Origin of the sequence: Burkholderia sp. Bp8984 (genome assembly GCF_003853755.1) — a bacterium.
Lineage (GTDB): Bacteria > Pseudomonadota > Gammaproteobacteria > Burkholderiales > Burkholderiaceae > Burkholderia.
This window is the reverse complement of record NZ_QTQN01000011.1, coordinates 55,987-112,200: the sequence shown is the minus strand read 5'-3', so window position 1 is coordinate 112,200 and position 56,214 is coordinate 55,987. Positions and strand designations below refer to the sequence as shown.

The 56,214-nt window shown below is 68.6% G+C and carries 56 protein-coding genes and 1 pseudogene (2 of these 57 cut by a window edge); 45 read left to right on the top strand and 12 right to left on the bottom strand.

Annotated features, from left to right (window positions below):
• On the top strand, window positions 1-224 hold the end of the coding sequence (locus tag DID98_RS14115) for a DUF1501 domain-containing protein (RefSeq protein WP_124570896.1). 940 nt of this gene lie to the left of the window's left edge; 224 of the gene's 1,164 nt are visible here — the last part of the coding sequence; its start codon lies beyond the left edge, outside the window; the stop codon is at window positions 222-224.
• 98 nt (window positions 225-322) lie between these two features.
• Window positions 323-541, top strand: a complete 219-nt coding sequence (locus DID98_RS14110) for a YXWGXW repeat-containing protein (RefSeq protein ID WP_124570895.1) — start codon at window positions 323-325, stop codon at window positions 539-541.
• Window positions 542-562: 21 nt separating this feature from the next.
• Here the strand turns inward: DID98_RS14110 and DID98_RS14105 are convergent, their stop codons facing one another.
• Complete coding sequence (locus tag DID98_RS14105; protein WP_124570894.1) at window positions 563-1,756, bottom strand: tyrosine-type recombinase/integrase; 1,194 nt, start codon at window positions 1,754-1,756, stop codon at window positions 563-565.
• A gap of 227 nt (window positions 1,757-1,983) precedes the next feature.
• Window positions 1,984-3,159 (bottom strand): helix-turn-helix transcriptional regulator, encoded by a 1,176-nt coding sequence (locus tag DID98_RS14100; protein WP_124570893.1) that lies wholly within the window; start codon window positions 3,157-3,159, stop codon window positions 1,984-1,986.
• Between the two features lie 241 nt (window positions 3,160-3,400).
• On the opposite strand from DID98_RS14100, the gene DID98_RS14095 reads away from it, so the two are divergent.
• Window positions 3,401-3,781, top strand: coding sequence for a DUF4377 domain-containing protein (locus tag DID98_RS14095; protein ID WP_124570892.1), 381 nt, complete (start codon window positions 3,401-3,403; stop codon window positions 3,779-3,781).
• Window positions 3,782-3,806: 25 nt separating this feature from the next.
• Here DID98_RS14095 and DID98_RS14090 read toward each other — a convergent pair whose 3' ends face one another.
• Complete coding sequence (locus DID98_RS14090) at window positions 3,807-5,195, bottom strand: DHA2 family efflux MFS transporter permease subunit (protein WP_124570891.1); 1,389 nt, start codon at window positions 5,193-5,195, stop codon at window positions 3,807-3,809.
• Between the two features lie 146 nt (window positions 5,196-5,341).
• On the opposite strand from DID98_RS14090, the pseudogene DID98_RS36280 reads away from it, so the two are divergent.
• Window positions 5,342-5,488: pseudogene (locus DID98_RS36280) on the top strand (LysR family transcriptional regulator); the annotation flags it as partial.
• A 98-nt stretch (window positions 5,489-5,586) separates the two neighbouring features.
• Here the strand turns inward: DID98_RS36280 and DID98_RS14080 are convergent.
• The gene (locus tag DID98_RS14080) at window positions 5,587-5,937 is read right to left on the bottom strand and encodes a VOC family protein (protein ID WP_124484670.1); all 351 of its coding nucleotides are present in this window, start codon (window positions 5,935-5,937) and stop codon (window positions 5,587-5,589) included.
• A gap of 260 nt (window positions 5,938-6,197) precedes the next feature.
• On the opposite strand from DID98_RS14080, the gene DID98_RS14075 reads away from it, so the two are divergent.
• The 33 genes from DID98_RS14075 (at window position 6,198) to DID98_RS13910 (ending at window position 41,223) form a co-directional block, all read left to right on the top strand.
• Entirely contained in the window at window positions 6,198-7,337 is a 1,140-nt protein-coding gene (locus DID98_RS14075) for an LLM class flavin-dependent oxidoreductase (protein WP_044845714.1), read from the top strand.
• A gap of 176 nt (window positions 7,338-7,513) precedes the next feature.
• Window positions 7,514-8,707 (top strand): acyl-CoA dehydrogenase family protein, encoded by a 1,194-nt coding sequence (locus DID98_RS14065; RefSeq protein ID WP_124570890.1) that lies wholly within the window; start codon window positions 7,514-7,516, stop codon window positions 8,705-8,707.
• A 10-nt stretch (window positions 8,708-8,717) separates the two neighbouring features.
• The gene (locus DID98_RS14060; protein WP_124570889.1) at window positions 8,718-10,478 is read left to right on the top strand and encodes an FAD-dependent oxidoreductase; all 1,761 of its coding nucleotides are present in this window, start codon (window positions 8,718-8,720) and stop codon (window positions 10,476-10,478) included.
• Entirely contained in the window at window positions 10,475-10,993 is a 519-nt protein-coding gene (locus DID98_RS14055) for a flavin reductase family protein (protein WP_124570888.1), read from the top strand. Before DID98_RS14060 ends, DID98_RS14055 begins: the two co-directional genes overlap by 4 nt.
• A gap of 39 nt (window positions 10,994-11,032) precedes the next feature.
• Window positions 11,033-11,254, top strand: coding sequence for a hypothetical protein (locus DID98_RS14050; protein ID WP_124570887.1), 222 nt, complete (start codon window positions 11,033-11,035; stop codon window positions 11,252-11,254).
• 10 nt (window positions 11,255-11,264) lie between these two features.
• Window positions 11,265-12,332, top strand: a complete 1,068-nt coding sequence (locus DID98_RS14045) for a ferredoxin--NADP reductase (protein ID WP_124570886.1) — start codon at window positions 11,265-11,267, stop codon at window positions 12,330-12,332.
• Between the two features lie 46 nt (window positions 12,333-12,378).
• Complete coding sequence (locus DID98_RS14040; protein WP_124570885.1) at window positions 12,379-13,965, top strand: FadD3 family acyl-CoA ligase; 1,587 nt, start codon at window positions 12,379-12,381, stop codon at window positions 13,963-13,965.
• Between the two features lie 37 nt (window positions 13,966-14,002).
• Window positions 14,003-14,776, top strand: coding sequence for an SDR family NAD(P)-dependent oxidoreductase (locus DID98_RS14035; RefSeq protein ID WP_124570884.1), 774 nt, complete (start codon window positions 14,003-14,005; stop codon window positions 14,774-14,776).
• An 815-nt stretch (window positions 14,777-15,591) separates the two neighbouring features.
• Window positions 15,592-16,239: a hypothetical protein gene (locus tag DID98_RS14030; protein ID WP_409362213.1), complete on the top strand. Its 648-nt coding sequence runs from the start codon at window positions 15,592-15,594 to the stop codon at window positions 16,237-16,239.
• Window positions 16,240-16,253: 14 nt separating this feature from the next.
• Window positions 16,254-16,580 (top strand): hypothetical protein, encoded by a 327-nt coding sequence (locus tag DID98_RS36275; RefSeq protein ID WP_260428072.1) that lies wholly within the window; start codon window positions 16,254-16,256, stop codon window positions 16,578-16,580.
• Between the two features lie 168 nt (window positions 16,581-16,748).
• Complete coding sequence (locus tag DID98_RS14020) at window positions 16,749-16,985, top strand: FitA-like ribbon-helix-helix domain-containing protein (protein WP_014899176.1); 237 nt, start codon at window positions 16,749-16,751, stop codon at window positions 16,983-16,985.
• Entirely contained in the window at window positions 16,972-17,388 is a 417-nt protein-coding gene (locus DID98_RS14015; RefSeq protein ID WP_185500362.1) for a type II toxin-antitoxin system VapC family toxin, read from the top strand. Before DID98_RS14020 ends, DID98_RS14015 begins: the two co-directional genes overlap by 14 nt.
• Window positions 17,389-17,637: 249 nt before the next feature.
• Entirely contained in the window at window positions 17,638-18,534 is an 897-nt protein-coding gene (locus DID98_RS14010; protein ID WP_124570883.1) for a VOC family protein, read from the top strand.
• Between the two features lie 9 nt (window positions 18,535-18,543).
• The gene (locus DID98_RS14005; protein ID WP_124570882.1) at window positions 18,544-19,437 is read left to right on the top strand and encodes a CoA transferase subunit A; all 894 of its coding nucleotides are present in this window, start codon (window positions 18,544-18,546) and stop codon (window positions 19,435-19,437) included.
• Window positions 19,438-19,447: 10 nt separating this feature from the next.
• Window positions 19,448-20,245: a CoA-transferase subunit beta gene (locus DID98_RS14000; protein WP_124570881.1), complete on the top strand. Its 798-nt coding sequence runs from the start codon at window positions 19,448-19,450 to the stop codon at window positions 20,243-20,245.
• 8 nt (window positions 20,246-20,253) lie between these two features.
• Window positions 20,254-21,180 carry an enoyl-CoA hydratase gene (locus tag DID98_RS13995; protein WP_044845673.1) on the top strand — a complete coding sequence of 309 codons (927 nt, stop codon included), beginning with the start codon at window positions 20,254-20,256 and terminating at the stop codon, window positions 21,178-21,180.
• Window positions 21,177-22,265 (top strand): nitronate monooxygenase family protein, encoded by a 1,089-nt coding sequence (locus DID98_RS13990; protein ID WP_124570880.1) that lies wholly within the window; start codon window positions 21,177-21,179, stop codon window positions 22,263-22,265. Before DID98_RS13995 ends, DID98_RS13990 begins: the two co-directional genes overlap by 4 nt.
• Before the next feature lie 25 nt (window positions 22,266-22,290).
• Window positions 22,291-23,100, top strand: coding sequence for an enoyl-CoA hydratase family protein (locus DID98_RS13985; RefSeq protein ID WP_124521982.1), 810 nt, complete (start codon window positions 22,291-22,293; stop codon window positions 23,098-23,100).
• Window positions 23,097-24,266: an acyl-CoA dehydrogenase family protein gene (locus tag DID98_RS13980; RefSeq protein WP_124570879.1), complete on the top strand. Its 1,170-nt coding sequence runs from the start codon at window positions 23,097-23,099 to the stop codon at window positions 24,264-24,266. Before DID98_RS13985 ends, DID98_RS13980 begins: the two co-directional genes overlap by 4 nt.
• A 35-nt stretch (window positions 24,267-24,301) precedes the next feature.
• The gene (locus DID98_RS13975) at window positions 24,302-25,372 is read left to right on the top strand and encodes an acyl-CoA dehydrogenase family protein (protein WP_124570878.1); all 1,071 of its coding nucleotides are present in this window, start codon (window positions 24,302-24,304) and stop codon (window positions 25,370-25,372) included.
• Window positions 25,369-26,520: an acetyl-CoA C-acetyltransferase gene (locus DID98_RS13970; protein ID WP_124570877.1), complete on the top strand. Its 1,152-nt coding sequence runs from the start codon at window positions 25,369-25,371 to the stop codon at window positions 26,518-26,520. The genes DID98_RS13975 and DID98_RS13970 overlap by 4 nt, the downstream gene beginning before the upstream one ends.
• Window positions 26,521-26,561: 41 nt before the next feature.
• Window positions 26,562-27,440 carry an SDR family oxidoreductase gene (locus DID98_RS13965; RefSeq protein ID WP_044845667.1) on the top strand — a complete coding sequence of 293 codons (879 nt, stop codon included), beginning with the start codon at window positions 26,562-26,564 and terminating at the stop codon, window positions 27,438-27,440.
• Window positions 27,441-27,442: 2 nt separating this feature from the next.
• Complete coding sequence (locus DID98_RS13960; RefSeq protein WP_124570876.1) at window positions 27,443-28,684, top strand: acyl-CoA dehydrogenase family protein; 1,242 nt, start codon at window positions 27,443-27,445, stop codon at window positions 28,682-28,684.
• On the top strand, window positions 28,681-29,880 hold the full coding sequence (locus DID98_RS13955) for an acyl-CoA dehydrogenase family protein (protein WP_124570875.1): 1,200 nt from the start codon (window positions 28,681-28,683) through the stop codon (window positions 29,878-29,880). Before DID98_RS13960 ends, DID98_RS13955 begins: the two co-directional genes overlap by 4 nt.
• Window positions 29,877-30,677, top strand: coding sequence for an SDR family oxidoreductase (locus DID98_RS13950; protein WP_044845664.1), 801 nt, complete (start codon window positions 29,877-29,879; stop codon window positions 30,675-30,677). The genes DID98_RS13955 and DID98_RS13950 overlap by 4 nt, the downstream gene beginning before the upstream one ends.
• Window positions 30,677-31,162: a MaoC family dehydratase gene (locus DID98_RS13945; RefSeq protein WP_124522103.1), complete on the top strand. Its 486-nt coding sequence runs from the start codon at window positions 30,677-30,679 to the stop codon at window positions 31,160-31,162. The genes DID98_RS13950 and DID98_RS13945 overlap by 1 nt, the downstream gene beginning before the upstream one ends.
• 22 nt (window positions 31,163-31,184) lie before the next feature.
• Window positions 31,185-32,390 (top strand): acetyl-CoA C-acyltransferase, encoded by a 1,206-nt coding sequence (locus tag DID98_RS13940; RefSeq protein WP_124570874.1) that lies wholly within the window; start codon window positions 31,185-31,187, stop codon window positions 32,388-32,390.
• 168 nt (window positions 32,391-32,558) lie between these two features.
• Window positions 32,559-33,518, top strand: coding sequence for a sialidase (locus tag DID98_RS13935; RefSeq protein WP_124570873.1), 960 nt, complete (start codon window positions 32,559-32,561; stop codon window positions 33,516-33,518).
• Between the two features lie 78 nt (window positions 33,519-33,596).
• Window positions 33,597-36,065 (top strand): RND family transporter, encoded by a 2,469-nt coding sequence (locus DID98_RS13930; protein ID WP_124570872.1) that lies wholly within the window; start codon window positions 33,597-33,599, stop codon window positions 36,063-36,065.
• Between the two features lie 77 nt (window positions 36,066-36,142).
• Window positions 36,143-37,222, top strand: coding sequence for a Rieske 2Fe-2S domain-containing protein (locus DID98_RS13925; protein WP_124484691.1), 1,080 nt, complete (start codon window positions 36,143-36,145; stop codon window positions 37,220-37,222).
• A 306-nt stretch (window positions 37,223-37,528) separates the two neighbouring features.
• Window positions 37,529-37,732 carry a cold-shock protein gene (locus DID98_RS13920; protein WP_006751843.1) on the top strand — a complete coding sequence of 68 codons (204 nt, stop codon included), beginning with the start codon at window positions 37,529-37,531 and terminating at the stop codon, window positions 37,730-37,732.
• Window positions 37,733-38,195: 463 nt separating this feature from the next.
• Window positions 38,196-38,459 (top strand): translation initiation factor IF-1, encoded by a 264-nt coding sequence (gene infA / locus DID98_RS13915; RefSeq protein WP_011355053.1) that lies wholly within the window; start codon window positions 38,196-38,198, stop codon window positions 38,457-38,459.
• Window positions 38,460-39,150: 691 nt separating this feature from the next.
• Entirely contained in the window at window positions 39,151-41,223 is a 2,073-nt protein-coding gene (locus DID98_RS13910) for a Na/Pi cotransporter family protein (RefSeq protein WP_124570871.1), read from the top strand.
• Window positions 41,224-41,391: 168 nt separating this feature from the next.
• Here DID98_RS13910 and dmpG read toward each other — a convergent pair whose 3' ends face one another.
• From dmpG to DID98_RS13880, 6 genes are all read right to left on the bottom strand, one after another.
• Window positions 41,392-42,423, bottom strand: a complete 1,032-nt coding sequence (gene dmpG, locus DID98_RS13905) for a 4-hydroxy-2-oxovalerate aldolase (RefSeq protein ID WP_124570870.1) — start codon at window positions 42,421-42,423, stop codon at window positions 41,392-41,394.
• Between the two features lie 16 nt (window positions 42,424-42,439).
• Window positions 42,440-43,339, bottom strand: a complete 900-nt coding sequence (locus DID98_RS13900) for an acetaldehyde dehydrogenase (acetylating) (protein WP_124522802.1) — start codon at window positions 43,337-43,339, stop codon at window positions 42,440-42,442.
• Window positions 43,340-43,358: 19 nt separating this feature from the next.
• A complete protein-coding gene (dmpE, locus tag DID98_RS13895) occupies window positions 43,359-44,141 on the bottom strand; it encodes a 2-oxopent-4-enoate hydratase (RefSeq protein ID WP_124570869.1) in 783 nt (260 codons plus the stop codon).
• A gap of 83 nt (window positions 44,142-44,224) precedes the next feature.
• Window positions 44,225-45,607, bottom strand: coding sequence for a DUF1329 domain-containing protein (locus DID98_RS13890; protein WP_124570868.1), 1,383 nt, complete (start codon window positions 45,605-45,607; stop codon window positions 44,225-44,227).
• 41 nt (window positions 45,608-45,648) lie between these two features.
• On the bottom strand, window positions 45,649-47,214 hold the full coding sequence (locus DID98_RS13885; protein WP_124570867.1) for a DUF1302 domain-containing protein: 1,566 nt from the start codon (window positions 47,212-47,214) through the stop codon (window positions 45,649-45,651).
• Between the two features lie 155 nt (window positions 47,215-47,369).
• Window positions 47,370-48,149 carry an SDR family oxidoreductase gene (locus DID98_RS13880; RefSeq protein WP_124484698.1) on the bottom strand — a complete coding sequence of 260 codons (780 nt, stop codon included), beginning with the start codon at window positions 48,147-48,149 and terminating at the stop codon, window positions 47,370-47,372.
• A 140-nt stretch (window positions 48,150-48,289) separates the two neighbouring features.
• On the opposite strand from DID98_RS13880, the gene DID98_RS13875 reads away from it, so the two are divergent.
• The 6 genes from DID98_RS13875 (at window position 48,290) to DID98_RS13850 (ending at window position 52,792) form a co-directional block, all read left to right on the top strand.
• Window positions 48,290-49,126, top strand: a complete 837-nt coding sequence (locus tag DID98_RS13875; protein WP_124570866.1) for an alpha/beta fold hydrolase — start codon at window positions 48,290-48,292, stop codon at window positions 49,124-49,126.
• Between the two features lie 62 nt (window positions 49,127-49,188).
• Window positions 49,189-49,977: an SDR family NAD(P)-dependent oxidoreductase gene (locus DID98_RS13870; protein ID WP_044844631.1), complete on the top strand. Its 789-nt coding sequence runs from the start codon at window positions 49,189-49,191 to the stop codon at window positions 49,975-49,977.
• Between the two features lie 38 nt (window positions 49,978-50,015).
• Window positions 50,016-50,765 carry an electron transfer flavoprotein subunit beta/FixA family protein gene (locus DID98_RS13865; RefSeq protein WP_124570865.1) on the top strand — a complete coding sequence of 250 codons (750 nt, stop codon included), beginning with the start codon at window positions 50,016-50,018 and terminating at the stop codon, window positions 50,763-50,765.
• Window positions 50,766-50,781: 16 nt separating this feature from the next.
• Entirely contained in the window at window positions 50,782-51,744 is a 963-nt protein-coding gene (locus DID98_RS13860; protein WP_124570864.1) for an electron transfer flavoprotein subunit alpha/FixB family protein, read from the top strand.
• Window positions 51,745-51,747: 3 nt separating this feature from the next.
• Window positions 51,748-52,278, top strand: a complete 531-nt coding sequence (locus DID98_RS13855) for a transferase hexapeptide repeat family protein (RefSeq protein ID WP_124570863.1) — start codon at window positions 51,748-51,750, stop codon at window positions 52,276-52,278.
• Between the two features lie 265 nt (window positions 52,279-52,543).
• A complete protein-coding gene (locus DID98_RS13850; RefSeq protein ID WP_124485054.1) occupies window positions 52,544-52,792 on the top strand; it encodes a hypothetical protein in 249 nt (82 codons plus the stop codon).
• Between the two features lie 60 nt (window positions 52,793-52,852).
• Here DID98_RS13850 and DID98_RS13845 read toward each other — a convergent pair whose 3' ends face one another.
• Window positions 52,853-53,191 (bottom strand): aldo/keto reductase, encoded by a 339-nt coding sequence (locus tag DID98_RS13845; protein ID WP_260428074.1) that lies wholly within the window; start codon window positions 53,189-53,191, stop codon window positions 52,853-52,855.
• Between the two features lie 93 nt (window positions 53,192-53,284).
• Here DID98_RS13845 and DID98_RS13840 point away from each other — a divergent pair, with 93 nt between their 5' ends.
• Window positions 53,285-54,337 carry an alpha/beta fold hydrolase gene (locus DID98_RS13840; protein ID WP_124570939.1) on the top strand — a complete coding sequence of 351 codons (1,053 nt, stop codon included), beginning with the start codon at window positions 53,285-53,287 and terminating at the stop codon, window positions 54,335-54,337.
• Window positions 54,338-54,373: 36 nt separating this feature from the next.
• Here the strand turns inward: DID98_RS13840 and DID98_RS13835 are convergent, their stop codons facing one another.
• The gene (locus DID98_RS13835; protein WP_124522850.1) at window positions 54,374-55,537 is read right to left on the bottom strand and encodes an MFS transporter; all 1,164 of its coding nucleotides are present in this window, start codon (window positions 55,535-55,537) and stop codon (window positions 54,374-54,376) included.
• A 344-nt stretch (window positions 55,538-55,881) separates the two neighbouring features.
• Here DID98_RS13835 and DID98_RS13830 point away from each other — a divergent pair, with 344 nt between their 5' ends.
• On the top strand, window positions 55,882-56,214 hold the 5' portion of the coding sequence (locus tag DID98_RS13830; RefSeq protein WP_044844625.1) for a DUF1326 domain-containing protein. It continues 312 nt past the right edge of the window; the window shows 333 of its 645 coding nt (coding positions 1-333); it begins with the start codon at window positions 55,882-55,884; its stop codon lies beyond the right edge, outside the window.

Sequence of the window (56,214 nt, the reverse complement as noted above, 5' to 3'; positions counted from 1 at the left end):
GCGGGGCGGTCGCGGGCGGACGCGTGATCGCCGACTGGCCGGGCCTGCGGCCGGGCGACCTGTACGAAGGGCGCGACCTGAAGCCGACCGCGTCGCTCGACGCGCTGATCGCGGGCGCGGCCGCCGAAAGCCTGCGGCTCGATCCCGCTCATACCGCGTCGACGCTGTTCGCGGAAAGCGGCGCGACGCGGCCGATGACGGGCCTCGTTCGCGGAACCGCGTGACGCGCGGAGTGATGCGCAGCGCGATGCACGGCTCGATGCACGGCGTACGCGGGTTCGCCTCCGCCGACCGATCGATTACACAACAGGGAGAGTCGACGATGAAGATCCGATCCGTATCGCTTGCCGTATGGGTGACGACGAGCGCGGCGCTGCTGTCCGCGTGCGTGGTCGAACCCGCGCGGCCGCCGCAGCCTGCGCCGGTCGCCGAAGTGATGCCGCCGCCGCCCGCGCCCGGTTATCGCTGGGCGAAAGGTCATTACCGCTGGGCCGGCAACCACTGGGCGTGGGTGTCCGGGCACTGGGCCGCCGTGTATTGAAGCAGGGGGCCGGCGCGCCGTTCACCAGCCGATCCGGTGCTTCTCCTCGGTTTCGCTGTGTCGCCAGTCGTCGTCTGCGTGCAGATACTGGCTCGTCGTCGTCAGCGATACGTGACCGAGGTTGTCGCGCACGAGCCGCAGGTCGACGCGTCCGTCCGCCATGTGCGAACCCGCGCTGTGGCGCAGCCAGTGGGCCGATGCCTGTTCGAGCACGCGCGCCTGTTGTTCGCCGGCATCCCCTTGCGCACGCAACCGCTCGGCCGCGAACCTGAACACCTGCTTTACGATCCGGTGCAGCGCAGCGCGCGTGAGCGGCTTGCGCGTGCGACCGGCGGGCAGCACGAGCGGCGTGGTTTCGCCGTCGGCCGGCAGCGCCGGCAGGCCATGCGCGCGCCGGTAGCGCGCGAGCTCGGCCATCATCTCGGCGGTGGCCGGCACGAGGCGCTGGCGGCCGCCTTTGCCGGTCACGTCGAGCCACCAGCGATCGCGCCCGTTCGCATCGCGCCGTGCAAAGAATTGCCCCATCGTCGTGTCGGCCGCCTCGGTGATGCGCAGTCCGCCGAGATACAGCAGCGTGAACACCCAGCGCGCGCGATCCGCATGGAAGGCGGCACGCGCATCGTCGCGCGGCATCGCGGCGATCGCATCCTTGACCGCCTGCCACAGCGGCGGCCCGAGATGGCGCGTGACGCGCGGCGCGGGCCGCCGTTGCCGCTGCCGCGACAGCGCGAGCGGATTGCCTGCCAGATAGCCGGCCTGCACGAGCCACGAGAACATCACGTTCAGGATCACCATCGCCTGCCGCTGGCTGGCCGCCGACAGCGGCCCGTAGAACGGCCGCCAGCGCGGGTCGCCGCGCGGATGCTTGCGACCGCCGTTCGCGCACCACACGTCGGCGGGCGCGGGCGCGAGCAGGAACTGCCGGTACACGACGAGATCCTCGTGGGTGAGCGACGACAGCGGCTTGCCGCACGCGATCACGGCCCACAGCAGCAGGCGCTCGGCCTCCTTGCGGTAGTTCTGGAACGTGGTGGGCGTATCGACGAAGCGTGCGAGCCATGCGCGCATGGCGTCGAGATCATGGTTCGCGGCGATCTGCGGATGCGCGCTCGTGGAGCGATTGGTGCCCGCGCGTCCGTCGAGCGCGGCCGGCACGGTCAGCGCGTCGATCGGCTGCGGCCGCAGCGCGGTGTCGGACGGAACGGGTGAGGTCATGCGAACAGGGGGCGCGGCTCGCCCGTGGCCGGGCGGGCGCACGCGCCGCGACGAAGCGTACGAGGAAACGCCGATGGTAATACACGATCACGACTTGGCGAAGCGCAACGGGTTTACGGCTGGCGCTCATACCGTCCGCATCGGCCGTTTCGGTGCAGGCCGCTTCCTGCTTTCCGGCGTCGGGAGCAACTCGTCCACGAATCCGGCTTCCCGGCCTGTCGAACACCTCACCCCAGCGACAACACGCTGTTCAGCAACGTCCGCACGAGCGTCGCCTGTCGCGTGACACCCGTCTTGGAAAAGATCGCCCGCAGGTGCGAGCGCGCGGTGTTCTTGCTGATGTCGAGTTCGTCGGCCGCTTCCTCGAGCGTCGATCCGTTGACGAGCGCGAGCGCCAGCGCGGTCTCGGCCGGCGTGAGATCGAACAGCTTGCGCACGATGTCGTGAGACGCCTGCGACTTGCGCTCCGCATCGCGGATGAAGATCGCGCACGCGGGCCGGCGCGGATTGTCCTCCGACCATTCGCTGAGCGGGACCGTGCGGATCAGCACGCCGAGCGGCGGCTTGCCGGACGGGCGCGGCACGGCAATCGCCTGCGCGACCGACGGCGCGCCGCCCGCGCGCTCCGCGAGCACGTGGCGGATGAGCTTTTGCAGCTTGCGGTCCTCCAGCGGATACGATGCCTCGAGCGCACCGGCGCGCACGCGCAGGCCGTCGCATTCGGCGAAGATCTCGTCCGCGACGGAATTGGTCTTCATGATCGTGCCGCGCTCGTCGAGGATCGCGGTCGCGACGAGCATGCGGTCGATCGCGCTCGCATACAGCGTGCGCTCCGATTCGACCATCCCGAACTTCGCATGCAGCCGCACCGCGCGCTTCAGGTGCGGCAGCAGCGCATTGCAGACGGCCTTGTCGGTCGCCGAGAACGCGCGGCCGTGATGCGAGCGGCACACGCGGAAGCGGCATTCGATCCCGTCGGGCGTGCGCAGGTCGGCGCCCATCAGGTAGCCGACGTCGAACGGCTCGAGGAACTCGCGATACATCGCGCTGCGGCGCCACACGCCGACGCCGAGCAGCTCGTCGACGGTGACGACGCGATCGCTCGGCAGGTTCACGAACGGATCGAGCGCGTAATAGTAGTTGTTGTACGACGCGACGCCGGTCAGCGGCGCGCTCGCCGCGGACGCATTGATCATCAGCCCCGCGTGGCCGCTGGCGGGCCAGCGCAGGATCATCGTCACGTAGTTCGCGTCCAGGTGCACGCGGATCTGTTCGAGCGCGCCGCCCCACGGCACGTCTTCCAGCGGGCCTTCGTAGATTGTCGCGAGCAGCGCGTCGTACTGCTCGAGCGTCAGTTTCGATTGGGCAAGGCACGGGGGAAGGGCCGGGGGCGCCGTGGTCATCGGGTTGTCTCCTGTTGCCGCCGCCGGGTCGCGGTGCGCCGGGCGTGCGGGTGCGTGCATGCGCGAATGCGGACCGCCGGCGGCGGCGCGCGGTTGCCTGCACCGGAATACGGTAACGTGCCCGTGCAGACGTGACATCCCACGAATGAGGGTGGCGGCGCGCGCGCTGTAAGCCATTTGTGAACTTTGCCGGCGCAGCATTCGTCTAATCGGCCCGCCAACGCTTCCTGAGGACCATCAGATGATTCGCAAGATCAGAACGCTGCTCGGCGCGGCCGTGATCGCCGGCAGCACGTTACTCGCCGGATGCCAGACTGGCGCGGCCGCGCCGGATGCACGCGCGGACCGCCCGGCCGACGGCCGGCCCGTGACCCGGACCGTTTATGTCGCGCCGCAGGCGGCGCGCTGCACGGGCGTCGCGCCGATGGACTGCCTGCAGGTGCGCAGCAGTCCGGCCGGGCCGTGGAGCCTGTGGTACGCGGGCATCGAGGGCTTTGCGTACCAGCCCGGCTATCAATATGTGCTGGAAGTCGATGAATACCGCGTCGCGCAGCCGCCGGCCGACGGTTCGTCGATCCGCTGGGTGCTCAAGCGGGTCGTCGAGCGCCGCCCGGTGAACTGACGGCCGCGCCTGCCCGCGGCGGCGCTTACGCGGACGGCCGCGGCGCGACCGGCCGCGGCGGCGCGGCGGTATCGATCCGCCGGAACACGACGGACGACAGCAGCGTGACCGCGCCCATGCAGACGAACGACAGCATGAAGCCGTTCGCCATCGAGCCCCAATGCGCGGCGAACAGGTTCACGAGCCCGCCGCCGATCGATACGCCGAGCCCCATCGCCAGCATCTGCATCATCGTGAACAGGCTGTTGCCGCTGCCGGCGTCGCCGTGCGACAGGCCCTTGAGCGTCACGGCGTTCATCGCGGCGAACTGCATCGAGTTCGCGGCGCCGAACACGACCAGCAACGCCATCTCCAGCACCGGCGCGGGCCGGGCCGACACCAGCGCGAACCCGGCGATCGCGCCACCGACGATCCCCGTGTTCACGACCAGGAACGTCGCATAACCGAAGCGTTTCGCGAGGGGCGCGATCCAGCGTTTCGCGATCACGCCGGCGATCGCGGCCGGCAGCAGCATCATCCCCGACTGCAGCGGCGTATAGCCGAGCTGCACCTGCATCAGCAGCGGCAGCATGAAAGGCACCGAGCTCGTGCCGATCCGGCACAGCAGGTTGCCGAGCAGCCCCGCGCCGAAGTTCGGCTCGCGGAACAGCCCGAGCCGGAACAGCGGCTGCGCGCGCCGCCGCGCATGGGGCAGGTACGCGAGCGCGCTTGCCACGCCGAGCACGGCCAGCCCGATCGCCCAGCCGGTGCGGTGCGCGCGCATCGGCGGATCGATCGCGAGCGACAGCGCGATCATCGCGACCGACAGCATCGCGCAGCCGACGAAGTCGAACGGCGGCGGCTGCATCGCCTGGTCGTGCGGCAGGAAGCGCTGCACCGCGATGAAGCCGACCATGCCGACCGGCACGTTGACGATGAACACCCAGTGCCAGGAAATCGCCTGCGTGAGCCAGCCGCCGAGCGTCGGCCCGACGATCGGGCCGAGCTGCGCGGCGATCGACACGAACGCGATCGCCGCGACGTACCGCTCGCCGGGCACGCGGCGCAGCACGGCGAGCCGCCCGATCGGCAGCAGCATCGAGCCGCCGATGCCCTGCACGGCGCGCGCGACGACGAGCTGGCCGAGCGTGTGCGACGCCGCGCAGCCGATCGATGCGAGCGAGAACACCAGGATGGCGAGCGAGAACACGCGGCGCGTGCCGAAGCGGTCGGCGAGCCAGCCGGACGCCGGCGTGAGCATCGCCATCGTCAGCGTATAGACGACCACGACCGGCTGCATCGCGAGCGGCGACGCATGCAGGCTTTGCGCGATCGACGGCAGCGCGGTGTTGACGATCGTCGTGTCGAGCGACTGCATGAAGAACGCGGCGGCGACGATCCACAGCAGCGCGGAGTGTGAGGGTTCGCGGGACATGACGAAACGGGAAGTGCGGCGACCGGCGCGGCGGCGACGCGACGGGGGCGCGGCCCGGCAGCGGCAGGCGCGCGCCGGCGCACGGCCGGTCTACGAGCACTCGATGGTACCGATTCCGGTGGTCATCGGGAAGATGCCTCGATGCGCTGAACGGCGACCGGCCGCCCGCGCTGCCCGACGTCGAATGCATCGCGCGCGCCGCGAAGCGGCTCGGCCAGCCGGCCGGTACGCTGCTCGAGCTACCGGAAACCAGCGACCTGCGCGCGCCCGGCGCGGTCGATCAAGGCGGGTAGCGCACGTTGTTATCGGACAGCGACGCGTCGCGCGGCATCCGGCCGGGTCCCCGCCGGCCGGTCCGCGCGCCACGCACCGCGCACCACGCACCGCCGTGTCATGCCGCGCGTTTCTGCGAAAGCACCAGCAGCGCGCCGTTCCTGTCCTCCAGCACCGCACGGTATTCGTGCGGGCCGGCCTGCACCGGCACGCGCACCGACGCACCGGCTTTCACGACCCGCGCCATCGCCGCGTAAAGGTCGTCATCCTCATCGACCCGCAGCGTGAGCGCCGCGCGCTCGACGATCTGCTCGTCGCCGGCGACCAGCGCGATCGTCAGCGGGCCGCCGTCGAGCGCGCAATAGCGGTCGCCGTCGCGGAACTTCACGTTCAGGCCCAGTCCGTCGACGAACAGCGGCAGCGCCGTGTCGATGTCGTCGACCGGGTACAGCAGCATCGATACCTTCATTCCCTCTCTCCCTTGTCGTGATGTGACCGGCGCGCACCGCACCGTCGTTCGATGCTAGCGCGCGGTGCCGGCCGCGACGCAGTCCGATCGGACGACGGTGAAACCCCTCTGTCCCCGCATGCGTGCCGTTACTCCAAACAGACGATGCCCGGGCGGGCCCGCGCGCCGACACTCCCATCCGTGGACCGTCGCTATTCGTCCGTATCGTGCGGGCGGGCTGCGCGACCCCGACTCGTCCAACATACATGGAGACGCACGCAATGAAGTTTTCCCTCATCTACGAAGCCCAGACCACCGACGCATCGCGCGAGGGCGACCACCGGGTGTTCAAGGAGACGGTCGAACAGGCGCTGCTGGCCGAGCAGGTCGGTTTCGACACGATCTGGTGCGTGGAGCACACGTCGCTGACCAACTATGCGCACATGAGCGCGCCGGAAACCTTCCTTGCGTACCTGGCCGGCCGCACGACGCGCATCGGCCTCGGTCACGGCGTCGTGTGCCTGCCGCCGGCGATGAACCATCCGATCAAGGTCGCCGAGCGCGTCGCGCTGCTCGACATCCTGTCAGGCGGCCGCGTGCATTTCGGCGTCGGCAAGGGCGGCAGCCAGCAGGAAGCGGGCGCGTTCGGCTACGACCTCAACGAACTGCAGCCGATGATCGACGAGTCGATGTACCTGGTTCCGAAGATGTTCGTGCAGGACGAGATCGAGCACGACGGCAAGTACATCAAGATTCCGAAGCGTCCGATCCATCCGAAGCCGTTCCAGGATCCGCATCCGCCGATGTACCTCGCCTGCACGAACACCGACGCGCTGCTGCGCGCCGGCCAGCGCGGTATGGGCGCGCTGGTGCTCGGCTTCGGCGGGCCCGATGAGGTCGCGAAGAAGAACGCGATCTATCGCGAAGCGTGGGCGAACCGCAAGCCGGAAGACCAGGTCGGCTTCCGCCCGACCCAGCACCTCGCGGCGCTGTGCCCGACGGTCGTGATGGCCGACGGCCAGAAGGCCCGCAAGATCGGCATCCGTGGCCAGCGCTACTTCATGGAATCGCTCGCGTACTGGTACACGGGCGGCGAGCGTCCGGACCCGGCGAAGTGGGGCGACGACCTCGTGCAGGCCGATACCGGCGAGATGGTGATCCGCTCGCGCTTCGCGTCGGAGGAAGTCGTCGTGAACTTCGCCGATCCGGCGCTCGCGATGATGAACCCGAACCATGCGTACGGCACGGTGGACGACTGCATCGGCTACGTGGGCCGCCTGCAGGAAGCGGGCGTCGACGAAGTGCTGTTCCTGTGCCAGATGGGCACGGTGCCGCACGACGCGCAGATGGAGACGATCCGCAACATCGGCGAGCACGTGATCCCATTCTTCAACAAGGAACAGGAGCGCGCCTGCGCATAAGGCGAGGCGTGTCGCGCCACGTCGCGCCCGTCGTCCCTTCGGACGATGCGGCGCGGCCGCGCGAAGCCGACCATCGTCGGCAGGAACCCTCGCTCGCGGCGCCGCCCGCGACGAATCACTTAAAGAGAGACCGGGGTGGGCGCCGCCGCGCGCGCTCCGTATCACAGGAGACATTCGTGCATCGCGACAACGATTCGAACGCATTGGCCGCCACGCTGATCGCCCGGGCCGAGGCGCTCGCGCCGACGCTGGCCGGCCGCGCCGCGCAGGCGGAAGCGCAGGGCCGCATCCCGGCCGAGACGATCGCCGACATGCAGGCCGCCGGCTTCTTCAAGGTGCTGCAACCGAAACGCTACGGCGGCTACGAGCTCGATCCGCAAACCTTCTTCGACATCCAGATGGCGCTCGCGCGCGGCTGCATGTCGACGGCATGGGTGTACGGCGTCGTCGGCGTGCACAACTGGCAGCTCGCGCTGTTCGACGAACGCGCGCAGCAGGACGTGTGGGGCAAGGATTCCGCGACGCTGATCGCGTCGACCTACATGCCGGTCGGCCGCGTGACGCCGGTCGACGGCGGCTTCCGGCTGTCCGGCCACTGGAAGTTCTCGAGCGGCAGCGAGCTGTGCGAATGGGTGTTCCTCGGCGCGCTGGTGCCGCCGGCCGAGGCCGGCCAGCCGCCGGAATACCGCACCTTCCTGCTGCCGAAATCCGACTACCGGATCCAGCAGGACTGGGACGTGCTCGGCCTGCGCGCGACCGGCAGCCACGACATCGTCGTCGACGACGTGTTCGTGCCCGCGTACCGCACGCACAAGGCGATCGACGGGATGATGGGCACGAGCCCGGGCCTGGCCGTCAATGACGCGCCGCTGTTCAGGCTGCCGTTCGCGCAGATCTTCGTGCGCGCGGTGTGCACGTCGTGCATCGGCGCGCTGCAGGGCGCGCTCGACGATTTCACCGGCTATGCGGCCACGCGCGTGTCGGCCAATAGCGGCGCGAAGACGACCGACGATCCGGGCGCGCAGAACGCGTGCGCGAACGCGGCCGTCGCGATCGACGAGATGAAGGTGCTGCTCAAGCGCAATTTCGCGGAACTGATGGCGTCGGTGACGGGCGGCCCGGCCGTGTCGATCGAGCGCCGCGTGCATTTCCGCTACCAGTCCGCGCAGGTCGCCGAGCGTTGCGCGCAGGCCGCGAACGCGCTGCTGCGCTATGCGGGCGGCAATGGCATCTACCACCGCAATCCGCTGGTGCGCCGCTTCCTCGACCTGCACGCGGCCCGCGCGCACTACGCGAACAACGTGGACCGCTTCGGCCAGAACCTCGGCGCCGTGATGCTCGGCCGCGAGAACACGGACTACTTCATCTGACGAGGCGGCGATGAACGACACGCAAGCGCAGCAATACGTGTTCGACGTCGTGGTCGTCGGCTCGGGCGCGGGCGCGCTGCTCGCGGCCTGCCGCGCGGCCGACCGCGGGCTGTCCGTCGTCGTGATCGAGAAGACGGCGCTGTACGGCGGCACGTCGGCGGTCTCGGGCGGCGGCATCTGGGTGCCGTGCAATCACCATATCGCTGAGCTCGGCGCGACCGACACGCGCGAGGCTGCGAGCCGCTATCTCGACGCGTGCACGGCCGGCGCATCGTCGCGCGAGCGGCTCGACGCGTATCTCGACCAGGCGCCCGAGATGCTGCGCTACCTCGAAACGAAGACGCCGGTGCGCTACCAGGCGCTGCCGAAGTACGCGGACTATTTCCAGAAGCTGCCGGGCGCGATGCCGGGCTATCGCGCGCTCGATCCGCTGCCGTTCGACGGCGGGCTGCTCGGCGACGAACTCGACCGGCTGCGTCCGCCGTCGCCCGGCACGCTGATCGGCGGCCGCGTCGCCGTGACGTCGAAGGAGGCGCACACGCTGTTCTCGCGCGGGCCGGGCTTCATGAGGCTCGCGATCGCGCAGTTCGGCCGCTACTGGCTCGATTTCGGCGTGCGCCGCCGCACGCGGCGCGACCGGCGCCTGACGCTCGGCAACGCGTTGATCGGCGGGCTGCGCCGCGCGCTGCTCGAGCGCAACGTGCCCGTGTGGCTCGACACGCCGATGCGCGACCTGCTCGACGTCGACGGCCGCGTGACGGGCGTGCGCGCGCAGCGCTTCGGGCAGCCGGTGACAATCGCCGCGCGGCGCGGCGTGATCCTCGGCGCGGGCGGCTTCGAGCGCAACCAGCCGATGCGCGAACGCTACCTGCCGCAACCGACGCAGATGCAATGGAGCGCGACGCCGCCGGCCAACACCGGCGACGCGATCGCCGAAGGCCACCGGCTCGGCGGCGCGCTCGCGCTGATGGAACACGTATGGGGCGCGCCTACGGTCGGCGTCGCGGGCGAGGAGAAGCAACGCGCGCTGTTCGTCGAGCGCAACCTGCCCGGCTGCGTGATCGTCAACGGTCTCGGCAAGCGCTTCGTCAACGAAGCCGCGCCGTATTCGGAATTCGTGCCGGCGATGTATCGCGACCATGCGCGCACCGGCGCGTGCGTGCCGGCGTGGATGGTGTTCGACGCGCGCTTTCGCCGCAAGTATCCGTGCGGGCCGATCATGCCGGCGTCGATGATGCCCGATTCCCGCATTCCGGACGCGTTTCGCGACGTGCTCGTGAAAGCCGACACGATCGACGCGCTCGCCGTGCGGATCGGCGTCGATGCGGCCGGGCTGCACGACACGCTGCGCGACATGGCGCGTTACGCGGCAACCGGTATCGACGAAGCGTTCGGCAAGGGCGACAACCTGTTCGACACGTACTACGGCGATCCGAGGAGCCGGCCGAATCCGTGCCTCGGGCCGGTCGACGAGGCGCCGTTCTACGCGGTGCGGATCGACGCAGGCGACATCGGCACGAAGGGCGGGCTCGTCACCGACGCGCAGGCGCGCGTGCTGCGCGCCGACGGCGCGCCGATCGACGGCCTCTATGCAATCGGCAACACCAGTGCATCGGTGATGGGCGCGAGCTACCCCGGCGCGGGCTCGACGCTCGGTCCGGCGATGACCTTCGGGTTCATCGCCGCCGACCACCTGGCCGCGCAAGCGGCCGACGCCGGCGGCCGGTCAGCCCGGCCGTCCACGACAGAACTTGACGGAGTCCAACCATGAGCGATCTCACCACCCATCCGCTGCGCACCGACATGCTGCTCGCGATGCGCCGCCTCGCGCGCTCCGTCACGGTCATCAGCAGCGCGCACGACGGCCGGCGCTACTCGATGTCCGCGACGGCGGTCGATTCGCTGTCGACCGATCCGCCGTCGCTGCTGATCTGCATCAACCGCAATGCGTCGCTGTATCCGCCGCTCGATGCGGGGGCACCGTTCTGCGTGAACGTGCTGTCGGCACGGCATGAAGGCATCGCGATCGATTGCAGCGGCCGCCTGAAGGGCGAGGCGCGCTTCACGACCGGCGAGTGGCACACGTCGCCGCTGGGTGTGCCGTATCTGCACGATTCGCAGGCGAGCCTCGTGTGCGAGCAGGACGGCCGCTTCGAATACGGCACGCATACGGTGTTCATCGGGCGCATTCGCGAGGTGCTGATGAGCGGTGACGTCGATCCGCTCGTCTATCTCGACGGTGCGTACACGACGCCCGGCGCGCCCGCGGCCCGCGCGGTCGCGTGACGGCGGTGCGCGTTTTTCCGCATCGGAACGAGACGATCCATGACACGCAGATTGAACCGCAATATCGAGAATGGTGCGGACACAACGATCGTGCACGAGTTCGTGCAGTTGATCGGCGCGGCGGCAACGCAGGTGCTGAACGCGTTCGCCGGTGTTGCGCCAGCGCTGGCGCTGGCGTCGAACGACGCGCGGTGCCGTGCGGGAGAAGCCGGCTGGCATACGGCTTCGGCGGGTGCGGCCGGCGCGGCTCGCACTGCATGAGGAGCCGGCGATGAGCGATCCCCGTTTTCACCGGCTGACCGTGGCCGACGTCATCGCCGAAAGCGACGACGCGTGCTCGTTCGTGTTCGACGTGCCCGCCGCGTTGCGCGATGCGTTCGCGTATCGGCCCGGCCAGTTCCTGACGCTGAGCGTGCCATGCACGGACGCGACCGTCGCGCGCTGCTACTCGCTGTCGAGCGCGCCGGGCATCGACGCGGCGCCGAAGATCACCGTCAAGCGCGTGCGCGACGGCCGTGCGTCGAACTGGCTGTGCGACCGCATTCGCGCGGGCGATGCGCTCGACGTGCTGCCGCCGGCCGGCGTCTTCACGCCGCGTACGCTCGACGGCGACCTGCTGCTGTTCGCGGGCGGCAGCGGCATCACGCCGGTGCTGTCGATCCTGAAATCGGCGCTCGTGCACGGCCGCGGGATGCTGACGCTGATCTATGCGAACCGCGACGAGCGCGCGGTGATTTTCCGCGACGAACTGCGGCAGCTCGCGCACCGTCATCCGGGCCGCCTGCGCGTGATCCACTGGCTCGACAGCGTGCAGGGCGTGCCGCAGCAGCGGCATCTCGAGGAACTCGCGCGGCCGTTCAGCCAGCAGGAGACGTTCATCTGCGGGCCGGCGCTGTTCATGGAGAACGCGCTCGCCGCGATGCTCGGCCTCGGGCTGCCGCGTGCGCGCGTGCATGTCGAGCGCTTCGCGTCGCTGCCCGATGCGCCGGCGCAGGCCGATCCGGCGGCATCGACCGCAACGGCGGCGACGTCCGGCGATGACGATCGCGACGGCGACGGTGAAGGCGCGGCGATCGAGACGGTGCTCGACGGCGAGGCGTTCGCGTTCGACAGCGCGCCCGGCGAAACGCTGCTCGACGCGATGCTGCGCGCCGGCCTGCCTGCGCCGAATTCCTGCCGGATGGGGCAGTGCGGCGCGTGCATGTGCCGCGTCGAACGCGGCGCGGTGACGCTCGACAGCAACCACGTGCTCGACGACGACGAGATCGCGGCGGGCTGGACGCTCGCCTGCTGCGCGCGGCCCGCGAGCGACGCGCTGCGCGTGGTGTTCCCCGATTGAGCCGCGACGTGTCGATGGCACCGACGGCAACCCTGTTTCGACGCATATGACGATGGACAACGAAATCCTCACCACGCCCGCGCTGATCGCGCGGGCTGCCGCGCGCCACGGCGCGCATCCGGCGATCGAGTCGGAGCACGGCCGGCTGACCTACGCGGAACTCGACGCGGCGCGTCTCGAGGCGGCGCGCGCGCTCCTCGCGAGCGGCATCGACGCCGGCGATCGGATCGCCGTATGGGCGCCGAACCTGCCGCAATGGATCGTCGCGGCGCTGGCGATCCACACCGTCGGCGCGATCCTCGTGCCGGTCAACACGCGGATGAAGGGCATGGAAGTGGGCGGCATCCTGCACGACGGCGGCGCGCGGCTGCTGTTCTGCTGCGGCACCTTCCTCGGCGAATCCTATCCGGCGCTGCTCGCGCCGCACCGGCCCGCGACGCTCGAACGCGTCGTCGTGTTCGACGGCGAGCCGCCGTCCGGCGCGCACGATGAAAGCTGGAATGCATTCCTCGCGCGCGGCGCGGCGGTGCCGCTCGCCGCCGTGCGCGAGCGGGAGGCGCAGGTGACGCCGGATACCGTGATGGACCTGATGTTCACGTCCGGCACGACGGGCCGCCCGAAGGGCGTGATGACCGCGCACGGACAGAACCTGCGCGCCGCGCAGGGGTGGGCGACGATCGCCGGCGTGCGCCGGGACGACCGCTACCTGATCGTCAATCCGTTCTTCCATACGTTCGGCTACAAGGCCGGCTGGCTCGCCGCGCTGTCGAGCGGCGCGACCGTGCTGCCGCATCTCGTGTTCCAGCCGGCCGACGTCTTGCGCCGCATCGCCGACGAACGCGTGTCGGTGCTGCCCGGCCCGCCGACGCTGTACTACGCGCTGCTCGATGCGCCCGATCGCGCGACGCGCGACCTGTCGTCGCTGCGGATCGCGGTGACGGGCGCGGCCGCGATCGCGCCGAGCCTGATCGAGCGGATGCGCGCGGAGCTCGGCTTCGAGACCGTTCTGACCGGCTACGGACTGACCGAATCATGCGGGTTCGCGACGCTGTGCCGCCACGGCGACGACGCGGAGACGGTCGCCTCTACGTCGGGCCGCCCGATGCCGGGTGTCGAACTGCGCATCGCGGGGCCTGGCGGCGCGGCGCTCGGGCCGGACGAGACCGGCGAGATCTGGGTGCGCGGCTACAACGTGATGCGCGGCTACTTCAACCAGCCGGATGCGACGCGCGAAGCCGTCGACGCCGACGGCTGGCTGCATACCGGCGACCTCGGCTGTGTCGACGCGAACGGCAACCTGAAGATCACCGACCGGATCAAGGACATGTTCATCGTCGGCGGCTTCAACTGCTATCCGGCCGAGATCGAGCGGCTGCTGGCCGCGCATCCGGCGATCGCGCAGGTCGCGCTGGTCGGCGTGCCCGATACGCGGCTCGGCGAGGTCGGACATGCGTATGTCGTGTTGCGTCCCGGCGCGCGCACCGACGCCGACGCACTGAACGACTGGGCGCGCAGCAACATGGCGAACTACAAGGTGCCGCGGCATTTCACGTTCGTCGAGCAACTGCCGACGAGCGCGGCCGGCAAGGTGCTGAAGTACCGGCTGCGCGCGGGCACCGAAGCGGCGGCCTGAACGCCGGCGCACGGCACGAAATCAACGGGACGAACGGATGAACGACAACGGATTTCCGCAGGGCGCGGTACTCGTGTTCGGCGGCAGCGGCGGAATCGGGCAGGGCGTCGCGCTCGAATTCGCGCGCGCCGGCGTGCCGGTCGCGCTCGGTTACCGCAGCAAGGCCGAGGTGGCCGAGCGCGTCGCGCGCGAGGTGCGCGCCGCAGGCGTCGCGGCCACCACGCATTGCGCGGACGTGACCGCTCCCGCGCAGATCGATGCCGCGCTCGCGGCCGCGATCGGCGCGCACGGCCGCGTGCACACGATCGTGTGGGCGGCCGGCCCGTTCGTGAACCAGCGTCGCATCGGCGACATGACGCACGACGACTGGCGCCGTGCGATCGAGGTCGAGACGGTCGGCTTCTTCAATGCGGCGAAGGCCGCGTTGCCGCATTTGCGTGCGTCGGGCGGCGGGTCGTTCGTCACGCTCGGCTCGGCCGGGCATCTGCGCTGGCCGGATCGCGACGGCTTGTCGGTCGCGCCGAAGGCGGCGAACGAGGCGCTGGTGAAGGGGCTCGCGCGCGAGGAGGGCCGTCACGAGATTCGCGCCAACTCGATCCTGGTCGGCGTGATCGAGGCCGGGATGTTTCCGGTGCTGCTCGAACAGGGGCAGTTCGACCAGGCGTGGATCGACGACACGCAGAAGATGCTCGCGCTCAAGCGCTGGGGGAAGGCGCACGATATCGGGCGTGCGGGGGTGTTCCTCGCGTCGGATCGCGCGAACTACATCACGGGGCAGCAGTTGAACGTCTCGGGCGGGTACGGGTTGTAGCGGATGCGCGGAGCCCGCTCGGGAGAGCGGGCCCGGCAGACGAACGTTCGGTTGCTTTCGGCGCCGAATCCGCCGTATCGATCCCGGATCTTCGCGCCGCAGGCGCCCGGGAGCGACTGCCTGCATGCATGCGTCGAAGCGCATGAACGGCCGTCTCGGCGGCAACTGGTTGCGCGCGCACCGTCCTCGGTATTCACCCTGATCCGCGCTGCGCGCTTCTCGCATCCTGACCACGCGCGACTCGCGCGAGGTCACGTCGATGAAACATTTCCTGCCATGCGTGACGTCACACGTGCTTGCACGCCGTTGCGATGTCGCGCGTGCCGACAGCCGCGCGTGCTTGCCCGGCGCGCGTCGCGGCACCCGATGCATCGCTCCGCTGCATCAGGCACGGTGCTGACGTGCCGAAAACAGATGCGTTCCTGAAACATTTCCGTCGATTCTCCCCCGCATCACCGCGGACGTTTGGCCGCGACGCTTGTCCCGTGCCGGTTCGCGCCGCATGGCACATGCCTTGCGGTTAGGTCGGGGCCGCTCGACACAATCGCGACCGATGGCAACGACAAATCGCGGGAGCGGCACGTAACGACATCGAAATATCGGGGATCGGATCGAGCCGCGGGATAGCGGCCCGTCGTGCCGGACGCGCTGCGTCGTATCGGCGGCACGCACGGGCATCGTACGCTCGATCCGTCAAACAGCAAGCTTGCTTGCAAGATGTCGTGCCGGGGGACCCGCCGCGCGTGGCGACATGCGCTGCACGTGGCGGGTCGGCGCGCCCGGCACATGTCGGGGGGACGCCCGTGAAAATGACAATGAACCAATGGGCAGCGCTGGCGATGGTAGTCACGGCCGGCGCGCACGCACAGGAAATCTACCTGCAGGGCGGCACGCAGGGCGTCGGCATCGGCGCGGCCGTCAGCTTCAATTCGGTGCTGGGCGCGCACGCGGATTTCAACGCGATCAATCTGACGCATGACTTCACGGTGGCCGGCAACCGCTACCAGGACGACATCAAGTTGCGGCAAGGCGGCCTGTATGCGGACATCTTTCCGTGGCGCGGCAGCGGCTTTCGCGCGACGATCGGATTGCGCTTCAACGACGACGATATCCGCGGCGTGTCGGTGCCCACCGACGGGACCTACGTGTTCGCCGGCAAGCGTTATCCGGCGCTCCCCGGGATGTACGCGGTCGCGGAGGCACGCTATCCGACCGTGATGCCGTATGTCGGGATCGGCTACGGGCACCGGCCGGCGTCGAAGGGGCTCGGTTTCGTCGCCGACCTGGGCGTCGCGTACGGCATCCCGCGCTGCTCGTACACGCTGTCGCCGCAACTCGCCGCCGCGGCCGGACCGCAGAAGAGCCAGATTCTGACCGCCAGCGGCCTCGACGAACTGAACCGGGTGATGTCGCGGTATCGGTGGTACCCGGTGCTGCAGATCGGGATCTCGTACCGGTTCTGAGCGGGACGCGCGTTATGGCACGGCCGCGCTCCGGCCGTTCGACGCTTTCGTGCCGTGGCCGCATCCGCAGACCTTCCCGTTGCCTGTTGCTCGACTGCCGGAACGTCCGGCCGAACCGGCTCGAATCTATCGTCCTGGCACTCACCTGGACCGTGCCGGCCCAGGCGTTCGTCGCAGTCGTTACCGGCACGATGTCGCCGATCGCGTCCGTGATTCTGGTCGCGGTGCTGGTGATGGTCGTGCGGCGCGCGTCGGACATCCCCCACCGGCGCAGACTATCCGTCGGTGAATGGCCATTCGGCCGTCTTTTTTCGTCGCCGCGGCTGGATTACCTTGGATGACAGCAGTTCGACGCGTCGGGCCGACGGCGGAACGTGGGTGGCTTCATCCCGTCCGCTGCCGCCGGCCAACGCCGACACCCGGCTTCCGTCCGATCACGACGATGATAGCAATGCTTGCAATTCACCGCGTTGGCGCTATCATTGATAGCAATCTGGATGGAGGGACTCATGGCAAATCTTCTGGTGCGTAACGTGGATGACAGTATCGTTCAGAGCCTTCGAGAGCAGGCTGCGGCGAACGGCAGGAGTGCCGAGGCCGAACATCGGGCCATTCTGGCCGATGCGCTCGGCCGGCCGAAGCGAAGGACATTCGCGCAAGTGCTGATGAGCATGCCGGACGTCGGCGAAGACGCGGATTTCCAACGTGTTCAGGATTCCGGCGAGGTCAGGCGTGTTTTTGATTGATACGAACGTCATCAGCGAGATCAGGAAGGGCAAGCGAACCAACCGCGGCGTGCGCGGGTTCTTCAGGCAGGCCGAGGCCGACGCGAGCCCGCTTTACCTGTCGATCGTCACGGTGGCCGAACTTCGGCGCGGCGTCGATCTGATCCGCCATCGCGGCGATCATCCGCAGGCGTCGGCGCTCGAGGCATGGATGGCGACGATTCTGTCCGGCTATGCGTCGAACATCCTGCCGGTCGATCTCGAGACCAGCCAGATGTGGGGCCATTTGCGCGTACCCGATCCGGCCCACGCACTCGACAAGCTGATCGCGGCCACCGCGCTGATCAACGATCTCACGGTCGTCACGCGCAATGTCGACGATTTCGCCCGCACCGGCGTCCGGCTGCTGAACCCGTTCGAGTGAGCCGGGTTGCCGCGTCGCGGCAATCCGCCATCGCTTCCCGCCTTCTTCCGTTGCGCGTTCTCCGTCGCGCATCGCCCGCTTGCAACCCGTATCGCCGGGCTTTAGCGCGCGTCCGATTCCCGGTCCTCTCCCGGCCGGCGTCGTCCTGAAAGACCCGCCCGCTCTCGTCCCAACAGACGATGTGACGCCATCCCCGACCGGCCAGAATCCTTTCACGAACAACGGATTCTGAACCTGGAGGAGGCCGACATGATCGATGTCCGTGCGCTCGGCTACGTCGTCGTCGAGGCGACCCGCGTCGATGCGTGGCGCCGCTACGCGGAAGACGTGCTGGGCATGCAGGTGCTCGACGCGCCCGACGGCGCGCTGTACCTGAAGATGGACGAGCGCGATTTCCGCTACGTGATCGTCCCCGGCGCGACCGACCGCTATTTCGCGTCGGGCTGGGAATTGCCCGACGGCGCCGCGTTCGACGCCGCGCTGACGGCACTGCGGCAGGCGGGTGTCGAGGCCGTGCGCGCCACGCGCGACGAAGCCGCGCTGCGCCGCGTGCAGGCGATGGCGTGGTGCACCGACCCGTCCGGCAACCGCCACGAGTTGTACTGGGGCGCGCGCTGCGACTTCCGCCGTTTCGTGTCGCCGCTGGGCGTCGCGCGCTTCGTCACCGGCGACATGGGGCTCGGCCACGCGGTGCTGCCCGCGCCGCAGTTCGACGCGACCGACGCGTTCGTGCGCGGCGTGCTCGGCTTCGAGCTGTCCGACATCTACCGCGTGAGGTTCACGCCCGATCCCGCCGAACCCGAGAAGCGCATTCACTTCATGCACTGCCGCAACGCGCGCCATCACAGCCTCGCGCTGTTCGAGATGGCGGTGCCGTCGGGCTGTGTGCACGTGATGGCCGAAGTCGACTCGATGGACGAAGTCGGCCGCGCGCTCGATCGGGTCGCCGCGCACGACGTGAAGATGTCGGCGACGCTCGGCCGCCACTGCAACGACCAGATGATCTCGTTCTACATGAAGACCCCCGGCGGCTTCGATCTCGAATACGGCTTCGGCGGCCTCACGGTCGACTGGTCGAAGCATGCGGTGTTCGAGGCCACGAAGGTGAGCCAGTGGGGCCACGATTTCAGCATCGGATACCGGTAAGCCAGCACGATGACGATGAAACCTCTCGACAAGACGATGTCCGCGCGCGACGTGGTCGCGCAACTCGCCGACGGCATGACGATCGGCATCGGCGGATGGGGGCCGCGGCGCAAGCCGATGGCACTGGTGCGCGAGATCGCGCGCTCGAACCTGAAGGACCTGACGATCGTCGCGTACGGCGGCGCCGACATCGGCCTGCTGTGCGCGGCCGGCAAGGTGCGCAAGGCGGTGTTCGGCTTCGTGTCGCTCGACTTGATTCCGCTCGAGCCGCATTTCCGCCGGGCCCGCGAACAGGGCCGCGTCGACGTGCTGGAACTCGACGAAGGGATGCTGCAGCTCGGCCTGCGCGCGGCCGCCGCGCGCCTGCCGTTCCTGCCGACGCGCGCCGGGCTCGGCACCGCGCTGCTCGATCACGCGCCGCAGCTGCGCACGGTGCAATCGCCGTACGACGACGGCGAAACGCTGCTCGCGATGCCGGCGATCGAACTCGACGTCGCGCTGCTGCACGTGAACGCGGCCGACCGGATGGGCAACACGCGCATCGACGGTCCCGATCCGTTCTTCGATGCGTGGATGGCGCGCGCCGCGCAGCGCTGCTACGTGTCGGCGGAAACGGTCGACGCGTCGCTCGCGAGCGGCGACCTCGACGCCGCACGCCGCAACCCGTTCGAGCGCTCGCTCGTCACCGGCGTCGTGCATGCGCCGGGCGGCGCGCACCCGACGTCGTGCGGGCCGGACTACGGCTGGGACCTGCCGCACCTGCGCGCGTACTGCGCGAGCGCGGAAGACGATGCGAAGACGGCGGCTTACCTGCGCGACGTGGTCGGCCAGGACGAACGCCAGTATCTCGAAGGCGTCGGCGGGCTGTCGCACGTGACGACGCTGCCGTTGCCGATTCTGTAAAGGAGCGCCTGTGAGCGAATCTCTCGACCATTCCCTCGCGGAACTGATGATCGTCGCGTCCGCGCGACTCTGGCGCGACGACGGCGAAGTGCTGGCGACCGGCATCGGCACGGGCCCGCGGCTCGCGGCCGGCCTCGCGCGGCTCGCGTACAACAGCGGGCTGATGCTGACCGACGGCGAAGCGTATCTCGTCGAGGCGCCGATCCCTCTCGGGCCGCGTCCCGACGGCTATCGCGTGCAGGCGAGCGGCTGGATGACCTACGAGCGCGTGTTCGACTGCCTGTGGCACGGCCGCCGTCATGCGCTGGTGATGCCGACGCAGATCGACCGCTTCGGCCAGGCGAACATCTCGTGGCTCGGCGACGACTACGCGCGTCCGAAGACGCAGCTGCTCGGCGCGCGCGGCTTCCCCGGCAACTCGACGAACCACGCGAACTCGTTTTTCGTGAGCGGCCACGGCAAGCGCACGTTCGTCGCAGGCGAAGTCGACATGGTGTGCACGGTCGGCTACAACCCGGCGCGCCGGCTGCCTGGCATGAAGACCTTCGTCGACCTGCGCAGCATCGTCACCGACCTGTGCGTGATGGATTTCGGCGGCCCCGACCACGCGATCCGCGTGCGTTCGCTGCATCCGGGCGTGAGCTTCGACGAAGTGCAGGACGCGACCGGCTTCCCGCTGATCGCGGCGCCCGGCCTCGGCACGACGGCCGCGCCGGATGCGGAAGACCTGCGCATCGTGCGTGCGCTCGACCCTCACAACCTGCGCGCGACGATCGTGCGCAACAATCCGGCGCCGCGCCGCGGATGAGGTCCGACATGGAAGCGACCCAGATGACGTTCGGCGACGGTGTCGTCGACTACGCGGTCGAGGACGGCATCGCGACGATCACGATGAACCGTCCCGAGTATCACAACGCGCAGAACTCGAAGATGACGTATGCGCTCGACGCGGCGTTCCGGCGCGCGGCGCACGACGACGCGGTGAAGGCGATCGTGCTCGCGGGCGCCGGCAAGCATTTCTCCGCGGGTCACGACATCGGCACGCCGGGCCGCGACATCCACGAGTCGTTCGACCGCGCGTCGCTGTGGTACGACCACGTCGACAAGGAGGGCGGCGAATTCCTCTATGCGCGCGAACAGGAGGTGTACCTCGGGATGTGCCGGCGCTGGCGCGACCTGCCGAAGCCGACCATCGCGATGGTGCAGGGCGCGTGCATCGCGGGCGGGCTGATGCTCGCGTGGGTGTGCGACCTGATCGTCGCGTCGGAGGATGCGTTTTTCGCGGATCCGGTCGTGCGGATGGGGATTCCCGGCGTCGAGTATTTCGCGCATGCGTACGAGCTGAACCCGCGCATCGCGAAGGAGTTCCTGTTCCTCGGCGAGCGGATGCCGGCCGAGCGCGCGTATCAGATGGGCATGGTCAATCGCGTCGTGCCGCGCGAGCGGCTGCGCGATGCAACCTACGCGATCGCCGCGAAGATCGCGACGATGCCGCGCCTCGGCCTCACGCTGACCAAGCAGGCGCTGAACCACGTCGAGGAACTGCAGGGCAAGCGCGCGGCGATGGACGCGGCGTTCGCATGGCACCACTTCGCGCATGCGCACAACGAGCTCGTCAGCGGCGACCGCCTCGGCGGCTACGACGCCCGCAAGATGGCCAGCTCGCAGCGCAAGCCGGAACCGGCGGACGACGAAGCGCAGGCCGATGCGGCACCGGCCGCCGTCAACGGAGCCGCCGCATGAGCACGACGTTGCATACGCCGCTGTGCGACCTGCTCGGCTGCCGCTACCCGATCGTGCAGACCGCGATGGGCTGGGTGGCCGACGCGCGGCTAGTCGCGGCGACCGCCAACGCGGGCGGCTTCGGCTTCCTCGCCGGCGCGACGCTCGAACCCGGGCAGGTCGAGGCCGAGATCCTGAAGGTGAAGTCGCTGACCGACAAGCCGTTCGGCATCAATTTCCACATGTTCCAGAAGAACGCCGCACAGGTGGTCGATCTCGCGATCAAGCACCAGCTGCGTGCGGTCAGTTACGGCCGCGGGCCGGACGCGAAGACGATCCGACGCTTCAAGGACGCCGGCATCGTCTGCATGCCGACCGTCGGCGCGCCGAAGCACGCGTCGAAGGCGGTCGAGCTCGGCGCGGACATCGTGACGGTGCAGGGCGCGGAAGGCGGCGGCCACACGGGCTCGGTGCCGACCACGCTGCTGCTGCCGAAGGTGCTCGACGCGGTGCGGGTGCCGGTCGTCGCGGCCGGCGGATTCTTCGACGGCCGCGGGCTGGCGGCCGCGCTCGCGTATGGCGCAGCCGGCATCGCGATGGGCACGCGTTTCCTGATGAGCGCCGAATCGCCGGTGCCGCGCGAAACGCTCGACCGCTACGTCGCGGTCGGCGACCCGGCGCGGATCCGCGTGTCGGACGCGCTCGACGGGCTGCCGCAACGGATGATCGACAACCCGTATCTGCTGAAGCTCGAACGCTTCGGCCCGCTGCGCCGCACGTGGTTCGCGCTGAAGACGGCCGAAGCGTGGCGGCGACAGAACGGGCTGAGCACGGGCGACATGCTCGGCCTCGCGATCAAGGCGCTGCGCTCGCACGACTACACGGCGAGCCAGACGCTGATGGCCGCGAACGCGCCGTTCCTGATCCAGCGCGCGATCGTCGAGGGGCGGCCGGACGAAGGCGTGCTGCCGAGCGGCCAGGCGGCCGCGATGATCGGCGCGATCGAATCGTGCGACGCGCTGATCGCGCGGATCGTCGCGGAAGCCGGCGAGCGGCTCGACGCGCTGGCCGCATTGCGCGGCGCGGCCGCGGCACAGGCTGCGTGAACAACATCACAGGGAGGCTTTGGAGATGACTGCATCCAATCAACCGGGCGGCGCGACGCCGTTCCGGATCGAGCGCGCCGACGGCATCGCCGAACTGGTGATCGCCCATCCGCCCGTGAACGCGCTCGATGCGCAGGGCTGGCATGCGCTCGCGCGCGCGCTCGACGCGCTCGGCGAGGACGACGACGTGCGCGTGATCGTCGTGCGTGGCGAAGGCCGCGGCTTCTGCGCGGGCGTCGACATCAAGGAACTCGCCGCGCATCCGGAGCGGATCGTGTCGGTCAACGCGGGCAACTACGAGACGTTCCGCGCGGTGCACCGCAACCCGAAGCCGGTGATCGCGGCCGTGCACGGTTTCGTGCTCGGTGGCGGGATCGGCATCTGCGGCGCGGCGGACATCGTCGTCGCGGCCGACTGCGCGCGCTTCGGCGTGCCGGAGATCGATCGCGGCGCGATGGGCGGCGGCGCGCATCTGCAACGACTGTTCGGCGTGCAGAAGGTGCGCGCGATGTACTTCACCGGCGACATGATCGACGCAGCCGAAGCGTACCGGCTCGGCGCGGTCGAGCAGGTCGTGACGCGCGACGCGTTGCGCGACGCGGCGCTCGCGATAGCGCGCAAGATCGCGGAGAAAAGCCCGGCGATGGTGCGGCTCGCGAAGGAGGCGCTGAACGGCGTCGAGGACGGCGATCTCGAGGGCAAGTACCGCTGGGAGCAGGGCTTCACGCTGCAGGCGTACATGACGAACGACTCGACGGAGGCGCGCGCCGCATTCGTCGAGAAGCGCGACGCGCGGTTCGACGCGCAGGCAGGCGTCGAGGAGGCACGCGCATGAACCTGACCTATACGCCGCAACAGCAGGCGTTCCGCGCGGAAATCCGCGCATGGCTCGCCGCGCACGTGCCGCGCGAGCGGCTGCCGAGCTTCGATACCGAGGAAGGCTTCGCCGCGCACCGCGAATGGGAGCGCACGCTGCACTCGGGCCGCTGGAGCATGGTCACGTGGCCGCGCGAACTCGGCGGGCGCGGCTGCGACCTGATCGAGTGGCTGATTTTCGAGGAAGAGTACTGGCGCGCCGACGCACCGATGCGCGTGAACCAGAACGGCATCTTCCTGCTCGGCCCGACGCTGATGGATTTCGGCACGGACGCGCAGAAGGCGCGCTTCCTGCCCGCGATGGCGGCCGGCGAGCACGTGTGGGCGCAGGGCTGGTCGGAGCCGAACGCGGGTTCGGACATGGCCGCGATCCGCACGACGGCGATCCGCATCGGCGACGAATACGTGCTCAACGGCCAGAAGATCTGGTCGACCCGCGCGGTGTGGGCCGACTGGCTGTTCGGGCTGTTCCGCAGCGATCCCGAATCGTCGCGTCACCACGGGCTCACGTTCCTGATGGTGCCGCTGTCCGCGCCGGGCATCACGGTGCGGCCGATCCGCCAGCTCAACGGGCAGACGGGCTTCGCGGAGATTTTCTTCGACGACGTGCGCGTGCCGGTCGAGAACCGCCTCGCGGCCGAAGGCGCGGGCTGGCAGGTCGCGATGGCGACGGCCGGCTTCGAGCGCGGGCTGATGCTGCGTTCGCCCGCGCGGTTCCAGCGCACCGCGCAGGCGTTGCGCGACCTGTATCTCGCGCACCGTGACAGCGCGGATCGCGACCCGACGCTGCGCGAACGCGTGGTGTCCGCGTGGATGGACGCGCAGGCGTACGCGCTGTCGACCTATGCGACCGCAAGCCGGCTGCTGAAGGGCGGCCATATCGGCGCGGAATCGAGCACCAACAAGGTGTTCTGGTCGGAGCTGGACCTGCGGATGCACCAGACCGCGCTCGACATTCTCGGCGCGCACGGCGAGGTCGTCCCGCAGACGGCCGCGCAGCACGCGATGCTCGGCCACTGGCTCGACGGCTTCCTGTTCGCGCAGGCCGGCCCGATCTACGCGGGCACCAACGAGATCCAGCGCAACATCGTCGCCGAACGGATGCTCGGCATGCCGCGCGCGTGAGCGCGCCGGCGATTCCCTCACTGAACGGACATCGTATGGATTTCGTATTCGATGAAGACCAGGAAGCGCTCGCGGACAGCGTGAAGCGCCTGCTGATGACCGAGATGACCCCGGAGCTGATCCGCGAGCTGTGGGCCACGCCGACCGGCCGCTCCGACGCGCTGTGGTCGCTGTTCGCGTCGCAGGGGCTGACCGCCGTGTCGGTGCCCGAAGCGCACGGCGGCCTCGGCCTGACCGAAGCGGAATGGGCGCTGCTCGCGCAGGCCTACGGCTATTTCGGCAGCCCGGAGCCGCTGCTCGACACGGCGCTGGTATCGGCCGGCGTGCTCGCGCGGCTGCCCGCCAGCGGCTGGCGCGACGCGCTGCTGCGCGACATCGCCGAAGGGCGCGCGCGTGTCGCGCTCGTGCATCCGGTGAACCCGTATGCGGCCGACGTGCACGTCGCGCAGGCGCTGCTCTGCGAGCACCGCGGCGAGCTGCACCGCGTCGATCCCGCGCAGTGCGCGTGGCGCGCGGTCGACAGCGTCGACCCGTCGCGGCGCCTGTTCACGCTCGACTGGGAACCGTCGGCGGCCACGCGCATCGCGGGCGCCGACGAAGCCGGGCCGCTGCTCGATCGCGCGCTCGACCACGGCGCGTTCGCGGTCGCCGCGCAGTTGCTCGGCCTCACGCAACGCGTGCTCGACGTCGCGATCGACTACAGCGCGCAGCGCAAGCAGTTCGGCAAGGCGATCGGTTCGTACCAGGCGCTCAAGCACCTGCTCGCCGACGTCGCGATCCGCTACGAGTTCGCGCGGCCGGTGGTCGCGCGCGCGGCTCAAGCGATCGCCGACGATCACCCGCAGCGCGCGGTGCTGGTGTCGCACGCGAAGCTTGCGGCGAGCGCCGCCGCGCAGCTGGCCGCGCGCCACACGATGCAGGTTCACGGTGCGATCGGCTACACGTGGGAGCTCGACCTGCAGATCTTCATGAAGCGGATCTGGGCGCTCTCCGGCAGCTGGGGCGACACCGCGTTCCACAAGGCCCGCGTGGCCGACGCGATCCTCGGCGACGCATTGCCGATCGGCCCCGCGCAGACCTTCGACTTCGAGGAAACCAATCAATGAAACAAGCCTATATCGTCGACGCGCTGCGCACGCCGACCGGCCGCCGCAAGGGCGGGCTCGCGCACGTGCACGCGGCGGACCTCGGCGGCTTCGTGCTGAAGACGCTCGTCGAACGCAACGCGATTCCGGCCGACGAATACGACGACGTGGTGTTCGGCTGCGTCGACACGATCGGCCCGCTCGCGGGCAACATCGCGCGCACCTGCTGGCTCGCGGCCGGGTTGCCGCTGCAGGTGCCGGGCGTGACGGTCGACCGCCAGTGCGGCTCGTCGCAGCAGGCCGTGCACTTCGCCGCGCAGGCCGTGATGAGCGGTGTGCAGGACGTGGTGGTTGCGGGCGGCGTGCAGACGATGACGCAGATCCCGATCTCGTCCGCGATGACGAGCGCGGTGTCGCTGGGTTTCAACGACCCGTTCTCGGGCAGCACCGGCTGGCGCGCGCGTTTCGGCGACGCGCCGGTATCGCAGTTCGTCGCCGCGCAACGGATCGCCGATCACTGGAACCTGTCGCGCGACGCGATGGAACGCTATGCGCTGGAGAGCCATCGCCGTGCGGTGGCGGCGATCGAGGCCGGCCATTTCAAGCGGGAAGTCGTGCCGCTCGAAGGCGTGCAACACGATGAAACGCCGCGCCCCGACACGTCGCTCGACAAGATGGCGACGCTCGAACCGCTGATGCCGGGCGGCTCGCTGACGGCCGCCGTCGCGAGCCAGACCTGCGATGCGGCCGCCGCGCTCTTGATCGTGTCGGAAGATGCCTTGAAGCGCTACGGCCTCACGCCGCGCGCGCGCATTCATCACCTGAGCGTGCTCGGCGACGATCCGCTGTGGATGCTCACCGCGCCGATCCCGGCGACCAAGGCCGCGCTGAAGAAGAGCGGGCTCGACTGGGCGCAGATCGACGTCGTCGAGATGAACGAGGCGTTCGCGTCGGTCGCGCAGGCCTGGCTTGCCGACACGCGCTTCCCGCACGAAAAGACCAACCCGAACGGCGGCGGCATCGCGCTCGGCCATCCGCTCGGCGCGACCGGCGCGCGGCTGATGACGACGCTGCTGCACGAACTGGAACGCACCGGCGGACGTTACGGGATGCAGACGATGTGTGAAGGCGGTGGTCTCGCGAACGTCACGATCATCGAGCGCCTGTGAGCGCGTCACTTTCACGATCTCTCGATCCAGGAGGCATCAGCATGGGAATCTGTAACGGACGCACCGTCATCATCACCGGCGCCGGCGGCGGGCTCGGGCGCGAATACGCGCTCGCGTTCGCGGCCGAGGGCGCGGCGGTCGTCGTCAACGACATCCGGCACGAGGCAGCGCAGGCCGTGTGCGACGAGATCGCACGACGCGGCGGCCGCGCGCTCGCGAATTCGGACGACATCACCAGGATCGACACCGCGCAGCGGATCGTCGACGCCGCACGTGAAGCATTCGGCGACGTGCACGTGCTGGTCAACAACGCAGGCATCTGCCGCGACAAGATGTTCACCAGCATGACCGAAACCGACTGGGACGACGTGATGCGCGTACACCTGCGCGGCCACTTCTGCCTGTCGAGCGTGCTGGCGCGTGTATGGCGCGACGCCGCGAAGGCCGGCCATCCGGTCGACGCGCGCATCGTCAACACGAGCTCCGGCGCCGGGTTGCAAGGCTCGATCGGCCAGTCGAACTACGGCGCGGCGAAGGCCGGCATCGCGGCGCTCACGCTGATGCAGGCGGTCGAACTGCAGCGCTACGGCGTGCGCGTGAACGCGCTCGCGCCGGCCGCGCGCACGTCGATGACCGAAGGCGTGTTCGCCGACATGATGAAGAAGCCCGAGGACGGCGGCTTCGACTATTTCGATCCGGCCAACGTCGCGCCGCTCGTCGTGTGGCTCGGCAGCGCGCTGTCGGCCGACGTGACGGGCCAGGTGTTCGAGGTCGCGGGCGGGATGATCGCGGTGGCCGAAGGCTGGCGCACCGGCCCGAGCGTCGACCGCGGCGCGCGCTGGGCGCCGGCCGAGGTCGGCCCGGCGGTCGCGCGACTGCTGGCCGATGCGCGGCCCGCGCAGCGCGTGTACGGGAGCTGACGATGGATCTGGCGCTCACCGACGAACAGGCGATGATCCGCGACGCGGCAGCCGACGTGCTCGCCGAGCGCAGCGCGTCGGCCGACGTGCGTCGCGCGATCGAGCAAGCGGCCGGCCGCGACGACGCGCTGTGGGCCGCGCTCGCGGGCGAACTCGGCTGGAACGCGCTGGCGCTGCCGGAGGCGGCGGGCGGGATGGGGCTCGGCGCGGTCGAACAGACGCTGTTGATGGAGCAGCTTGGGCGGCGCGTCGCGTGCGTGCCGTATTTTTCGACCGCGTGCGTGGCGGGCACCGCGCTGGCCGGCTGCGATACGCCGGGCGCGACCGGCTGGCTCGCGAAGCTGGCCGAAGGCGCGTGCAGCGCGACGCTGGCATTGCCGCTCGAGCTTCCGGCCGGCGCGGGTCAACTGCCGGTCGTCGCGGAAGAAGCGGCGGGCGGTTACGCGCTGTCCGGAACGATCGAGCAGGTGATCGACGGTGCGCGCGCCGACCTGCTGATGATCCCGGCACGGATCGCGAACGAAGGGCAGGCGATCGGGGTGTTCGCGATCGACGTCGCGACGGTGTCGGGCCTGAGCGTCACGCCGCTCGACACGCTCGACGCGACGCGGCCGATCGCGCGCGTCGTGCTCGACGAGGCCCGCGTGAGCCGCGACGCGTTGTTCGCGAGCGGCGGCGCTGCCGCGAAGTTGCTCGAACGCACCGCATGGTTCGCAGCGCTCGCGCTGGCTGCCGAACAACTCGGTGGCGCACAGCAATGCCTCGATCTCACGCTCGACTACACCGGCCAGCGCGTGCAGTTCGGCCGCGCGATCGCATCGTTCCAGGCCGTCAAGCACCGCTGCGCGCAGATGATGGTGCTGATCGAATCCGCGCGCTCGGCCGTGCTCGGCGCCGCCCACGCGTGGGACGCGGAAGCCGGCAGCGGCACGCCCGGCGCTGCGCTGCGCGCCGACGTCGCGGCCGCGAAAGCCGCCGCCAACGATGCGTATGCGTTCTGCGCACAGGAGGCGATCCAGCTGCACGGCGGCGTCGGCTTCACGTGGGAATACGACCCGCATCTCTATTTCAAGCGCGCGCAGGCGTCGGGCGCGCAGTTCGGCAGCACGCCGCAACTGCTCGAATGGATCGCCAGCCAGGCGATCGACGGCGGCGCGTCGCGGCACGACGCGGTGCTCGCGTCGTCGCCGTCGGCTTCGATCGCCACGCGTTCGTCCGCCGCGCGCACCGGAGCCCTCCAATGAACAGCGAAACGCGCGAACAGCAATTGCGACACGAAGTCGCCGACTGGGTGCAGTCGCATCTGACCGGCGAATTCGCGTGCCTGAAGTACCGCGGCGGCCCCGGCGACGAGGAAGCGTTTCCCGAACTGCGCAAGGCGTGGGAACGGGAACTCGCGCAGGGCGGCTGGACCGGCCTCGGCTGGCCGACCGACGCGGGCGGCCGCGGCTTTTCGGTCGCCGAGCAGGTGATCTTCCACGAGGAATACGCGCGCGCCGGCGGCCCCGGGCGGATGGGGCACATCGGCGAAGGGCTGCTCGGCCCGACGCTCGTCGCGTGCGGCACCGACGACCAGCGCGCGCGTTTCCTGCCCGGAATTCTCGCCGGCACGCAGTTCTGGTGCCAGGGTTACTCGGAGCCGGGCGCGGGTTCGGACCTCGCGAACGTGCGCACGCGCGCCGAGCAGGACGCCGACGGTACCTGGCGCGTGCACGGCCAGAAGGTGTGGACGTCGCTCGCGCACGACTCCGACTGGATCTTCGTGCTCGCGCGCACCGATCCGGCGTCGAAGGGCAACAAGGGGCTGTCGTTCCTGCTGATGCCGCTCGACCAGCCGGGCATCGAGATTCGCCCGATCAAACAGCTCAACGGCGGCGCCGAATTCAACGAAGTGTTCTTCGACGGTGCGCGCGCGGAAGCTCGCGATCTCGTCGGCGCGCCGGGCGACGGCTGGCGGATCGCGATGACGCTGCTCGGCTTCGAGCGCGGCATGTCGACGCTCGGCCAACAGATGCAGTTCGTCCGCGAACTCGACTGGGTGATCGACGCCGCGCGCGAATCGGGCGCCGATCGCGACCCGGTGCTGCGCCAGCGGATCGGCCGCGCGTGGGCCGGCCTGCGCGTGATGCGCTACAACGCGCTGCGGATGCTGTCGGGCGCGGACGACGCGAACGGCACCACCGCGCCGCTGCGCCGCGAGGCGCTGATCTACAAGTATTTCTGGTCGAACTGGCACCGCGACCTCGGCCAGCTCGCGATGGATGCGCTTGGGTCCCGCGCGAACGTGATCGATCCGGCCGACGAGAAGCTCACCCATCTGCAGCGCGTGTTCCTGTTCTCCCGTGCGGACACGATCTACGCCGGCACCAACGAAATCCAGTTGAACATCATGGCCGAGCGCGGGCTCGGCATGCCCAGGGAACCGCGAGGAAACGCATGACCGAACCCCAGATCCAGAAAGCGCCGGCGTACGTGCCGGGCCACCAGCTGCTCGCCGGCAAATCGGTGCTGATCACGGCCGCCGCCGGCGCCGGCATCGGCTTCGCGGCGGCGCGCCGCTGCGCGGAGGAAGGCTGTCGCGCGCTGTTCATCTCCGACATCCACGAGAAACGCCTCGAACAGGCCGTGGAGACGCTGCGCGCCGAAACGGGGCTGCAGCAAATCTACGGCCGCCTGTGCAACGTCGCGGTCGAGGACGACGTGCAGGCGCTCGTCGCGGAAGCCCAGGACAAGCTCGACGGCGTCGACGTACTGATCAACAACGCCGGGCTCGGCGGCGCGAAACGCATCGTCGAAATGGACGATGCCGAATGGTCGCGGGTGATCGACATTAGCCTGACCGGGACGTTCCGGATGACGCGCGCGATGCTGCCGCACATGCAGGCCCGCGGCCGCGGTGCGATCGTCAACAACGCATCGGTGCTCGGCTGGCGTGCGCAGGCGGAACAGGCGCACTACGCGGCGGCGAAGGCGGGCGTGATGGCGCTCACGCGCTGCGCGGCGCTCGAGGCGTCGCCTTACGGGGTGCGCATCAACGCGGTCGCGCCGAGCATCGCGATGCACGATTTTCTGAAGAAGTCGGCCCCGGCCGACCTGCTGAATCAACTGGCGTCGCGCGAAGCCTTCGGGCGCGCCGCCGAAGTCTGGGAGGTCGCGAACGTGATGGTGTTCCTTGCAAGCGATTACGCGTCGTACATGACGGGCGAAGTGCTGTCGGTCAGCAGCCAGCACGCATGATGAGCGCGACCCTCGACTCCGTGCGCGCGACGCCCCGCGTGTTCGCGCATCCCGGCGAACTCGCGGCGGCCGTCGGCGACACGCTCGGCGCGAGCGCCTGGCTCGCGATCGACCAGATCCGCATCGACGGCTTCGCCGACGCGACGGGCGACCACCAGTGGGTACACGTCGACCCGGTGCGCGCGAAGGACGGCCCGTTCGGCGCGTGCATCGCGCACGGCTACCTGACGCTGTCGCTCGTCAATTATTTCCTGCCGCAGATCGTGCGCATCGACGGCGCGCGGCTCGGCGTCAACTACGGCTGCGACAAGATCCGCTTCCCGGCGCCGGTGAAGGTCGGCGCGCGCGTGCGCGGCGTCGGCGAGCTGCTGCGCGTCGAGGCGCTCGACGGCGGCGTGCAGGCGTGGGTTCGCGTGACCGTCGAGATCGAAGGCGAGGCCAGGCCCGGCTGCGTCGCCGACACGATCAGCCGCTACTACTTCTAGTTTCGATTCAGAGAGCCAGCTCATGGAAGACGCAGTCATCGTTTCCGTCGCACGCACGCCGATCGGCAAGGCGTTTCGCGGCATGTTCAACGACACCGAGGCGCCCGCGCTGGGCGGCCACGTCGTGCGCGCGGCGCTCGAACGCGCGGGCGTTGCGCCGGCCGACGTCGACGACGTGCTGATCGGCTGCGCCGCGCAGCAGGGCACGCAGGGCTACAACATCGGCCGCCTGTCGGCCGCGGCGGCCGGCTTGCCGGCGTCGGTGCCCGGGATGTCGATCGACCGCATGTGCTCGTCGGGCCTGATGTCGATCGCGAGCGCCGCGCGCAGCATCGGCGCGGGCGACGCGCGGATCGTCGTCGCGGGCGGCGTCGAATCGATCTCGCTCACGCAGAACAAGCACAAGAACGGCTACCGCGCGCGTTCGCAGGCCGTGCTCGACCATCAGCCTGCCGCGTACATGGCGATGATGGAAACGGCCGAGATCGTGTCGCGCCGTTACGGCATCTCGCGTGCCGCGCAGGACGAATTCGCGATGCAGAGCCACCAGCGCACGGCCGACGCGCAGGCGGCCGGCCGCTTCGACGCGGAAATCGCGCCGCTCGACGTGCGGCGCGCGCTGTTCGACAAGGAAGGCAACCCGACCGGCCACGAAGCCGTCCACGCGGCGCGCGACGAGGGCGTGCGCGCCGACACGACGGCCGAACGGCTCGCGGGGCTCAAGCCGTCGTGGAGCGGCGGCAAGGTCGTCGAGCAGGGCGAGTTCGTGACGGCCGGCAACGCGTCGCAGCTGTCGGACGGCGCGGCGGCGGTCGTCGTGATGTCGCGGGCCGAGGCGGAGCGTCGCGGACTGACGCCGCTCGGCACGTTCCGCGGGCTGGCCGTGGCCGGCTGCGAGCCGGACGAGATGGGCATCGGCCCGGTGTTCGCGATTCCGAAGCTGCTGGAACGTTTCGGGATGACCGTGCGCGACGTCGGGCTGTGGGAGCTGAACGAGGCGTTCGCGTGCCAGGCGCTGTATTGCCGCGACACGCTCGGCATCCCCGACGAGCGACTGAACGTCGACGGCGGCGCGATCGCGCTCGGCCACCCGTTCGGGATGTCGGGCACGCGGATGACGATGCACGCGCTGCTCGAAGGCGCACGCCGCGGCGTGCGGCATGCGGTCGTGACGATGTGCATCGGCGGCGGGATGGGTGCCGCCGCGCTGTTCGAGGTCGGCGCGTAACGACGCTCGAGCAAGGCTCACCGGCAGCCGAGCCGGCAGCCCGGTTCGGCTGCCATCCATTCGGGACCATTCGAGGCCGCGGCAACGACCGACGGCCCGGAGACTTGCAGCGGCAGGGCGAGCGCGTCGGCGCGGGCCCGGGCCGCTCGCAGAGAAGGAGACAAACCGATGAAACGTACTTTGCCAGGACTCGCGATGTCGGCGCTCGTGCTCGGCGCCGCGCTGTTCGCGTTCTCGCCGCGCCCGCTGCCGGCGTTCCCGGTCACCGCGATCCATGCGGACCGCCTGCAGATCAACGGGCTCGCCCGCGCCGGCACGCGCATCGTCGCGGTCGGCGAGCGCGGCGTGATCCTGTTGAGCGACGATGCGGGCGGCCGCTGGCGGCCGGCGTCGGTCACGCCGGACCAGGGATCGACGCTCACGCAGGTGAGCTTCGTCACGCCGACGCTCGGCATCGCGGTCGGCCATGACGGCCGGATCCTGCGCAGCGACGACGCGGGCGTGCACTGGCGCGAAGTTCATGGCGACAACGCGCATTCCGACCCGCTGCTGTCCGTGTGGGGAACCGCGAACGGCCCGCTGTTCGCGGCCGGCAGTTTCGGCCAGCTGCAGCGCTCGGACGATGCCGGGCTCACGTGGCAGCCGCTCAAGACACCGGCGGGCGACCGCCACCTGAACGCGGTCGTCGGCGACGGCCACGGCGACCTGCTGATCGCCGGCGAGAGCGGCACGCTGCTGCGCTCGACCGACAACGGCGCGAGCTGGGACAAGGTGCCGTCGCCGTACCAAGGCTCGCTGTTCGGCGCGCTGATGCTCGCGAACGGCGACTGGGTCGCGTACGGCATGCGCGGCAACGTGTTGCGCAGCACCGATCGCGGCGCGACCTGGACGCACGTCGACAGCCACGTGCCGGTGTCGTATTTCGGCGCGACCCAGCTTGCCGACGGCGAGCTCGTGCTGGTCGGGCAGGGCGGCGCGATCGTCGGGTCGCGCGACGGCGGCCTGACCTTCGACGTGCGCAAGCTCGGCGGCGTGCAGAGCCTCGCGGCCGTGCTCGACATGGGCCGCGGCGCGCTGCTGCTCGGCGGCGAGGCCGGCGTCGCGCCGCTCGCTGCGTCGCCGTCCTGATGCGCGGCGGCGGCCGCGTTGCCGCGCCGCCCGCATCGTCCGCATCGCCTGTTCCGTCCGTTCCGACACGAGAAATCCATGAACGACCTGTCACGCTCCACCGAAGCCGTTCCCGCGTCGCGCCTCGCCGCGTTCGTCGAGCGCTGCGCCGATACCATCATCCGGCAGCGCCGGCTGCTGATGCTGCTGTGCGTCGCGCTGACGCTCGCGCTCGGCCTGTCCGCGACGCGCCTGAAGCTCGATCCGGGCTTCAACAAGATGATCCCGATGCAGCACCCGTACATGCAGGTGTTCGAGCGCTACGCGGGCGCGTTCCCCGGCGCGAACACGATCCTCGTCAGCCTGCGCTGGAAGGGCGACGGCGACATCTACAACCAGACGTTCATGGACGCGCTGCGCCACGCGACCGACGACGTGTTCTTCATCCCCGGCGTGAACCGCTCGCGCGTGTTCTCGCTGTTTACGCCGAACGTCCACTACACCGAGGTGACGGAAGCCGGTTTTCGCGGCGACGTGGTCGTGCCCGGCCAGTTCTCGAGCGCGAACCCGGACGACCTCGCGAAGGTGCGCCGCAACGTCGCGCGCTCCGGGCAGATCGGCCGGCTGGTCGGCAACGACCTGAAGTCGGCGCTGATCCGCGCGGAGTTGCGCGAGACCGATCCGGCCACCGGCAAGCGGCTCGACTACAGCGCGGTCGCGCGCCAGCTCGAGGAAATCCGCGCGCGCTACGCGAAGCAGGGCATCGACGTGAACATCATCGGCTTCGCGAAGCTGGTCGGCGACGTCGAGGCAGGGATCGCCGGCGTGATGGCGTTCTTCGCGCTCGCGTTCCTCGTGACGGCCGCGCTGCTGTTCGCCTATACGCGCTCGCTGAAGACGACCGTGCTCGCGCTCGTCGTCGCGCTGCTGCCGGTCGTCTGGCTGCTCGGCGCGCTGCCGCTGCTCGGGCTCGGCATCGATCCGATGTCGATTCTCGTGCCGTTCCTGATCTTCTCGATCGGCGTGTCGCACGCGGTGCAGATGACCAATGCGTGGAAGCAGGCGCTGGTGCGCGGCGCATCGTCGGCGGAGGCCGCGCGCGACGCGTTCCGCAAGCTGTTCGTGCCGGGCACGGTCGCGCTGCTGACCAACGCGCTCGGCTTCATGGTGATCATGCGGATCAGGATCGACATCGTGCGCGAGCTCGGCATCACCGCGTGCCTCGGCGTGCTGCTGATGATCGTCACCAACAAGGTGTTCCTGCCGATCCTGCTGTCGTACACGCGCCTCGAACGCGGCACGCTCGCGCGGGCGCAGCGCACCGCGGCGGCCGGCGGAAGCCCGATGTGGTCGCGCTTCGCGCTGTTCGCGCGCCCGGCGCCCGCGCTCGGCGTGTTCGCCGTCGCGCTCGCGCTGCTCGCGTACGGCACGCTCGAGTCGCGCAGGCTCGAGATCGGCGACATCGGCACCGGCGCGCCGGAGCTGCGCGCGAACTCGCGCTACAACGTCGACAACGCGGCGATCACGCACCAGTACAACATCGGCGTCGACGTGCTGTCGGTGATCGTCGAGACGACCGGTTTCGACGACGCCTGCCTGCATTACCCGGTGATGAGCGCGATCGAGAAGTTCGAGATGAACATGCGCGGCGTGGCGGGTGTGCAGTCGGTGACGAGCGTCGCGTCGCAGGGCAAGGTGTTCATCGCCGCGTTCAACGAAGGCAATCCGCGCTGGGCCGCGTTGCCGCGTTCCAGCGATGGGCTCACGCAGGGTTCCAACGCGTTCGACCCCGACAACGGGATGAACACCGCGAACTGCAAGGCGATCCAGGTGCTGATCTACACGAAGAACCACGAAGGCACGACCATCGCGCACATCGTCGACGAGATCAAGCGCTACGCGGCCGAGAACCCGACGCCGAACGTCGCGTTCCGGCTCGCGGGCGGCAACGTCGGCGTGATGGCCGCGACCAACGAGGCGGTCGGCGACGCGGAGGTCGCGATGCTGCTGTCGATCTTCGGTGCGATCGCGCTGCTGTGCGCGGTCACGTTCCGCTCGTGGCGCGCGGTGCTGTGCATCATCGTGCCGCTCACGCTGGTGTCGATCCTGTGCAACGCGGTGATGGCGCGGCTCGGCATCGGGCTGAAGGTCGCGACGCTGCCGGTGATCACGCTCGGTGTCGGCGTCGGCGTCGACTACGGGATCTACCTGTACGAACGCCTGCAGCACGACCTGCGCCACGGCGCGGCGCTGCCCGACGCATTCGCCGACGCGATGCGCCAGCGCGGCACCGCGGCGCTGTTCACGGCCGTCACGATGTTCATCGGCGTCGGCACGTGGGCGTTCTCCGCGCTGAAGTTCCAGGTCGACATGGGCGTGCTGCTCGCGTTCATGTTCCTCGTGAACCTGTTCGGCGCGGTGTTCCTGCTGCCCGCGCTGGCCGCGTGGCTCGGCGTCGAGCGTGCCGAGCGCCGCGTGGCGCAACTGCCGCAGCCGTCCGCGTCGTCTGCGTCGGCACCAGCGCGCGAACCGACGCGCGCGCTCGAACCCGGCAATCCGGCGCGCTGAACGACGCAACCCCCGAACCCCCATTACCCCGGTGCGCGGCGGGCCGCCGCGCGTCCCCCAAAGAGGAGTCAACCCACATGTCCGCACGCCCTTACAAGATCGAAGCCCAGCCGCTCGCGCAGCGCTATGCGCGCGGCTGGCACTGCCTCGGCCTCGCCCGCGACTACAAGGACGGCAAGCCGCACACGCTGAACATCTTCGGTCGCAAACTCGCCGCGTTCGCCGATTCGACCGGCAGGATCAACATCGTCGACGCGTACTGCCCGCACATGGGCGCCGACCTGAGCCTCGGCACGGTCGAAGGCGACAACCTCGTCTGCCCGTTCCACGGCTGGGCGTGGAACGGCGCAGGGCAGTGCGCGTCGATTCCGTATTGCAAGCGGATTCCGCCGAAGGCGCGCATCGGCGCGTGGCCGACCTGCGAGGAAAACAACCTGCTGTTCGTGTGGAACGACCCGGAAGGCAATGCGCCGCCGCCGGAAGTCGCGATTCCGAGGCTCGACGTGTGCTTCTCCGACGAATGGTCGGACTGGGTCGTCGACAAGATGGTGATCAACGCGAACTGCCGCGAGCTGGTCGACAACATCTCGGACGTCGCGCACTTCGCGACCGTGCACCATGCGCCGATCGACTATTTCGCGAACCTGTTCGAGGATCACAAGGCGACGCAGCTGATGGTCGGCCGCAGCGAGAAGCTCGGCGGCGACAGCCTGACCGCGCTGTCGACGTATTTCGGGCCGGCCGTGCACATCACGCAGATGACGGGGCAGAGCGGCGGACAGCCGATCCATTCGGTGCTGCTGAACTGCCACGTGCCGATCGACATGAACAGCTTCGAGCTGCGCTACGGCGTGATCGTGAAGAAGGTGGCCGGCCTGAGCGACGCGCAGAACCTGGAGATCGCGAACGCTTACGTGAAGGAAGCGCAGCGCGCGTTCTACGAGGACGTCGACATCTGGCACAGCAAGACGCGCATCGACAACCCGCTGCTGTGCGAAGGCGACGGGCCGCTGTACCAGATGCGCGACTGGTATTCGCAGTTCTATCTGGACGCGGCCGACGTGCGGCCGTCGAGCGTCGCGCGCAAGTCGTTCGAGATGAAGATCCGCGACGGCGAGACGCCGCCGGCGCTGCATCACGTGTTCGAACCGCAGTAATGCAATAGCGCGGTCACGGCGCTGCGCGGCGAGCGGCGGGAAAAATGGGGGGCGTATCGCTACGCCTCCCGATTGCCGCAAACGCCCGCCGGACAAGGCGGCGCGTGCTGCCGCGCGCACGCGTCGCATCGAAAGGACTTGACGGATCGGCTTGCACCGCGTAGTGTCCGAGACCGAAGTCTTCAAGAAGCTCGATTGCTCATCATTGGCCGCACGGCGTGCGGCAGTCGTTGGTCTCTCCCTCTTTGATTCTTTCTGTGCCCGTCACGGGCGCATGTTCATTTCATTCGTATTAAGGAAGTATTTGTGGATACCGGTACCGTCAAGTGGTTCAACGAAACCAAGGGCTTTGGTTTCATCTCCCCGGACAACGGCGGCGACGATCTGTTCGCCCATTTCTCTGAAATCCGCGGCACGGGTTTCAAGACCCTGGCCGAAGGCCAGAAGGTCAGCTACGAAGTGAAGCGCGGCCCGAAGGGTCTGCAAGCGTCGAACATCACGCCGCAGTAAGCCGTATCGGCACCGGTCGCCAAGCGGCGGCCGCTGCCGGACGGATCTCGCGCGGAGGCCGGCCCGAGCCGGCGTCCAGCGCGTTCCGACGCACACGACCGATGCATCGCGGCATTCACGATGCATCGGTCGTGTGCTTCCCTCATCCATCGCATGTCCGTACGACGTGCGATCCAACGCCCTCGCGACGCGTTCGCCGTGTCGCCAGCGGCCCATGCTGCAACCCGAGTAGACCGTCGCCATGCCGCACGCGGCGCGGTCCCGACTTTGCGCGGTGCTGATCGCATCGCCGCCACTGACCGCCCGACCGCCGCAACGCGCCGGGCTCCGATTGCAAGGCGGGCCCGTCGCCCGTCTGAACGAATTGATACCCGGCATCCTGCCGGCCGCCGTCCCGTTGCCGGGCACTGCGCCGGTCAGTTCGCCGCGGCCGCGGTCATTCACCTTGTCTGGAGGAATTGGTTTGGCAAAAGAAGAACTGCTGGAACTGGACGGAATCGTCGACGAAGTGCTGCCGGACAGCAAATACCGTGTCACGCTTGAAAACGGCGTCGTGGTCGGCGCGTATGCGTCGGGCCGCATGCGCAAGAACCACATCCGCATTCTCGCGGGTGACCGTGTGACGCTGGAACTGTCGGTGTACGACCTGACGAAGGGGCGTATCAACTTCCGTCACAAGGACGCGAATTCGCCGCGTCCGCCGCGCACCGGGCAACCGCGTCGCTAAGCAGTAGCGATCGGGCGGCGCAACGCCGTACCGATCGAAACTCGTCCGGCCTGGTCATGCGGCCGGCACACCGGATGGACGGCGCAGGTCGCGCCGTTCGCCGGTCTGGTTCGCGGATTCGACATCGGCGAGCCATCTCCGACGAGCGCCGACCCAAAGCGCGCGCTCCGCTCCCATCCAGTTGTACGCATCCACGTATCGCACCGCGCGTTTCAATTTCGAAACATGCCGACGTGTCGGCACAGCGGCGTGCTCGGTCCGCTCGTGACGGTGACGCCACCACGTGGTCGCCGGGCGAGCGTGATGGCGGCAATCAACGTGGGCCGATGCAGGAGAGAGTCAGGCCTGTATCAACGCTGCAACACATTCATTCGCCCAACTGGCCCATCTCCGTATTTTTCGGTTTCAACACGCCTTGCGCACCCGACCCGCATTGGTGGCACGCCACTTGCAGCGGGGATGTGGCTGCGGGCGCGTGATTTCATGGAAACCGCCGTGGGCGACCGTAACGTGGCGCACGGCGTCTTCGGGGGAAGGCTCGTCGCGTGATCTACGGTTCGGTCGTGCGTTTCTCCGTCGCGACAAGACGTATTCGAGTTCGCCTTTCCTCGCCGGCCGGCGACGGGCGTGATCGAACTTCACGACGGGAAACGTTACAAGAACAACCGGTCGGCGTCTGGGGCCCAGAGTCATGACATTCACGTTCACGCTGGTCGATCTCGCCGGCTCGATTGCGCTGGTGCTGCTCGGGACGCAGATGCTTCAGACCGGCATGCAGCGCGCGTTCGGCGCTGGCCTGCGGTCGCTGCTGGAACGGGCGCTTTTCGGGCGACTCCCTGCCTTCTTCGGCGGCATGGGCGTAACAGCGGTACTGCAGAGCAGTACGACGACCGCGGTCATGACGAGCGAGCTCGCCGCGCAGGGGCGCGTCGGCCTTGTCCCGGCATTGGCCGTCGTGCTCGGCGCGAACGTGGGTACGACGTTGCTCGTGCAGGTGCTTTCGTTCGAAGTCGGCGCCGTGTCGCCCGCCCTGATCCTCGTTGGCGTACTGATGTTCCGCAAGGTATCGAACACTTGCGCTCATGAACTGGGGCGCACGCTCATTGGCCTGGGCCTGTTGCTGCTCGCACTGCATCATCTGCAGGAGTTGATGACGGACTACGAGGATGCGCCGAATCTTCGGATGCTGCTGAGCGACGCATCCACGATACCGCTGATCGACGTCCTGCTGGCGGCCGGCCTGGCCTGGGCCGCCGATTCGAACGTCGCGATCGTGCTCCTGATCATGTCGCTGTGCGCGCAAAACGTCATTCCCCCCGATACGGCTTTCGCGCTGGTGCTGGGTGCCAACCTGGGCGCGGCCATTCGCCCGGTGCTGGAGGAGACCGCGACACACGATCCTGCCTCCCGATGCGTGCCGGTCGGCATGCTGCTCATTCTGTCGGCCGGCGTGGTGATTGCGCTTGTCGCACTGACGCCGATCGGCTGCGTCATGGTCAGGATCGAACCGGACAATGGGCGGGTGGTGGCCGATTTCCATACGCTGTTCAACCTGTCGCTGGCCGGGCTGTTCCTGCCGCTGCTGGTCCCGTACGCCGACCTGCTGACCCGACTGCTTCCTTCGCTCGTGAAGGTCTCGGCCGCGTCCCGATCGCAGTACGCCGATCCGCTCGCGGAACAGGCGCCCGGGATCACGCTCGGCATGGAGGCCCGTGATGTGCTTCCCGTCGTCGACACGCGATACGGGATACGTTCACGAGCCCGTGCCGCATCGATCGCCCGTGCCGGAGCGTCGGTCACGGAAGTCCGTACCCACGACGACGTTCTCGACAATGTCAGGATTGCGCCCCGGACACCGCTGACGCGCCCCGATGCCGGACAACTTGCCGGCTACGATGGTCAGCACCGGCATGCAGGCGAGGACCGGCTACAGGAGGACGCGCGGCATTGCATCGAAATCAGGAAATGCGCCGGCCATACGATCGAGCACCTTGGCGCCGACGGCAACGTGCAGACGTACTACCCGGCGAAGTCGCTGTGGCTCACCCTGCAGGACATCCAGGTCGTCAGGCGACTGGAGCCCGCCGGAGGGACAACGCATTCGACGCTTTCGACCTATGTCCAGGGGACGGCGAGTCTGGACGACTGCTGTCTGTCGATCATGGGTGACGTGCAGAACAGCACGCGCACGATACACATCACCTTCGCGGCTCGCGAGATCGGCCAGCCTGAACGGCACGGCCTTCGCGAATTGCAGGACGAACTGGGCATCACCCATTCGGACGATCCGCTTGGCACGGCACGGCTCGGCTACAACGAGTCCGATGACGAGATGCAGGAACCGGCTCAGTGGTGGGCATGGTGCGACGTGCCGGCGAGCAGCATGCAGGCACTTGCCGACGGCGTCGAGGCGGGGCAGGTCACAGCCGTCAAGGCCGGGCTGTGCCTGCGGGACGTCTACACGTCGATCCCGCCCGGTGCCGTGCTGACGGGGGGATTGCGCGTGTTCCTGAGGCCCGGCGAGGATGGCAACGCATTGAAGGCGGCGCCGATCGCCAGCGGATACGTCGTGTATCTCGCCATCGATCTCCCGAAGGTCAGTCTGCCGGGAGATGGCCGGACAGCGCGGATGCCGCTGCGCACGGACGACGGGAATCCCGTCGTGGCGCTGACGGAGAGGCTCGACAAGGTGTTCACCGGCTTGAAGTGGCTCGCTGCGCTGGTCGCGATCCTGGTTGTCGTGCTTCTGAGCAAGGGGCGGTGACAACCAGGAAGCCGGGGGCTGCCGATCGAGTTGCGGCCGATTCGGCTACCGGCTCCGAATCACTGCATCAAGCGTGCGCAATGCTCGAGCGGCCGCGTCTCGCAGGAAATCTTCGATGAACGGCTCGCATCATGCCGATTGCCGCGCGTGCTGTACGCTGACTGCCGTTCAGGCCGCCACCGCCCGTGCCCGCGCCATCGTCAGCGCCGCATCCTCGATCATGTCCTCCTGCCCGCCGACGAGCCGCTGCCGGCCGAGTTCGACGAGGATGTCGCGCGCCGGAATCCCGTACTTCGCTTCCGCGCGCTTCGCGAACAGCAGGAACGACGAGTAGACGCCCGCGTAACCGAGCGTCAGCGCATCGCGGTCGAGGCGGATCGGCGCGTCCATGATCGGCACGACGAGATCCTCGGCGACGTCGGAAATCGCGAACACGTCGACGCCGGTCTCGATTCCCATCCGGTCGCACACCGCAACGAACACTTCCATCGGCGTATTGCCCGCACCGGCACCGAGGCCGGCGGCAGCCGCGTCGATCCGGTTCGCGCCGGCGGCGACCGCCGCGACCGAGTTCGCGACGCCCATCGCGAGGTTGTGGTGGCCGTGGAAGCCGAGTTCCGTCTCCGGCTTCAGCGCGGCGCGCACCTGGCCGATCCGCGCGGTCACGTCGTCGGGCAGCATGTGGCCGGCCGAATCGGTGATGTAGATGCAGTTCGCGCCGTACGACTCCATCAGCTTCGCCTGCACGACGAGCTGCTCGGGCGACGACATGTGCGCCATCATCAGGAATCCGACGGTATCGAGGCCGAGCGTGCGCGCGAGGCCGATATGCTGTTCCGACACGTCGGCTTCGGTGCAGTGCGTCGCGACGCGGATCGTGCCGACGCTGAGCTCGTGCGCCATGCGCAGGTGCTCGACGGTGCCGATGCCGGGCAGCAGCAGCGCCGACACCTTCGCCTGCTTCAGCTCCGGAATCACGGCGCTCAGGTACGCCTCGTCGGTATGCGCGGGAAAACCGTAGTTAACCGAAGCGCCGCCGAGCCCGTCGCCGTGCGTGACCTCGATCAGCGGCACGCCGGCCGCATCGAGCCCGCGCGCGATGTTGCGCATCTGGTCGAGCGTGATCTGGTGACGCTTCGGGTGCATCCCGTCGCGCAACGACATGTCGTGGACGGTGATCTTCTTGCCTGCAAGTGACATCGTGTGACTCCTCGACTCAAGCGGTGGCGGCCGTCGCGGCCAGCATCTGTTCGGCGAAACGCTCGGCCGTGGCGGCCGCGGCGGCGGTCATGATGTCGAGATTGCCCGCGTACTTCGGCAGGTAATCGCCGAGCCCCTCGACTTCCATGAACACCGACACGCGGTTGCCGTCGAACACCGGGCCGTTCTTCAGCGTGTAGCCGGGCACGTAGCGCTGCACGTCCTTGACCATCGCATGCACCGACGCGGTGATCGCGTCGACGTCGGGCGGGCCGTCGGTCAGGCAGTGGATCGTGTCGCGCATGATCAGCGGCGGCTCGGCCGGGTTGATCACGATGATCGCCTTGCCCTTGCGGGCGCCGCCGACCTGTTCGATCGCGCCGGACGTCGTGCGCGTGAATTCGTCGATGTTCTTGCGCGTGCCGGGGCCGACCGAGCGCGACGACACCGTCGCGACGATCTCGCCGTACGCGACCGGCTGCACGCGCGACACCGCGTACACCATCGGGATCGTCGCCTGGCCGCCGCAGGTCACCATGTTCACGTTCATCTGCGCGCTGCCGAGATGCGCGTCGAGGTTGACCGGCGGCACGCAGTACGGCCCGATCGCGGCTGGCGTCAGGTCGATCATCTTCACGCCGAGCGCGGTGAGCTTGTCGGAATTGTCGCGGTGCACGTAGGCCGACGTCGCGTCGAACGCGATGCGGATCTCGTCGTCGGCGACGTGCGGCAGCAGCCCGTCGACACCTTTGTCGGTGGTCTTCAGCCCGAATTCGCGGGCCCGCGCGAGGCCGTCGGACGCAGGGTCGACGCCGACCATCCACACCGGTTCGAGCACCGGCGAGCGGCGCAGCTTGTAAAGCAGGTCGGTGCCGATGTTGCCGGGCCCGATCAGTGCGCATTTGATTTTCTTCATCAGGATCCTTCCTCTTCCTTTAGATAAAGCGGACGTCGCAACCGCCGATGCCGGAGATGTGCATCGACAGCGCGTCGCCGGCCGTGACCGGAATCAGTTTCGCGAGCGAGCCGGACAGCACGATCTCGCCGGCGAGCAGCGGCACGTCGTATTCGGCGAGCGTGTTCGCGAGCCACGCGACCGCGTCGGCGGGATGGCCGAGCGCCGCATCGCCGCGGCCTTGCGCGACGATCTCGCCGTTCTTCTCGATGGTCATCTCGCACGCGGCGAGATCGAGCGTGCGCGGATCGACGCGCGCATCGCCGAGCACGTAGACGCCGCACGACGCGTTGTCGGCGACGGTGTCCTCGATGCGGATCGCCCAGTCGCGAATGCGCGAATCGACGATCTCGAAGCAGGGCGCAACCGCGGCCGTCGCGGCGATCACGTCGGTGCGGTCGATGCCGGGGCCGCGCAGGTCGCGCGCGAGGATGAACGCGATCTCGCCTTCGGCGCGCGGCGCGATCAGCGACTCGGTGGCGATCGCCTCGCCGGCCGCGTAGTGCATGCCGGACAGCAGGATGCCGAAATCGGGCTGGCGCACGTTCAGCATGTCCTGCACGGCCTGGCTCGTCACGCCGATCTTCTTGCCGACCACCGATTCGCCGCATTCGACGCGGCGTTCGATGAAGCGTTGCTGGATCCGGTACGCATCGTCGAGGGACAGCCGGCGCGGCCGCCCCGACAGCGGCGCGACCGGCGCGCGGGAGTGCCACGCGGCATACAGCTCGTCGCCGAGCGTCGCATGCAAGCGGTTGGACATGGTAGGGCCCTCGAATGGAAAAGGCCGCCGTCCCGGGCGGCGTCGGGCGCCGGAGCGAGGCTCCGGCGCGGGCGGCGATTTGCTTAGTTACCCGAACTGCGGATCGCGTCCGGCGAGAAGTACGCTTCGCTGAACTGCGGGCTGCTGTCGAGCTTCGGCATCGGCCCTTCGTTGGTCAGGCGGTCGGCCATGTAGGCGCCGGAGATCAGGTCGTGGAAGAACACGACACCCGGGTAGAACGTCTTCGCGTCATATGCGTACAGCGTCGTCGCGACGTTGGTGCGCCACAGCTGGCCGCGTGCGTCGTAGTTGTCGGCGAGCAGCGTCATCCACGAATCCTCGTCGATGTACAGCACGCGTTTCGCGTACTGGTGACGATAGCCGCTCTTCAGCGTCGCTTGCAGCACCCACACACGATGCAGCTCGTAGCGGATGTACGAAGGGTTTTCATGTCCCTTGGTCAGCAGGTCCGCATACTTGACCGAGCTGTCCATCGCCTTGTAGTTGTCGTACGGCACGTAGACTTCGCGTTTGCCGACGATCTTCCAGTCGTAGCGGTCGCCGGGGCCGTTGTACAGGCGGTCGTCGTCGACGGTGCGGAAGCCGCCCGGGCCCTGCGGCTGGTCATAGCCGTATTCGGGCGCCTGGCGCACGCGCCGCGTGCCCGGGTTGTACATCCACGTGCGCGAGGAGTTGTCCGCGCCGGCCTTGTCCCAGTTCGTGAAGCCGACGATCAGCGAGCCGCGGTCGGACAGCGGCAGCTCCGTCGCGTTGCGATAGAACGTGCGGTTGTTCAGGTCGCTCTTCACGTCGTACTTGCCGACGTTGCGCGGCGAGTAGATGTCGTAGCGCACCTTGCCCCACGCGATGTTGCCGTCGGAGTACACGACCGCCTGGTCGTAGGTTGCCTGCTCGGTGCCGATCGCCGACGAGAAGCGCTGGTTCCACAGCAGCTCGGCGGCCGTCTTCGGGATCGGGTACGGCACCTGCGGCGGCGCGTTGGTCAGCCCGTTCGCGTCGGACGTCATCGTCGAATCGGGCGCATACGTGCGGATGTCCTTGTAGACGGAATCCGCGTAGCGGAAGTCGCGGTGGCTCGGGTAGACGTTGATCTTGAACGTGGCCGGATAGCGCTTGAACATCGCCTTCTGGCCGTCGGTCAGGTGCTCCGCGTACTGCGCCATGTTCTCGGCGGTGATCGTCGCGACCGGCTTCTCGTTCGCGAACGGATCGGGGTAGCGGCTGCCGCGCTTGTACTGCACGTCGGGCGGCGTGCCGAGCCACTTGCCCGACCACTCCGGCACGCTGTTGTCCTTGCTCGCGACGCGCACCGCGCCCATCGGCGTGAGCGGGCCGTCGAGCGCCTTCAGGTCGTCCGGCGTGACCTTCGGGAACGAGGCCGTCGCGACGAGCGCGCACGCGGCCATCACCGATGCGCGCAGGAGGGGGAGACGAGTTCGTTTCATGACAAATCCTCTTCTTGCTGAGTGACGAGCGGCCGGGCCGCTCAGAAGTGGTAGGTCGCCGTGGCGAGCACGTAGTCGCGATCCGCCAGCGGACGCGTGACCGGGTTGGGCGAGCCGAGGAACTTGGCGTAGACGAGCGCCAGCTGCAGGTTGCTCAGGCGCGTGAACGTCACGCCGGCCGTCACGCGGTGATCGCCCTGGCCCGTCAGCGAGCCGAGCGCGCCGGCGAGCGGCGACGTGCCGGTCAGGTCGTGCGAGTAGGTCAGCGGCACGTCGAGATCCCAGCCGTTGAACACGTTCTTGTAGCTGAGCGTCCACGCGATCTCCATCGCGAGCGCGTTGCGCGAGTTGGCGAGCGTGGTCGAGCCGTCGAGCGCGGAGATGCCGCCGGCATGCACGTACGTCAGTTCGCCGACCAGCGACTGCGAGTTTGCGAGGAAGCTCGGCCCGATCGAGTAGATGCCCGACAGGTTGGTCTGCAGCACGTTCGCGCGGGTCGACTGCGGGCCGGTCGGCGTGTTGACGAGCACGGCCGCGCCCTGGCGGTACGACACTTCGCCCGCGACGTTCACCGGGCCGACCTGCGTCGAGAAGCTCGCGCCGGTCAGCTTGATGTTGCTGAAATATTTCTGCTGGTACTGGAGCGTCGGGAAGTACGTCGTGACGACGCTCGGGTTCATGTCGTTGTAATGCAGGTGGTACACGCCGAGCTCGGTGTCGCCCAGCACGCGCACGCGTGCGCCGATACCCCACTGGTTGCGGGCGCTCGGCTTGTCGTCGGCCCCGCGCGGAATGATCATTCCGCCCGGGCCGATGATGAACTGCGCGCCCGGGCCGACCACGTCCGAATAGCTCCAGTACGTGCCGGGCGCGGTCAGGCGGTTCTGCTGGAACGAGAACTGGTAGTAGCCGAGCAGGCTGAAGTTCGGCGTGATCTGCCACTGCGTCGAGATCTGCGGCACCGGCAGCAGGATGTCCTTCACCTGAGCGCCCGCGACATAGGACTTGGTGGCATCGGCCGGGCCTTGCGCGCCCGCGATGTTCGGGAAGAACAGGCTTTCGCCCCACGCGACCACCTGGTCGCCGACCTTCACGTTCAGGCTCGTCGGGCCGATCTTGAAGGTGTTGTAGGCGTAGGCGGCGAGCAGCGTCGTGTGGCCGCCCGACCAGTAGCGGGCGTCGCCGGTGAAGTTGTTGTACTGGCCCGTGTGGTTGACCGTGCCGGGCGCGTCGTTGTAGTTCGGATGGCGGTACGCCTGATCGTAGAACGTGCTCGCGCGGACGAACACGCCCCAGTCGTCGTGCTTCAGGTTCACTTCGCCGAGCAGGCTGACCTGGTTCTCGATCAGCTTGTTCTTCGCGAAGTTGCGATCGCCGTCGTCGCCGTTGATGTTCGCCGGCGTCAGCAGATTGCCGCTCGGCGCACGCGTGCGCATGCCGAGGCCGTAACTCAGCGTGAACGTGTAGTCCAGCGTCGTGTCGGCGCCGAGCTCGATCGTGCTGCCGGCGTGCGCGTCGGGAACGGCGCAAGTCAGCAGCGCGGCGGCCAGCGTCGACAGCGCGGCGGTGGCCCGCTTGTCGGTACGGCGCGAAATCCGTTGATGCATGGTGTCTCCTCTGGGGGTATCGACGACGGTCGACTGTGGTTGTCGTGAGAGGCAGAGTAGGGAGATCGCGATAGCAGGGAATCGTCAAAATGAACTAGATGACTTCCCTAGGACTGGAAACGATCGGCGCACGCCTCTGGCGGCGCGTGCGTCAGTCAGCGCGCTTGCATCTGCGCTGCGGCCAGGAACGCGGGCCGTTCGCCCCCGCCGTCGAGTCGCAGGTTCGCGCCCGACGTGTACGACGCGTCGGGCGACGCGAGGAACAGGCACGCCGACGCGACGTCGTCGGGTGTCGCGAGCCGTGCGGCCGGAATCGTCGCGCGGATCGCATCGAGCGCCGCATCGTCGCCGTAGTGGCCTTCGGTCGCGGATTCGGTTTGCACGAGGCTCGGGCTGATCGCACACACGCGCACGCGCGGCGCCCACTCGACCGCGAGCGACGTGACCGCGTTGACGAGCCCCGCCTTCGCGGCGCCGTAGGCCGCGGTGCCGGGCGACGGCCGCGACGCGCTGACGCTCGCGATGAACAGCATCACGCCGCCATGCGGTTGCGGCTGCATGATCGCGTTCACGCGCTGCGCGAGTTGCAGCGGCGCGATCAGGTTCAGCCGCACGATCGATTCGGTGAAGCGCGGCGATGCGTCGGCCGCGAGCACGAACGGCGAGCCGCCCGCGTTGTTGACGAGCACGTCGAGGCCGCCGGTTGCGGCGCGGGCCGTCGCGAGCATCGCGTCGACCTGCTCGATGTCGCGCAGGTCGGCCGCGATGAAGGTGGCCGTGCGTCCGCCGGCGGACGGCGGCGTGTCGGGCGCGCTGCGCCCGCACACGAACACGCGCGCGCCCGCCGCGAGAAACCGCTCGGCGATGCGCCGCCCGATGCCCTTGGTGCCGCCCGTCACGAGCACCGTCTTGCCGCTGTAGTCGAATCCGTTCATCGTCTGCCTCCGTTTTCGGTGGCCCGATGATAGGAACAAGCGCGCGCGGCTTCGTAGTCTGAAAGGATGATGCCGGCCGGCGCCGGCGGCGTAATCATCGTGGCAGGCATCCATCGACCGACGAAGGAGACAAACCCGCGATGACGACCCCCACGACGCCGCCGGCCGGCATCTTCACCGACGTACCGGGCGGCTTGCGCCTGCATCATTTCGAGGCGGGCGCAGGCCGCCCGGTGGTGTTCATCCACGGCAGCGGCCCGGGCGCGAGTGGTTTCAGCAACTTCAAGCACAACTACCCCGCGTTCGCGGCGGCCGGCCACCGCGCGATCGTCGTCGACCTGCCGGGCTACGGGCAGTCGTCGAAGCCGTCCGACGTCGCCTACACGCTCGATTTCTTCGTCGGCGCGCTGCACGCGCAGCTGGCCGCGCTCGGCATCGGGCCGGCCGTGCTGCTCGGCAACTCGCTCGGCGGCGCGATCGCGCTGAAATACGCGCTCGATTACCCGGACGAGGTCGACGGGCTGATCATGATGGCGCCGGGCGGCGTCGAGGATCGCGACACCTATTTCCGGATGGAAGGGATCCAGCGGATGGTGAAGCTCTTCACCAATCGCCAGATGAATGACGACACGATGCGCGAGCTGCTGACGCTGCTGGTGCACGATCCGGCGATCGTCACCGACGCGCTCGTCGCCGAGCGGATGAAGGTGTGCGTCGAGCAGCCGACCGAAGTGTTGTCGACGATGAGCGTGCCGAACCTGACGGGTGCGCTCGCCGACCTGCGCTGCCCGGTGCTCGGTTTCTGGGGCACGGACGACCGCTTCAATCCGGTCGGCGGCGCGCTGACGTTCCTCGAGCGCTGCCGCGACGCGCGTTTCGTGCTGCTGAACCGCTGCGGCCACTGGGTCATGGTGGAGCATGCGGCCTATTTCAACCGGGAATGCCTCGATTTCCTGGCTGCGCCGACGGCGCGATGATGCGCGATGGTTTTGATGGCCGGCCCGTTCGTGGCCGGTTCGCCTAAATACAAGGAGACACAATGAAACTCATCGAAGACCTGTTCGACCTGCGCGGCAAGGTGGCCGCGATCACCGGCGGCGCGCGCGGCATCGGCGCGGAAACGGCGCGCACGCTGGCCGCGGCCGGCGCGAGCGTCGCGATCCTCGACGTGCTGTCGCAGCCCGCGGAAGCGCTCGTCGAGGAGATCCGCGCGCAGGGCGGCCAGGCCGCGTTCTGGTCGCTCGACGTCACGCAGGAGGCCGACGTCGAGCGCGTGTTCGGCGAGATCGTCGCGCGCTTCGGGCGCCTCGACGTGCTCGTGAACAACGCGGGCATCGAAGGGCACAACGTGCCGACCCACGAACTCACGCTCGCACAGTGGCAGCGCGTGCAGGACGTGAACGTCAACGGCGTGTTCCTGTGCACGCGCGCGGCGATTCCGCGCTTGGAAGCGGCCGGCGGCGGCTCGATCGTGAACCTGTCGTCGATGTACGGGATCGTCGGCGGCCCGGACGTGCCCGCGTATCACGCGTCGAAGGCCGCGGTGCGGATGATGGCGAAGGTCGATGCGATGCTGTATGCGGCGAAGAACATTCGTGCGAACTCCGTGCATCCGGGCTACATCCGCACGCCGATGCTCGAGGACGCGTTCCGCCAGATGGGCCAGGATCCCGACAACGTGTTCGGCTATCTGCAGACCCACGTGCCGATGGCGAAGATCGGCAGCCCGCGCGACATCGCGGCCGGCATCCTGTATCTCGTGTCGCCGGCCGGGCGCTACGTGACGGGCGCGGAGCTGGTGATCGACGGCGGATACACCGCGCGCTGACGCGCCGCGGCGGTCGAAACAAGAGAGGAGGCAGGCAGTTGAAAGCGCTCGTGGCAGTGAAGCGCGTGGTCGACGCGAACGTGAAGGTCGGCGTGAAGTCCGACCGCACCGGCGTCGACATCGCGAACGTGAAGATGTCGATGAACCCGTTCGACGAAATCGCGGTGGAAGAAGCGGTGCGGCTGAAGGAAGCGGGTGTCGCGACCGAAGTGATCGCGGTGTCGGTGGGCGTGACGCAAGCGCAGGAAACGCTGCGCACGGCGCTGGCGATCGGCGCGGATCGCGCGATCCTCGTCGAGTCGAACGACAGCGTCGAGCCGCTGGCCGTCGCGAAGATCCTGAAGGCGCTGGTCGACAAGGAACAGCCGCAACTGGTGATCCTCGGCAAGCAGGCGATCGACGACGATTCGAACCAGACGGGCCAGATGCTGGCCGCGCTGGCAGGTCTGCCGCAAGCGACGTTCGCGTCGAAGGTGACGATCGCCGACGGCAAGGCAACCGTGGCCCGTGAAGTCGACGGCGGCGCGGAAACGCTGTCGCTGTCGCTGCCGGCGGTCGTGACGACCGACCTGCGCCTGAACGAGCCGCGCTACGTGACGCTGCCGAACATCATGAAGGCGAAGAAGAAGCCGCTGGAAACGGTGAAGCCGGAAGACCTCGGCGTGGATGTCGCGCCGCGTCTGAAGACGCTGAAGGTGGCCGAGCCGCCGAAGCGCGCGGCCGGCGTGAAGGTGCCGGACGTGCAGACGCTGGTCGACAAGCTGAAGACCGAAGCCAAGGTGCTGTAACAGGGAGCGGACGGACATGACGATTCTGGTAATCGCCGAGCACGATGCGGCATCGGCTGGCGGCGCGTCGCCGATCAAGGCCGCGACGTTGAACACGGTGGCGGCGGCCGCCGAAGTCGGCGCGTTCGGCGGTGGCGACATTCACGTGCTGGTCGCAGGCCACCACGCGCAAGCAGCGGCCGATGCAGCGGCGAAGATCGCAGGCGTTTCGAAAGTGCTGCTCGCCGATGCGCCGCAACTCGCGGACGGTCTCGCCGAGAACGTCGAAGCGACGGTGCTGACCGTCGCGTCGAACTACTCGCACATCCTCGTGCCGGCAACGGCTTACGGCAAGAACATCGCGCCGCGGATCGCCGCGAAGCTGGACGTCGCGCAGATCTCCGACATTACGGCGGTTGTATCGGCCGACACGTTCGAGCGTCCGATCTATGCAGGCAACGCAATCGCGACGGTGCAGTCGGGCGACCCGATCAAGGTGATCACGGTGCGGACGACGGGCTTCGATCCGGTCGCGGGCGTTGGCGGCAGCGCAGCGGTCGAGAAGATCGAAGCGGCAGCAGATGCGGGTGTGTCGCAGTTCATCGGCCGGGAGGTGACGAAACTCGATCGCCCCGAACTCACCAGCGCGAACATCGTCGTGTCGGGCGGCCGCGGCCTGGGCAGCGGCGAGAACTACATGAAGGTTCTCGAGCCGCTGGCCGACAAGCTGAGCGCCGCACTCGGCGCGTCGCGCGCGGCAGTCGACGCCGGCTACGTGCCGAACGACTACCAGGTCGGCCAGACCGGCAAGATCGTCGCGCCGCAGCTGTACATCGCCGTCGGTATTTCCGGCGCGATCCAGCATCTGGCCGGCATGAAGGATTCGAAGGTGATCGTCGCGATCAACAAGGATCCGGACGCGCCGATCTTCAGCGTGGCCGACTACGGCCTCGTCGGCGACCTGTTCACGCTCGTGCCCGAAGCGGCCGCGGTGCTCTGAGCGATGCCGCTGTTCGAATTCGACGGCATGCGCCCGCGCGTCGCTTCGTCCGCGTACGTTCATCCGAGCGCGGTCGTGATCGGCGACGTGACGATCGGCGCGGGCTGCTACATCGGCCCGCATGCAAGCCTGCGCGGCGACTTCGGCGCGATCGTCGTCGGCGACGGCAGCAACGTGCAGGACGGCTGCGTACTGCACGTCGGCATCCGCGAGACGTGCCGGCTCGGTGTGAACAGCCACATCGGCCATGGCGCGATCGTGCACGGCGCGACGCTCGAGCCGGACACGATGATCGGGATGAACGCGGTCGTGATGGACGGCGCGACGATCGGCGCGACCACGATCGTCGCGGCCTGCGCGTTCGTGAAGGCCGGTTACGACGTGCCGCGCGGCGTGCTGCTCGCGGGCGTGCCGGGTCGTGTGGTGCGGCGGCTGAGCGACGCGGAGATCGACGCCAAGGCGAACGGCACGCGGATCTATCAGCAGCTGGCGGTGGATTGCTTGAGGGGGCTCCGGCAGATCGACGACGCGTAAGCGATGCGCGTTGTCGACGTGTCGTCGTTCGGGCGGCGGAGGCTTGGCAGGCGGCAAGACCATCGTGCATCAGCGTGAATACCGCAAATCCGTGCGCGCCGCGCGCCGCGCCGAAAGCGCGATGTCACGGGGTTTATCGGGGTTTGTGCGGATGGCGATTCGACGTCGTGCATGCCGGTCGCGACGTACGCGCGGGATCGATTGCCTGATGCGGCGCCGTTGTCTTAAGATCGGCGTCACACCATCCCACCGCCTCCGGCGCCGAATGAAAACGACCCTACGCCTGCGCGTCGCCATTATCGCTTCGGCCTTCGCCGTCTATCACGTATTCATGCACATTCAGTGGGTCGCCAGCGGTTGCATCGAATTTCGCGGCAGCCGGCATTGCAGCTTCGAGAACAGTGAGAATTTCGAAGGCATGATGGACTTCGACCTGCTGCTGACCTGCGCGTGGGTCGCGGGCGCGATGATGGCGTGGTTCGCGGTCGCGCGGTCGTCGAAGAAACCGGGTTGACGTCAGGACGACACCGCCGAGGGCTGCGGATGCGCCGCGTGAGGCGGCGCGTTTTCGCCGTCAATGCCCGACGGCTGCCATCATTCGCGCCGAATGGCGTTCGCCTGTCGCCGCACCGACCGGTGCGGGCTCGTCCAGCGCTGCCAGTTCGCCGGACGAGAGATCGATGTCCGACACGGCAACGTTTTCTTCAAGATCTGCGATACGCCGGAAACCCGGAATGGGCACCATGTTGCGGCTCGACGTCCACGCGATGGCAACTTGCGAAGGCGTGACACCCTTCGGCGCCGCGATTGCGGCGATTCGGTCGACCCGACCAGCCGACCAGCCGATGGCGGCACGCGCGACCGAGGCGCATACAGACCGATTCAGGCAATGCGTCCTATTGCCGTCTTTCAATCCGCCTTGCAAGCCGTTTCCTATCGACTAACATTTTCCGGTAGCGTCTGTTTTGCGGTTTGTCGGTCAGTCCCACTGAAACGGGAGATAAAAATGCCAGAAGAAATCGACCCGCGCCGGCGTGGCTTTGCGCGCTTGGCAGCCGGTGCGCTTGTTGCAGCGCAGTTCGAGATGCTGCAATCCGCTTACGCACAAAATGCGCCGTCGGCAACACCGCCGCTGCCACCGATCAAGCCTGGAAGCCATCCGTCGTTCACGACGATCAAGCAGATCAAGGCCGGGTTGCTCAATGTCGGTTATGCGGAAGCGGGCCCGGCCGATGGGCCGCCGGTCATGCTGCTGCACGGCTGGCCATACGACATCCACAGCTTCGTCGACGTCGCCCCGGCGCTCGGCGCGCAGGGGTATCGGGTGATCGTCCCGTACCTGCGGGGCTACGGCTCGACCACCTTCCTGTCGGACCAGACGATGCGTAACGCGCAGCCGACGGCCGTTGCACTCGACATCATCGCGCTGATGGATGCGCTGGACATCCGGTCGGCCCTGTTCGGTGCATTCGACTGGGGCGCGCGAACCGCCGATATCATTGCCGTGCTGTGGCCGGAGCGTTGCAAGGGGCTGGTATCGGTGAGCGGCTATCTGATCGGCAGTCAGAGCGCGGGAAAAATGCCGCTGCCGCCCGCCGGCGAGTTCCAGTGGTGGTATCAGTTCTATTTCGCGACCGACCGCGGCCGCGACGGCTACGAGAAGTACACCGAAGATTTCGTCAAGTTCATCTGGAAGCAGGCGTCGCCGAAATGGAACTTCGACGACGCGACCTTCGCGCGAAGCGCGCCGGCTTTCCGAAACCCGGATCACGTCGCCATTACGATCCACAATTACCGGTGGCGGCAGGGGCTTGCGGCGGGCGAGGCGAAGTACGACGAATACGAGCAGCGGCTTGCATCCGCGCCGCCGATCACGGTTCCGAGCATCACGATGGAAGGCGACGCGAACGGGGCGTTTCACGTGCCGCCGGCCGTCTATCGGGCGAAGTTCACCGGTAAGTACGAGCATCGCACGATCACCGGCGGTATCGGCCACAATCTGCCGCAGGAGGCGCCGCAGGCATTCGCCCAGGCGGTGGTCGACGTCGGGCGGTTCTGACCGACAGGCCGCGCGGCGGTTCGTCCCGCCACTGCGTCATTGCGTGCGCACCGGCTCCGGCCGGTCGCGCAGGATCGCGAGCGACAGTGCCGCCAGCCCGCAGCTGGCGATGAGCATCAGCAACGCGCCCTTGCCGGCATGCACCATCACCCAGCCGCCGAGCGACGGAAACCCGAACGCGCCGATGAAATACGACGCGACGAACCAGGTCAGCACGCCATGCCGTTGCGCGTCCGGGCAATCGTTGACCGCCTGTGCCTGGATCACCGGATACATGAGGCCGTAGCCGGCGCCCAGCAGGACGGCCGCGACGGACTGCAGCGATGCGTGCGCGGCAGCGCCGAACATCGCGAGCGCGCCGAGCAGCATCAACATGAGCAGGCCCTTGGTCGCCGTTTCGGGGCGCGCCATCCTGACCCATCTCCCGAGCAGCCAGCGCGCGCTCACCACCGTCATCGTATAAACGCTGAAGAATGTGCCGGGCCGCGCCTGCGTGCCCTGCATGAGCGACATCTGGAACGTCATCAGGCCGGAGAACACGCAGGTGCCGAGCGCGATCATCGCGATCGGCGCGGCCGCCCGCGTGCGCGAGATCGTGCGCAGCTCGCGCACCCACCGGCCGCCGGCGACGGGGGCGGACGGACGCGGGCTCAGGCGGCCGAATGCTTCCAGCATCAGCGACGCGAGCGCGCACAGCGCGCCGACCGCGTAAAGCGTGTCGTCGATCGACCAGTGGAGCATGCGCATCGCATAGGAGGCAAACGCCGGGGATGCGCCGATTCCGGTCATCTGGAACGTCGCCGATCGAAAGAACCAGGTGCCGCGCTCCGCACCGCTGGTACGCTCGGCCAGCGACATCGGCGCGGCCAGGTGAAACGCGCCCCAGCCGAAGCCGACCAGGAAGCCGGACGGCAGGTCCGCATAGGGCGCGCGCCCGACGAGCGCGAAGCCGACGATGCCGGCGCCGATGCACAGTGACGACAGCGCGGCGATCCGTGTGGTGCCGATCTGCTGCGAGAACCAGCCGACGAACGACAAGCCGGCGAACGTGCCGACCGTCGCCGCGGCCAGTGCCGCGCCGGTATCGAGATCGCTGCCGCCGATCGCGCGAAAGCGCATCGACAGCAGGAAGGTTGCACCGTAGCCGCCCGCGGTGAGCAGGGTGCCGACGAGAAACAGCAACGCACTTTGAACGCGCATGACGGCTATCCGGGGCGACGGCGACGGTCGGGGTGAATCGGCGATTGCGAGACAGTATGAACCAGGACCGATGCGGGATGCCCGCATTCGTGATGCTGCATGCGTGCCGTCGGCTTTTGTCCGACATGGCTCGAACACGCTCGTCCGAGCGCGCCGTTGCGCATCGAAAGGCCTGCATCGGCGGGGCTGCACGACGAGGTTGAATGCGTCGGGCCGGCACCGTTGCGCGCCGCGCGGCGCCTGGTTTTTTTCGACGCACGAGGCACCCGCGCGCACTTTGATTTCCCCTGTCCGCTGCACTAGATTCGAAACATTACGTGCCAGCGACTGCGCGAGGTGAAGCCATGACGCCGTGGGAGATCCAGGGAACCGAACTGATGAACTGCAATTGCTCATACGGTTGCCCCTGCCAGTTCAATTCGTTGCCGACGCACGGCAACTGCGAAGCGATGGGTGCGATTTCGATCGACAGCGGCCACTACGGCGACGTGGTGCTCGACGGTGTCCGGATCGCGGTCGTGTTCCAGTGGCCCGGGCCGATTCACGAAGGCCACGGCCGGTGCCAGCCGATCGTCGACGAGCGTGCGAGTCCCGCGCAGTGCGAAGCCGTGCTGAAGATCATGACCGGTCAGGACACCGATCCGTTCGCGACGATGTTTTCCGTGTTCGCATCGACG

Excerpts from the sequence above, each read along its gene's own strand:
- DID98_RS14110 (WP_124570895.1), top strand. The coding sequence starts at position 323 with ATGAAGATCCGATCCGTATCGCTTGCCGTATGGGTGACGACGAGCGCG.
- DID98_RS14105 (WP_124570894.1), bottom strand. The coding sequence starts at position 1,756 with ATGACCTCACCCGTTCCGTCCGACACCGCGCTGCGGCCGCAGCCGATC.
- DID98_RS14100 (WP_124570893.1), bottom strand. The coding sequence starts at position 3,159 with ATGACCACGGCGCCCCCGGCCCTTCCCCCGTGCCTTGCCCAATCGAAA.
- DID98_RS14095 (WP_124570892.1), top strand. The coding sequence starts at position 3,401 with ATGATTCGCAAGATCAGAACGCTGCTCGGCGCGGCCGTGATCGCCGGC.
- DID98_RS14090 (WP_124570891.1), bottom strand. The coding sequence starts at position 5,195 with ATGTCCCGCGAACCCTCACACTCCGCGCTGCTGTGGATCGTCGCCGCC.
- DID98_RS14080 (WP_124484670.1), bottom strand. The coding sequence starts at position 5,937 with ATGAAGGTATCGATGCTGCTGTACCCGGTCGACGACATCGACACGGCG.
- DID98_RS14075 (WP_044845714.1), top strand. The coding sequence starts at position 6,198 with ATGAAGTTTTCCCTCATCTACGAAGCCCAGACCACCGACGCATCGCGC.
- DID98_RS14060 (WP_124570889.1), top strand. The coding sequence starts at position 8,718 with ATGAACGACACGCAAGCGCAGCAATACGTGTTCGACGTCGTGGTCGTC.
- DID98_RS14055 (WP_124570888.1), top strand. The coding sequence starts at position 10,475 with ATGAGCGATCTCACCACCCATCCGCTGCGCACCGACATGCTGCTCGCG.
- DID98_RS14050 (WP_124570887.1), top strand. The coding sequence starts at position 11,033 with ATGACACGCAGATTGAACCGCAATATCGAGAATGGTGCGGACACAACG.
- DID98_RS14045 (WP_124570886.1), top strand. The coding sequence starts at position 11,265 with ATGAGCGATCCCCGTTTTCACCGGCTGACCGTGGCCGACGTCATCGCC.
- DID98_RS14040 (WP_124570885.1), top strand. The coding sequence starts at position 12,379 with ATGACGATGGACAACGAAATCCTCACCACGCCCGCGCTGATCGCGCGG.
- DID98_RS14035 (WP_124570884.1), top strand. The coding sequence starts at position 14,003 with ATGAACGACAACGGATTTCCGCAGGGCGCGGTACTCGTGTTCGGCGGC.
- DID98_RS14030 (WP_409362213.1), top strand. The coding sequence starts at position 15,592 with ATGAACCAATGGGCAGCGCTGGCGATGGTAGTCACGGCCGGCGCGCAC.
- DID98_RS36275 (WP_260428072.1), top strand. The coding sequence starts at position 16,254 with ATGGCACGGCCGCGCTCCGGCCGTTCGACGCTTTCGTGCCGTGGCCGC.
- DID98_RS14020 (WP_014899176.1), top strand. The coding sequence starts at position 16,749 with ATGGCAAATCTTCTGGTGCGTAACGTGGATGACAGTATCGTTCAGAGC.
- DID98_RS14010 (WP_124570883.1), top strand. The coding sequence starts at position 17,638 with ATGATCGATGTCCGTGCGCTCGGCTACGTCGTCGTCGAGGCGACCCGC.
- DID98_RS14005 (WP_124570882.1), top strand. The coding sequence starts at position 18,544 with ATGACGATGAAACCTCTCGACAAGACGATGTCCGCGCGCGACGTGGTC.
- DID98_RS13995 (WP_044845673.1), top strand. The coding sequence starts at position 20,254 with ATGGAAGCGACCCAGATGACGTTCGGCGACGGTGTCGTCGACTACGCG.
- DID98_RS13990 (WP_124570880.1), top strand. The coding sequence starts at position 21,177 with ATGAGCACGACGTTGCATACGCCGCTGTGCGACCTGCTCGGCTGCCGC.
- DID98_RS13985 (WP_124521982.1), top strand. The coding sequence starts at position 22,291 with ATGACTGCATCCAATCAACCGGGCGGCGCGACGCCGTTCCGGATCGAG.
- DID98_RS13980 (WP_124570879.1), top strand. The coding sequence starts at position 23,097 with ATGAACCTGACCTATACGCCGCAACAGCAGGCGTTCCGCGCGGAAATC.
- DID98_RS13975 (WP_124570878.1), top strand. The coding sequence starts at position 24,302 with ATGGATTTCGTATTCGATGAAGACCAGGAAGCGCTCGCGGACAGCGTG.
- DID98_RS13970 (WP_124570877.1), top strand. The coding sequence starts at position 25,369 with ATGAAACAAGCCTATATCGTCGACGCGCTGCGCACGCCGACCGGCCGC.
- DID98_RS13965 (WP_044845667.1), top strand. The coding sequence starts at position 26,562 with ATGGGAATCTGTAACGGACGCACCGTCATCATCACCGGCGCCGGCGGC.
- DID98_RS13960 (WP_124570876.1), top strand. The coding sequence starts at position 27,443 with ATGGATCTGGCGCTCACCGACGAACAGGCGATGATCCGCGACGCGGCA.
- DID98_RS13955 (WP_124570875.1), top strand. The coding sequence starts at position 28,681 with ATGAACAGCGAAACGCGCGAACAGCAATTGCGACACGAAGTCGCCGAC.
- DID98_RS13950 (WP_044845664.1), top strand. The coding sequence starts at position 29,877 with ATGACCGAACCCCAGATCCAGAAAGCGCCGGCGTACGTGCCGGGCCAC.
- DID98_RS13945 (WP_124522103.1), top strand. The coding sequence starts at position 30,677 with ATGAGCGCGACCCTCGACTCCGTGCGCGCGACGCCCCGCGTGTTCGCG.
- DID98_RS13940 (WP_124570874.1), top strand. The coding sequence starts at position 31,185 with ATGGAAGACGCAGTCATCGTTTCCGTCGCACGCACGCCGATCGGCAAG.
- DID98_RS13935 (WP_124570873.1), top strand. The coding sequence starts at position 32,559 with ATGAAACGTACTTTGCCAGGACTCGCGATGTCGGCGCTCGTGCTCGGC.
- DID98_RS13930 (WP_124570872.1), top strand. The coding sequence starts at position 33,597 with ATGAACGACCTGTCACGCTCCACCGAAGCCGTTCCCGCGTCGCGCCTC.
- DID98_RS13925 (WP_124484691.1), top strand. The coding sequence starts at position 36,143 with ATGTCCGCACGCCCTTACAAGATCGAAGCCCAGCCGCTCGCGCAGCGC.
- DID98_RS13910 (WP_124570871.1), top strand. The coding sequence starts at position 39,151 with ATGACATTCACGTTCACGCTGGTCGATCTCGCCGGCTCGATTGCGCTG.
- dmpG (WP_124570870.1), bottom strand. The coding sequence starts at position 42,423 with ATGTCACTTGCAGGCAAGAAGATCACCGTCCACGACATGTCGTTGCGC.
- DID98_RS13900 (WP_124522802.1), bottom strand. The coding sequence starts at position 43,339 with ATGAAGAAAATCAAATGCGCACTGATCGGGCCCGGCAACATCGGCACC.
- dmpE (WP_124570869.1), bottom strand. The coding sequence starts at position 44,141 with ATGTCCAACCGCTTGCATGCGACGCTCGGCGACGAGCTGTATGCCGCG.
- DID98_RS13890 (WP_124570868.1), bottom strand. The coding sequence starts at position 45,607 with ATGAAACGAACTCGTCTCCCCCTCCTGCGCGCATCGGTGATGGCCGCG.
- DID98_RS13885 (WP_124570867.1), bottom strand. The coding sequence starts at position 47,214 with ATGCATCAACGGATTTCGCGCCGTACCGACAAGCGGGCCACCGCCGCG.
- DID98_RS13880 (WP_124484698.1), bottom strand. The coding sequence starts at position 48,149 with ATGAACGGATTCGACTACAGCGGCAAGACGGTGCTCGTGACGGGCGGC.
- DID98_RS13875 (WP_124570866.1), top strand. The coding sequence starts at position 48,290 with ATGACGACCCCCACGACGCCGCCGGCCGGCATCTTCACCGACGTACCG.
- DID98_RS13870 (WP_044844631.1), top strand. The coding sequence starts at position 49,189 with ATGAAACTCATCGAAGACCTGTTCGACCTGCGCGGCAAGGTGGCCGCG.
- DID98_RS13860 (WP_124570864.1), top strand. The coding sequence starts at position 50,782 with ATGACGATTCTGGTAATCGCCGAGCACGATGCGGCATCGGCTGGCGGC.
- DID98_RS13855 (WP_124570863.1), top strand. The coding sequence starts at position 51,748 with ATGCCGCTGTTCGAATTCGACGGCATGCGCCCGCGCGTCGCTTCGTCC.
- DID98_RS13850 (WP_124485054.1), top strand. The coding sequence starts at position 52,544 with ATGAAAACGACCCTACGCCTGCGCGTCGCCATTATCGCTTCGGCCTTC.
- DID98_RS13840 (WP_124570939.1), top strand. The coding sequence starts at position 53,285 with ATGCCAGAAGAAATCGACCCGCGCCGGCGTGGCTTTGCGCGCTTGGCA.
- DID98_RS13835 (WP_124522850.1), bottom strand. The coding sequence starts at position 55,537 with ATGCGCGTTCAAAGTGCGTTGCTGTTTCTCGTCGGCACCCTGCTCACC.